This is a genomic window from Acidovorax temperans (assembly GCF_006716905.1).
GTDB classification, from domain to species: Bacteria; Pseudomonadota; Gammaproteobacteria; order Burkholderiales; family Burkholderiaceae_C; genus Acidovorax; species Acidovorax temperans.
The window spans coordinates 1-40,631 of sequence record NZ_VFPV01000006.1 but is presented as its reverse complement, the minus strand read 5'-3'; the positions used below and the strand labels follow the sequence as shown (position 1 = coordinate 40,631).

The following is a 40,631-nucleotide window of genomic DNA, read 5'->3' as shown; positions in this document are numbered from 1 at the left end:
GCGTGCCTGGTGCTCATCAGTGCGGTCCTCTACCTGGCCATCGGCAGCGCTGCGCTGACGGCGACGGTGTTGGCCACCATCCCGATGGCAGTGGCGGGCGGCGTGTTCACGCTGGCTATTCGCGACATTCCGTTCTCGATCTCCGCTGCTGTGGGATTCATCGCCGTGTCAGGTGTGGCGGTGCTCAACGGCCTCGTGATGATTTCGGCAATCCGTAAGCGGCTGGAAGACGGCATGGCGACTAGCGCGGCCGTGATCGAAGGCGCGATGGAGCGCGTGCGACCCGTCCTGATGACCGCTCTGGTCGCGTCCTTGGGCTTCATCCCGATGGCGTTCGGTACCGGCACTGGGGCCGAGGTACAGCGGCCGCTGGCAACGGTCGTGATCGGCGGCCTGATCACCGCGACGGTCCTGACGCTGCTGGTCCTGCCCGCGTTGTGCGGTCTCGTCCTGAAGCGGTCGGATCAGGCCAAGCCTGAGCCGGAACCCGAACCCCTGCCGCAAGCCTGAGCTTGATAGGGGAGGCGCGAGCGCTTCCCCGTCTCCCTGATTTTTCACCAGCAGTAAAGGAAATCATGTTCCAACGTCTTGCCCGGCCGCTGCTCGCGGTGGGCCTGCTCCTCTCCGCCGCGGCCGCCTGGGCGCACGGCATCTCCGAGGCCGACAAGCAGCGCATGCTGGATGGCGGCTACCTGCAGTACATCGGGCTGGGCGCCAGCCACATGCTGACCGGCTACGACCACCTGTTGTTCCTGTTCGGTGTGGTGTTCTTCCTCACGAAGTTCACCGATGTGGCCAAGTTCGTCACGGCGTTCACGCTGGGCCACTGCATCACGCTGATCTTCGCGACGTTCCTGAAGATCACCTGGAACTTCTGGCTCGTGGATGCACTGATCGCGATCAGCGTCATCTACAAGGGGTTCGACAACAACGGCGGCTTCCAGAAGTACTTCAACCGCCCGTCGCCCAACCTACTGCGTGTCGTCTTCGCCTTCGGGCTGCTGCACGGTTTCGGCCTGTCCACCCGCCTGCAGCAACTGCCGCTGGGCGACGACAACTTCAGCATGCTGATGCGGATCCTGAGCTTCAACGTCGGCGTTGAGATCGGGCAGATCGCCGCTCTCGTGGTCATGGTCGCCCTGCTGTCCCTGTGGCGCAAGCGTGAGTCGTTCCAGCGGTTCAGCACGTTCTCGAACAACGCACTGATGACGCTCGGCGCGCTGTTGCTGTTGATGCAACTGCACGGCTACCACCACGACTTCGATGCAGAGAACCTGCGCTTCCCCGAGGAGGAGCACAAGCACCTGCATGAAGACATGGACATCGACAAGAGCACCCGCACGGGACGCGAGAGCCTCTGATGGCCGCGTTCTTTGAGTTTTCCCCCACCCCCCACCAAAGGAGTTTTCCATGAAGAAACTGTTCGTCTCGATGGCCGCCATGGCCGCATTCAGCCTCTCCGCTCCCGCCTTTGCCGGCGGTGACGGCGACTGCCATTTCCACGGCAACACGCCAGCCAAGGCCGAGACCGTGTCGGGCTGCGCCGTGAAGCGCCAGCAGGCGCTCATCGCCGGCGGCAAGCTCGACAAGTCCTGGCAGAGCATCAAGCCCGGCACGCCCGAGCAGGTCGATGGCCAGAAGGGCAAGGAATGGAAGGTCACCTTCAAGGATCCGGCCGCTGCCGACAAGTCCAAGGCGAACCTCTACATGTTCTTCACGCCGCAGGGCAACTTCATCGCTGCCAACTTCACCGGCAACTGATCGGTCTTTGACCGTTGCGGCGCCAGCAGGCATTGCGCCTGCTGGCGTCTGTCCCCCTTTCGCGGAGCACCGCCATGTTGGATGTCCTTGCCAATCGGACGTACCGCCACCTTTTCTTCGCCCAGGTCATTGCGCTGGTCGGAACAGGGCTGGCCACCGTCGCACTGGGCCTGCTGGCCTTCGACTTGGCAGGTGCGGACGCGGGCGCAGTGCTCGGCACCGCGCTGGCCATCAAGATGGTGGCCTACATCGGCGTCGCACCCATCGCCTCGGCGTTTGCCGACAGGGTGCCGCGCCGCACCTTGCTGGTTGCGCTGGACCTCGTGCGCGCCGCCGTCGCGCTGGTGCTGCCCTTCGTCACGGAGATCTGGCAGGTCTACGTGCTGATCTTCGTGTTGCAGTCGGCCTCTGCGGGTTTCACGCCCACATTCCAGGCGACGATCCCTGATGTGCTGCCCAAGGAGGCGGACTACACCAAGGCCTTGTCGCTATCGCGCCTGGCCTATGACCTTGAGAGCCTGGCCAGTCCGGCGCTGGCTGCAGCACTGCTGACCGTGGTCAGCTTCCACAGCCTTTTCCTTGGGACGGTTGTGGGTTTCGTCGCCTCGGCCGTACTGGTTGTCTCTACCGTGCTCCCCAAGGCAAAGCAGCCGCCGCGGCGCAGCATCTACGAGCGCACCACGCGCGGCAGCCGCATCTACCTCTCCACACCGCGGCTGCGCGGCTTGCTAGCGTTGAACCTCGCTGTCGCGTCCGCCAGCGCCATGGTCATCGTCAACACGGTGGTGCTGGTGCAGAGCCAGCTGCAGCTCAACCAGCGTTTCACGGCCGGCGCACTGGCGGCCTTCGGCGGCGGCTCCATGCTGATTGCCCTTGGGCTACCCAAGCTCCTGGAGCGCTTGCCCGACCGGCGCGTCATGGTCTTTGGCGCGTCTGTCCTGACCATCGGCCTGCTGCTTGGACCCTTGGCGACGGGCAACTATGCGGCGCTCGTGGTGCTGTGGCTGCTGTTGGGCATGGGCTACTCCCTCGCTCAAACGCCGTCCGGCAGGCTGCTGCGCCGCTCGGCCAGCGAGCAGGACCGACCAGCGCTTTTCGCCGCGCAGTTCGCGCTTTCGCACGCCTGTTGGCTCATCACCTACCCGGTCGCCGGATGGCTGGGCGCCAAGGCCGGCCTGAACGCCAGCTTCATCGCTCTGGGCATTCTGGCGGGAGTGACCACGTTCGCGAGTCTCTGGCTTTGGCCCAAGGACGATCCGGTGGAGGTTCCTCATACCCACGGTGATCTGAAAGAAGGCGATGAGCACCTGCAGAGCCCGGCCGTGGACGACGCTCGGCAGCACTCACATGCATACGTGATCGACGACCAGCATCAGCGGTGGCCAAGGAGCTGAAGTCATGGACAGGCGCGCAGTACTGGCTTGGATGAGCTGCGTCACCGGGAGCTTGCTACTGCCCGGTTGCGCAAGCTTCCTGCGGGGCAGCTCCGTGGGACCGCAGTGCTACCGCGCGAGGAATGGCCCCGGGATCAAGGCGATATGCACGCCGGAAGCCGTCCCTGACGAAGAAGCCGAATCGCGAGCCAAGCGGTTCGAGCCGGTCGCCGGTCAGCTGACCATCTATCTCGTCCGCCACCGGTGGGGAGATGCCGCCAATAGGGTCAAGGTGGGCATTGCCGGGGAGCGGTTGGTGACGACCATCCCGGCTTCGCTGATTCGGATCGCCGTGCCGCCTGGAAAGCACCTCCTGGTCTTTAACTGGGCCAAAGGGCATGGAGTGCTACAGGTCCAGGGCGACGCCGGACAAGTGCTGTTCGTGGATCTGGTCGGCAGCCTGTGGATCTGGAACGAGTGGTACCGGTTGGAGATGGGCGACCCCTCGTTTCGAGACAGGGCGATGAAGAGTCGGCTCGTGGCTGACGTCAAGCTGGGCGTGCGCGAGTGACGCAAAAACTCCTGCTGGACGTTGGGACGCAAGTGGCGGAATCGGACTTCCCGCCAGAGTCCGCCGCGGCTCACTTTGAGGCGATCGGCAAGGGCATCAACGACGTGGATGTCATCGTGCAGGCCTTGCTGGAGAGGCTCCCTCCGTCCAAGCCTTGGCAGCGCCAGTTGCGCAGCCATCTGCGCGATGCGGACCGGCACGTGGAGATTCTCAGGCTGGAGATTTCACTGGAACACGACAGTTCGGAGATCCACGCGGCTGCGCTCAAGCTCAAACATGTCCTCGAGATCGCGAACTTTCATATCGCGGGTGGTCGCGCGGAAGGCTGGATAAGGAACGCGCTGGCGGTGGCCTACCGCAATGCGTCGCTTGTCAGTAAGTTGCGGGGTCTCCTCGTTTTCAGTGCAATAAGTGACGGTACGAAAAGCTAGCACTGGCGCGGAGGTGGTGTTGGTAGATCGTTGATTTCATTGACTTTCCTGTTCACTTTCAAATCTGCGATTCGTGGCGTCAAACCGTGGTCGGTTTCATCCATTGGTGCCAGTTATCGATGCATTTGGCCGCGAAGGCAGGATTTGGTCAGCATAGCGGTCAACCGGGAAGCGAAACACACCCCGCAAGTTGATGCTCTCCAGCCTGGTGGGCGCAATCTTCCCGATCAGTTCCGGTGGAATGACCTGGCGGCGGTTCGACCAGCGATCCAGGACCGCCTGCATCTGTGAGGTATTCCACGCCATCACGATGTTGGCCATCAGGCTCAACGCATCGGCCACAGCCTGCATTTCATCGACACGTTTGGCCTGCGCCGGGCTGATCCGGCCGGTATAAATGGCGCGCTTGAGGGCGTTAACAGCCTCGCCCCGATTGAGCACCCGGCGCAACTCGTTCCTGAAAGCGTCCTTGACAAAGTAGTCAGCCAAAAACGCCGTACGCAGCAACCGCCCCAATTGCACGCCAGCCTCATAGATTGGATCGCCCTGGGCGGCAGAACCGAACCGCGCAAGAGCTGCCACCGCACTGGCATGTCCGCTCATGACCGAGGCTGCCAGGTGCACCAGACTATCCCAATGCTTTTCGATCAAAGCGACGTCGACATTGGCTTCGCACACCGCAGCGATTTCTGCGGGCACTTTGGTGCCGCGTGGCACAAAGAGGTGGCGCTGTTTGAGTTCCTTCAACCGCGGGCAAAGATCAAAACCAAGCAAACGGGCATGTGACATGGCAAAGTCGGTGTAGCCATGGGTATCCACAGCAAGCTGGCTGGTCTCCAGCTTTTCTTGGCGGATGACACCTTCAATGGCCACGCCCGCCTGGCGCTCATTGAGCACAAAGGGCTGCGCATGGAAGATGCCCCACCGGTCTTTTACATGGGAGTAGATTCCAATGGAAGGTGTGTTGCGCCGAGGATCAAGCCGGGCTTGCCACACCCGTTTGGTGGTCTCCATGCTCATCATGTCAGAAGATGCCAAATCGGACCGCCCCCAGGTGGCGGCAATCGGGTGTCGCTGCATGAATTCCAGCACAGCCTGGCAGGCCTGGCTCAGACGCCGTTCGTCCCGCGCCCAGCGCATGGCCTGGCGAATGCTGGTGGCAGACAATTGCGGAATCATGCGCGCGCATTCGACCGCAGTCAGACTGGTGCCGTGGGCCATGATGCCGGCATAGACCATCAGCAGCTCGTCGGTAGAGCGCGGCTCACGTCCGAGCATGATCCAGCTAAAGCGCACCTGGGCGTCAACGGCCAGAATCACTTCCGGCAATTGAACCTCACCGATGCGGTGATCCAAAGCCGCGCGCAGCTTGGTCACTTCTGGGTCTTCGTCCTCTGCGGGCAATGGCGACAAATGGAGTTCATCATCCACGCGCAGTACGCCACTGCGGGCTGCAGCGGCCACCGCATCGACACCGGCAGTTACTCTGGCCAGCAAAGGCTTCAAGAAAGTGGCAGCCTTGCTGGGTAACGATAGACGGGCATAGTGTTTCTTGGACTCTGCCTGCCAACGCTCGTCCGTGAAGAACAAGCGCGCACGACCCCGAAAGCTCAGGCTGTGCTCAATCCAGACCGAGCCATTGCGCACCGCGCGGCGCAGGGCAAACAGGGTGGCCACCTCCAACGCCTGAAACGCCCGTTCCCGGTCTGGGCTGGAGATCGAAACCTGCCAGATCATTCCCAGACTTGGTGCCACCACTTCAACTGGCAGCTTTCTGGATCCTTTGAGATATAAAGCTTGCAGCTTGGCAGGGTACTCGATGGCAGGATGCTCGCCGGTGGCCTGCCAGGGCAGCTTTGCAATGGCGACGAGCAACGACCGCACGGGGCGAATTCCATCAATCAATCCCTCGCGGACCAGGGAGGCCCTGCTCGGTGGTTTGCGTTTCTGGGTTTCGGTGATCAAGGCTTCAAGACGGGCACGCAACTCAGCATCTGGCACCGCACCTTGCGCGCTCAAGGCAACAAGTTCGCCGAGCAGCGTTTTGTACATTGCGGCCCAATTGACGGTAGCGGGGACATCGGCGGCAGCCTGACGCCACAGATCGGCGATCCGGCGCTGCACCATAAGGATCAACTGGTCTGTGGTGGTGAACAGGCAATACCGAAGAAAGCATGCGACCTCCACGGTGCGCGCTGGCTCTTTGATCTTGGCTCCGGCTGAGGGCGGCCTGGAGACAAGTCGGCGCGCGTAGCGGCGCAAGATGAGATCGGGGATGTCTGCCAGGTGCTTATGAACGTCCAGCGTGTAAAGCAGGTCGATGCGCTCCAGTACCTCGCTGATTTGGCGGGTTGAGTGTTTCGCCGGTGCAGCCCATAGCCAACTCTGCTGGGTTTGTCCATCTGGGCGCAGCTCTGAAACTGAGGCTCGCCAGCGATCAAGTGTTGCTGGATCAACGCTGGCGGCGATGGCGGTGCCTGTTTCAACTTCAAGCTGGGCAAGTGCCGCCGCAATCAGTGTCCGAATTGCCCGCTCGTGCACGATCACCAGCTTGTTCTTGTACAGCCATTGACGCGCCCGCACGAGTAGCTGATCGCGGTCGGCGCAGCGCGCCACTTCGTCGCGCAGTTCACGTACCAGTGAGCGGCGCTGGTGCTCGCTCATCCACTGGAATCCAAGGACCGTGCAGGCTACTTGTTGGTGATCGAATAGCGTGCGCCCGCGTTCATACATGGCTCTCAGCGAGGCGACTTCTGGTGCTGCAATGCCAAGCTCGTTGCCAAGGTGGCGCCACAAGGCTACTGGAATTACCCGAAAGGCACCGAGCAAACGCCCACTCATGCGCAGGAAACCAATATGGAGCGCCAGACCAAGCTTGTGGGAATCACCTCGGCGTGCATTGATTGCGTCGCGCTCGGCACCATCGAAGGTGAAAAATGCCTTCATCTCGAAGTCGCTGATATCGCGGGGGAGCCCACGCATCCCCAAAAACGTTGTGTGCCAACCCTGCATCGTGAACCTCAAAAGTGGGAGGCCACCATACCCGTTTACAAAGCGAACAGGAAAGTCAATGAAATCAACGGTCTACCCAGACCACCCCCGCGCCAGTGCTAGCTTTGCGTACCGTCACTTATTGCACTGAAAACGAGGAGACCCCTGGTAGTCCAAGTTTTTGTCCGCATCCCCGGTGGGTCAGAATTCAGTGGAAATTAACAGCTGTGGCGGTAGAGCCACAGCCCACTCCATCGCCATGCTGCCGGACCGGCTGTCTCAACAGGCACTGCTCAGGCATAACAGGAGTGAAGCCGATGTTCAACGTTCACGCACTGCACAGGCACCGAGACCGACAAGCATTCTGTCCACAACTGGCGAGAAGTGATGGACACAATCAAGTAGGCTAACCCTATGATTTACATGGGTTCGAAAGTGTCCATTTTTTCAAAAGAGCCGGATGGCGCAGTGCGTGCACGGTCTACCGCGCGGCCTTCGATCAATTCAGCAATGGCATAGAGGGCCATCACCATGGCGGCTTCTGGCCATTGGCCAATGAGAAACGCGCCAGTCACGGCCACTGTCATCAGCGCATTGATGTTCAGCCGCCCCTGCAGCAATGCGGAAAACCCCTTGCGGTAGGTAGAAAAGCCCGCCAGCCAGATGGCCGCCGCCGCCAGGGCCGGGGTTGAACCGCCCCGGGTTTCAAGGAGGCTGATTGGTTTAAGTTGACACCTCTGTCGAGGTGTTGCTGACGGCGAGTTGCCGCCAGTAGTTTGCCTCAGCTTCTGCGGGAGGGATGCCCCCAATCGGCGTGAGCAGTCGGACGTGATTGAACCAGTGCACCCATTGCAGGGTGGCCAGTTCCACGGATTCCCTGGTCTTCCAGGGTCCCCGGCGGTGAATCAGCTCGGCCTTGTACAGCCCGTTGATGGTCTCGGCCAGTGCGTTGTCGTAACTGTCGCCCCGGCTGCCCACCGAAGGCCGTATGCCCGCCTGGTCCAGGCGCTCGGTATAGCGGATGGAAACGTACTGACTGCCCCTGTCGGAATGGTGCGTCAAGGCATCAGCCACAGGCTGGCGGTCGTACAAGGCCTGCTCCAGCGCATCCAGCACAAAGTCCGTCTGCATGCTGCTGCTGACCCGCCAGCCCACGATGCGCCGGGCATACACGTCCACCACGAAGGCCACGTACAGCCAACCCTGCCAGGTGGAGACATAGGTGAAGTCCGACACCCATAGCTCGTTGGGACGGCTGGCCTTGAAGTGCCGGTTGACGTGGTCCAGCGGGCACGGGGTCGAGGTATCCGGCGTGGTGGTGCGCACCGCCCTGCCACGGCGTGTCCCTTGCAAGCCCATGGCACGCATCAGACGCTCGACCGTGCAGCGCGCCACCACGATGCCCTCGCGGTTCATCTGCAGCCAGACCTTGTCGGCCCCGTAGACCTGCCAGTTGGTGTGCCACACGCGCTGGATGTCGGCCTTCAAGCCCTCGTCACGCTGGGCGCGTTGACTGCGCAGTTGCGGGTTGCGTTGTCGGGCTGCGTGGCGCCAGTAACACGACGGGGCCATCTGCAGCACCCGGCAGATGGGCTCGACCCCGTAGTCGTCACGGTGGCGGTCGATGTAGGCCTTCACGATTTGAGTCGGCGGTCGAGCTCCGCCTGCGCAAAAAACGCGCTGGCCGTCTTCAGGATGTCATTGGCCCGGCGCAGCTCTTTGACCTCACGTTCCAGTTCCTTGATGCGCTGGGCATCCGAACTGGTGGTGCCGGCACGCTGGCCGCTGTCGACCTCGGCCTTCTTGACCCATTCGTGGAGGGTCTGCGGCACACAGCCAATCTTGGGGGCAATCGATTCAATGGCTGCCCACAGCGATGGGTAGTCGGCTCGATGCTCCTGCACCATGCGCACGGCGCGCTCGCGGACCTCGGGTGAGAACTTGTTTGACTTGGTCATAGCTCCATCTTCTCAAGTGTTGGAGCCTCCTCAAAACCCGGGGCGGTTCAACCTCAACTAGTCTGCCGGGCTTCGTCAATCAGAATTTCGCATTCAGCGCCAATCGAACGCCACGAGGCGCGCCCGGCGTGATGTTTGTGTTGCTGTTGGCGTTGATGTAGTACTTCTTGTTGAGAAGGTTCTCTACGTTGAGCTGTACTTGCATGGACTTGCTGATGGTGTAGAAGACAGCAGCATCGACACGGGTGTAGCCAGGGAGCGAGACATTCGGCGTGGGGTTAGCAGCGGTAGCGATCAGCTCGTTGGCTGCAAACATCTTCGTCCGATGTATTACGCCCAAACCTGCACCCCAGGCAGGAGTGAAGTCATAGCGGTTCCACAGCGTCAGGGTGTGCTTTGGAACTTGGCCCACCGCGCCACCGGCTCGCTGCGTGGCAGAGGTATCGGCCACAAACTTTGCGTCTGCATACGTGTAGCCACCTGCCACACTCCACGCGGCATTTACCCGCCCTGTCAGGCCCAGCTCAAGCCCTTGCGAACGCTGGCCATCGCTCAGCATAGTGCGAGTGCTGGTTGGATCTGTGGGATCCAACACGATCACGTTGGTGCGATCCAATCGATAGAGCGCTGCTGTGGCTGATAGGTTAGAGCGCAGATCCCACTTGGCTCCCAACTCAAAGTTCTTGAACTTCTCTGGCTTGAGCGCTGCATTTGTGAGACTCAGCGAGGACAGTTGATCGCCAGCACGCGGTTGATAGGCGACGCTGTAGTTGGCATACAGCGAGACGGCCTCTACAGGTTTGTAGATGACACCCACACGAGGCGACACAAGGCCATCCGACGTGTCGAACGTTTGACCATTGCGGTTATTCCGGAAATCGACAGTGAACTTGTCGTAGCGCAAGCCGCCTACGATCTGGAACTGAGGAGACAGCTCAATCTGATCCTGGAAGTACAGCGCGGCAACCTTCGCCTTACCACTGTTGTCCGCATCCGTGGCGCTTTGGCGGTACTGAATGGGCAGTGAAGTCGTGGGATTGGACAGCGGCACCGTCACGCTCGTAACGTTGCCCGGAAAGTACCCTGTGTTCCGGAAGTTGTCTGTGTCCTGCTGTCCTAACTCCATACCGAACAACAGCTTGTGCTTCACAGAGCCAGCACTGATGTTGTAGCTGAAGTCGGTTTGATTGAAGATGCTCTTTCTGCTGGTGGCATTGTTGTATGCGCTGATAGCGACTGATGTGCCCGCCGCGTTGACTGCACCCGGAAAGACGTTCTGGTAGAACTTGTCCTGATCTGTGATTCTGGTGCGGTTGCGAAGAGATAGGCCACTGTCGAACTCGTGCTCAACCGACGCACTGAAGGCATTGAGCGTTGTTCCAGTAGGACTGCCAGCCGCATTCCCGAAGAACGTAGAAGGTGCGACCGCTAAAGGTACGCCCTTGAAGGTGCTGATTCCGCGATCGGCAATCCGGTCGTCCTTGAAATGCTCATATCCAAGGGTCACCAGTGTTTTAGAGCCCGCGCGCCAAGACAAGGTGGGGTTGACGCCAGATCGCTTGATCCAGACGCCATCGCGGTAACTGTCAGAGTTTTCGTACAAGGCGTTCACACGGAATGCCAACTGATCACTGATCGGCTGATTGATGTCGGCGGTGAGGCGGCGGTTACTATTCGAGCCCAGCGTCACAGAGCCTCCCAGCGAAGGGGTCCATCGAGCCTGCTTACTCACACGGTTGATGAGACCGCCCGTGGCCCCTCGACCAAAAATCATCGCGTTAGGGCCTTTGAAGACTTCCACGCGCTCAATGTTGTAGAGATCTCGGTAGTACTGGACGTCATCGCGAACCCCATCGATGAAGAAGTCTCCGGTGCTGCTAATGCCGCGAAAAATAGGCGTTTCGCGATTGCCTTCTCCTTGCGCAAAGCCAATGCCAGGCACATAGAGCGTTGCCTCAGCCAGGCTCTGGGCAGCCTGGTCGCGGATCTGATCTTTGGTCACTACGGAAATCGACTGAGGGGTATCCCGCACGGGCGTGTCAGTCTTCGTGGCAGTTGAACTGCGCGGTGCGGCGTAGCCCTCTTCCGTCTCGCTGGTCACCGTCACAGTGGGTAGCGAGGCGGCCTGAGCCAATGCCGAGGCTGCAGGCATGGAGAGGGTTGCGGTAGCCGCAACGATTTCAATGGCGCGGCAGATGGCGTTACGCCGCGGGGATGTGACCACACCAGAGGATTGGGTTCGATTCATTTGAAGCATTGAGAGCCTTGGGAGCGGGAAGAGGAGTCAGGACGCCCCCGAAATCGCGAAGACATGGGGCGTGGATCACGCAATAACAAAATGCGACTTGTTCTCAGTCGCAATCAAATGTATCAATGCAAAAGTAGTTCTGTCAAGTTCTACTATTTGATGAAGCGCAGTACCACTGATGATCTGGGACAAGCTCGCGAGAACCGGCCCTGCGACGTAGCCTCGCCGTGATACGCTTCCGCACCCATGGCACGTAGCGTCCTACTTGTAGCTGCAGACGAAGAGCTCCGCCGGATCACCAAAGACCTTCTCGAACTGGAAGGGTTTGAAGTCCGAACGGCGAGGAGCGGTTCGGACGCGACCATGCTTATGGGGAAACGCATAGCACGGGTCGTGGTGATCGACGATTGACCTTGCCCCTGTTTCGTGTAGTTCTTAACCCACGATTCACGCGGCCTTTTTGCGCTGTGCCTCGTACCAGCGTTGTTCGTACTGCATCGGGCTGAGGTAGCCCAGCGAGGAATGCAGCCTGCGGTGATTGTAGAAGGCCATCCAGTCCATCACCGCCTGCCCGGCCTGCTCACGGGTAGCGAATTTGCACCCATGTACGCTGGCTGTTTTCAGCCGCCCCCAGAAGCTTTCCGTTGGGGCGTTATCCCAGCAGTTGCCCTTCCTGCTCATCGATGAACGCATGCCCCAGTCCTTCAGTGCGCCCTGGACCTCGTGGCTGCAATACTGGCTGCCCCGGTCGCTGTGGAATATCAGACCGGGTGGTGGCCGGCGACGCCACCACGCCATGGTCAGCGCGTCCTTGACCAGGCTTGCCTGCATGTGCGACTGCAGGCTCCAGCCCACCACCTGGCGGCTAAACAGGTCGATGACGGCGGCCAGGTACAGCCAGCCTTCGTCGGTTTGGATGTAGGTGATGTCGCCACTCCATAGCTGGTTGGGAGCTTCAGGGTTGAAGCGCCGCTGCACCAGGTCAGGTGCCACCGGCAGGCTGTGGCGGCTGTCGGTGGTGACCACGAACTTGCGTTTCGTTTTGGCCTTGATGCCGTGCTGCTGCATGAGCTTGCGAACCCGGTCTTTGCCCACCCGGATGCCTCGGGCCACAAGCTCCTTGTGCATGCGTGGCCAGCCGTATTCGCCCTTGACCTCGGCGTGGATGGCACGGATGTGCGCCAGCAGGGCTTCATCGCTGTAGAGTCGGCCAGGGCCGCTGCGGCCATGACCATCCTCTCGCCGGCGCAGCCAGTTGAAGTACCCGCTGGCGCTGACCTCCAGCACCCCGCAGGACACGCTCACCGGGTAACGGTACTTCATTTGGTCAATCCAGGCGTACCTCGCAGCGTGTCCTGCGCGAAGTACGCCGCAGCTTTTTTTGCGATGTCGCGCTCCATGCGAAGGCGAGCATTCTCGGCGCGCAGCCGGGCAATCTCCATCTGCTCGGGCGAGACTTTGGTCGCCTTGTCGGCGCTGCCAACGTCGTTCAGCTCTCCCTTGGATGACAGTCGCACCCAGTTGCCCAGACTGGCCTTGGGAATGCCCAGCACCTTGGCCACCACCGCAATCGCCTGGCCAGCTCGCACCTGCCGAACCGCCTCCAGTTTGAACTCCCGCGTGTACTGCGCACGCACTTGCTTGTCACTCATTGCTCAACTCCTTGTCGGTATTTTCAACAAGGGTTAAGAACTCCACTTTTCAGGGGCAACCTCAAGCCCAGCGACTACACCGCATCGAAGGCAGGCCCGTCGTTCTGCATTGGGCGAGTCTGCGCGAGCAGTTCGGCCAGGAGTACCAAGGGAAAGATCCCGACAAAGACTTCAAGAAGAAGTTTTTGCATGCCTTGCGCGCTGTGCTCGCTGTGTACCCTCAAGCACGAGTCAAGCAGGTGACGGGCGGCGTGATGCTGATGGCCTCGCCGCCGCCGATCCCCTTCAAAGGTTCATAGCCTGATGCCCGGCCCACGCGTCGCCGTGGGCTTCATTGGTGACAAAAACCAACCAGGTGCATGCACTTTGACACCATGCCTAATCAGACCCCCCTCCGCCACAAGGCTACGTCAGCCTTGGGCGGAAGCACCCCCCGTCAGCCTGTTGGCAAGCCTGTTAGTTGGTGAAGTTGTCCACGCCTAATCAGACCCCCCCACCATGCCTAATCAGACCCCCCAAGGGTGCGTTTTCCATGCCTAATCAGACCCCCTGATCGTGCCTAATCAGACCCCCCCTAAACCGATAGGTTATGCCTTTAGTTTTTACCTTTATCTTTAACCGATAGTTGGAGGGCCGCTCGCTGTGGAAAACGCAGCGCCCACCAAAGACCGCTCCGCCTCTTAGGGGGCAAGCCCCCTGCCGGCTCCTGCGGGCCGCAAGCGGCCCTCCGCCCGCGCTTCGCGCTCCCGCCCGGCATCCCCAGGGGCTACGCCCCTCGGCCTTCGGCCTCACCCCATATCGAGGCCCCCAGAGGGGGCCGGATAGTGCCCCCGGTCGCAGCTCCACCGCCCAAGCTAAGAACAGGCCACATCGGTTTGCCACCGCTGCAAGGTTTGGCAAAAAAGGCAGGCCGCCGCCTGCGCGTTGAACAAGCCACCCAGGTAAGCCGACGCTCTCCCATCCCCCCCGCCCCTTCCCGCTGGGAAGGGGAGCGAGTCGCCCTCTGTCGTCAGGGGTGCAGGCTGCGCGGCGCTTCGCTTGCTTCTCCTGCCCCCCCTCCTTGAGGCTTGGGCCGTTCCAAGTGCGTCAAGGGCCGGGCTTCGCCCTCTCCATCCCGGCCCGTGTCCTCGCCTTCGGCTGCGGGCCGCGCCAGCCGGGATTCCGACCCTTGACCCACTTTCCACTTAAGAACCGGGAACCCCGCCGCATCGAGGGCAGGCATACCGGCTGATCCTGCCCGTTGGCCGCGTTTTCCGGGCCGTGGCGGGCCGTTTGTACTGCCGCCGACGGTATCCCCTACCCCAACGGCCAAAATCGCGCTAAATGGCCTGTTTTGCCCCTTGGCCTGGCGTAGGCGATCCCGATGGATGGCAAAAATATCGCTTGCATATCGTATCTGTATTTCGTATCATATCTGTATTGATACGAGTTACACCGATACGGTACGGAAGGAGCAACGATCATGGCACGAGAAGGCATCACGTTTGAGCAGGTCGCCGCCGCCGCTGATGCGCTGGTTGGCGAAGGGCAACAGCCGACTATCCGCGCGATCCGCGAGCGTTTGGGCACCGGCAGTCCGAATACCGTTCACAAACATCTGACTGCCTGGCGCGAGGCTCGCCCGGTGGCGGCTGCCGCTGCGCCGGAACTGCCTCAGGCATTGACGGCTGCTATTGCCGCCGAGATCGAGCGCGCAGCCGCCCAAGCCCGCGCCGAGATCGAGGGCCGCTTGGTGCAGGCCCAGGGCGAGGCCGTCGAGCTGGCTGCCGCTGGTGAGGTGATCGAGGCCGAGCGCGATGCTCTGGCCGAGCAGGTGGCAGAACTCACCCGCGAGCGTGACACTCTGGCGGGCAAGGCCGAGCAGCAAGCCGCCGACTTGGCCGACCAGGCGCAGCGCATCGAGCGCGAGCAACAGGCCGCCGAATCGGCGCGGGTGGAGCTGGCCACGGCCCGCCTCAAGATCGAGGCACAGGCCGAACGGCAGACCGAGCAGGCCGCCGAGATCGAGCGCCTACGCGCCGCGCTGGCCGATGCGCAGCAGGGCCGCACCGCCGCCGAACAGCAGGCCGCCGTGCTGGCCGCCAAACTGGAGGCATGCGCTGAACGGGTGGCCCGTGCAGAGGCCCGCGTCGAGCAGATCGAGCAGCAGGCCGCCAAGGCGGCACAGGCCAACGAAGAAGCCCGAGCCGCTGCCGCGCAGGAAGCCCGGCAGGTGCAAGCAGAACGCGACGAAGCCCGCAAGGTGGCCGCCGAGGCGCGCGAGCAGGCCGCGCGCCTGGCGGGGCAACTCGAAGCCCTCACCACCAAGGAACGAAAAACCGATGAAAGACCGTGACCACAACGAAGCGATGGCCGGCATGTTTCAGGCCGAACCCCGATTTGCCGCCGACTATCTGCGCCAGGTGTTGGCCGATGGCGAACCTGCCGACGTGCGCGCCGGTTTGCGGCAAATGGCGGATGTGCTGCGCGTCAGCCAGGCCGCTGCGCCGACCGATTCCGCGCCTTCGGCGGGCCTCTTTGACCGGGCCGGCGTGCGCTACGAAGTGGCGTGTGATGTGATCGGGGCGTTGATTGCCCACTACGCCGAAATCATGGGACGCGAGCGCGAGCAGGCGCAGCCGAATGAGGCGGTTTTGCGCGTGGCCGGGGCGATGAAGGCGGCGCTGGCCGGGGAGCGGGACGATCTCGACCCGCGCGACAGCGCCGGCATCGAGGCGGCGATTTCGCGCTATGCGCCACTGGCGCGCCGGCTGTATGGCCAAGCTGAAAACGACCACGCCCGCCAGGAGCAGCGCCGCGCCGATTTCGACCAGGTGCATGCCTCGCTGGCCTTGGAGGGACTGGCCATGAGCGCGGACGATTTGGCGGTTCAGGCGCTGCTGATCCGGGGCGACATTACCCACGATGAGGCGGTGCAGTGCTACCGCATCCTGCATCGCCATGCGCGGTAAAACCGACTGGCCGCCCGAGGTGGCCGGTGTGCTGGGTTTGCTCGAATCGCAGCCGCCAGAGGCGGCGATGCTGGTGGGCTGTTTTCTGGCGGCGGTAGCCCATCCCGATCATGCGGCCGAGCTGGCGATGTTCGACAAATTGCTGTCAGCGGCCCGGATGGCTGTCGGGCGGTTTTTCTCGTTTTTCCTGGCGGGCGGCCTGGACGATGCCGGGCGCGAAAAGCTGCATTCGCACATGCAGGCATGGTTTGTCCGTCAGCGCCGATTTCGGTGAATGGCCGGACTCATCCACTAGGGCCGGGCAAGGGATGGACAGAGGGCGATGCTGGCTTGCGGGACGGCCCCGCACCCCCAGAAAACTTGTCACACACCACGCAACTCCCGTTGCTTCGCTAAAAGCCTTGTGCTGCAAGGCTTTTAGCGCGGCGACACCGAAGACACATCGCGGCGACACCGAAAGGGCGGAACCGGCATAAAACCCTTGCTGCGCAAGGAAAACAGCCGCGCTTTCGCGCGCGAAATTGCTTCAAATGCCTGTCGGCATCAGCAAGGCATAGGCCTGCACGCCAAAGGCGTTGGCGATGCGCTCCAGGTTGTCCAGGGAGATGTTTCTGACTTGGCGCTCGCAGTGCGCAACAAAGGTGCGATGTAGGCCGCACTCGAAGGCGAGCGCTTCTTGTGACCAGCCTCTTTCCCGGCGTAATCGGATCATGTTGGCCGCGAGCACGGCCCGCGCGGAATGCGCGGTCTGTGCGGGAGATAGGGCGGCGGGAGACATGCAAACCAGTCTCCCGATGTGCTGCTTTTACGTCAGCCGTGTTTAAGTCACAATATGGCTTTCTCATTGAGAAAGACGGCGTGACGATGGGCAGAAAAACAGCAATCAGGCGAGGGGGGGCCGTGTTGGCCAGCCTGTTGATTGGCGCAATTGAACCGGCCGGCGCGGCCTCCCTGGTCGGCGGTCAAACCGATGATTCCGTGTGCGACCTGGGCAGCGCGTCACAGAACGCCCGCAAGCTGTCGGCAGCGGGCGACTTCATCCGCGCGCAGTGCAAAAACGGTCAAATGTTGGTGGGTTCCGGCATCGTGCCTGCCGGCGGGTTTGACTCGGAAGTGGTGCGCCTGGCGCGCACCTTCTGCCGCATGGCGGACATTCAGACCCGGCGCACGCAGGGCAACATGGCCGGCCTCGTCATGGAGATCGACGAGGTACGGTGCATCATCGGGAAGCTGCCGACATGAGAAAAACGCTGCTGACTGGCCTCTTGGCCGTTGTGGCAGCAAACGTGGTTGCCGCTGATGGCGGAGCTCCTTTGCGCGGCGGTGTTTGCATCGGCCCGTTCCGGGGCGCTGATTCTGTCGTGCACTGCGAGCACATCGGCAAGGTGACGATCCGCCAGATTTACGAAAAGGGCTTTCGGGTCGTTCACATGCAGGACGACAAGAACACAGCCAGCTACGTTGTGCTGGTTATCGAGGAGCAGGCGCGATGAGGGCGAAGGCGTGGCGGATGCTGTTTGCCGGGCGGCGCTGGATGCTCTGGCTTCCCGTGCCGGCGTCGGTATGGCTGGCACTGCCCGAATGGCAGCACATCCCCGCTATGTTGTTCGGCGGCCTGATCGTGTGGATTCCCTTCTGGCTCGCGTGGTGGCTCAGTGATGGCTTCGCGGGCATGTCCAGGTGGCCAGGGACCGGCGCGCCTGCGGTATCGGGCGGGGTGAACCCGCACACCGGCAAGCCGTGCACGGTGTATCACCATCCGTGGGGAACTACTTACGTCGGCGGGGATTGAGCGCCAGCTTGAACACAGACGACAAGGGCCGGCTTTTGCTGGCCCTTGTTGTTCTGCGGCTGTCCAGAAAACGGTCAATTTATTTACATTCCCAGTTGACGCAATGAGTGTCATTTTCAGAAGACGACTGCACCAGTTGATTGGGCGTAATGGCTGTTGTGCAGCCAGCTCCTGACAGTTCAATATCAGAAGTGATCTGCACCAATCTCGACTATGCTCAATACTCGTGTGCACCAAAGCGAGGTGAGCATGGCGACGGACACCCCACGGATTCCAGAACAAGGCGTGGCCACTCTGCCTGATGAGGCTTGGGAGCGTGCGCGCCGTCGTGCGGAGATCATCAGTCCGTTGGCGCAGTCGGAGACGGTCGGGCACGAAGCGGCCGATATGGCGGCTCAGGCGCTGGGCTTGTCTCGGCGCCAGGTATACGTTCTGATCCGGCGTGCCCGGCAAGGCAGCGGCCTCGTGACGGATCTGGTGCCCGGCCAGTCCGGTGGAGGTAAAGGTAAGGGGCGCTTGCCGGAACCGGTCGAGCGCGTCATCCACGAGCTACTGCAAAAGCGGTTCCTGACCAAGCAGAAGCGCAGCCTAGCGGCCTTTCACCGCGAAGTCACTCAGGTGTGCAAGGCTCAAAAACTGCGAGTGCCGGCGCGCAATACCGTGGCCTTACGGATCGCTAGCCTTGACCCGCGCAAGGTCATCCGCCGGCGGGAAGGCCAGGATGCCGCTCGTGACCTACAAGGTGTGGGCGGCGAGCCTCCTGCCGTGACCGCGCCGCTGGAGCAGGTGCAGATAGACCATACGGTCATCGACCTGATCGTGGTCGATGACCGCGACCGGCAACCTATTGGCCGCCCGTACCTGACCCTCGCCATCGACGTGTTCACCCGCTGCGTGCTCGGCATGGTCGTCACGCTGGAAGCGCCGTCTGCCGTTTCGGTTGGCCTGTGCCTCGTGCATGTCGCCTGCGACAAGCGCCCTTGGCTGGAAGGACTGAACGTGGAAATGGATTGGCAGATGAGCGGCAAGCCCTTGCTGCTCTACCTAGACAACGCGGCCGAGTTCAAGAGCGAGGCCCTGCGCCGGGGTTGCGAGCAGCATGGCATCCGGCTGGACTATCGCCCGCTGGGACAGCCGCACTATGGCGGCATCGTGGAACGGATCATCGGCACGGCGATGCAGATGATTCACGACGAACTGCCGGGAACGACCTTCTCCAACCCTGACCAGCGCGGCGACTACGATTCCGAAAACAAGGCCGCCCTGACGCTGCGCGAGCTAGAGCGCTGGCTCACATTGGCGGTCGGCACCTACCACGGTTCGGTGCACAACGGCCTGCTCCAACCGCCGGCCGCGCGCTGGGCCGAGGCCGTGGCGCGTGTCGGCGTACCGGCCGTCGTCACACGCGCTACTTCGTTCCTGGTCGATTTTCTGCCGATCCTCCGGCGCACGCTGACCCGCACCGGCTTTGTCATCGACCACATCCACTACTACGCCGATGCGCTCAAGCCGTGGATTGCGCGGCGTGAACGCTGGCCGTCCTTTCTGATCCGGCGCGATCCGCGCGACATCAGCCGTATCTGGGTCCTGGAACCGGAGGGACAGCATTACCTGGAAATTCCCTACCGTACCTTGTCGCATCCGGCTGTCACCCTCTGGGAACAACGGCAGGCGCTGGCGAAACTGCGGCAGCAAGGGCGCGAACAGGTGGATGAGTCGGCGCTGTTCCGCATGATCGGCCAGATGCGTGAGATTGTGACCAGCGCGCAGAAGGCCACACGCAAGGCGCGGCGTGACGCGGATCGCCGCCAGCACCTCAAGACATCAGCTCGGCCGGACAAGCCCGTTCCGCCGGATACGGATATTGCCGACCCGCAGGCAGACAACTTGCCACCCGCCAAACCGTTCGACCAGATTGAGGAGTGGTAGCCGTGGACGAATATCCCATCATCGACCTGTCCCACCTGCTGCCGGCGGCCCAGGGCTTGGCCCGTCTTCCGGCGGACGAGCGCATCCAGCGCCTTCGCGCCGACCGCTGGATCGGCTATCCGCGCGCAGTCGAGGCGCTGAACCGGCTGGAAGCCCTTTATGCGTGGCCAAACAAGCAACGCATGCCCAACCTGCTGCTGGTTGGCCCGACCAACAATGGCAAGTCGATGATCGTCGAGAAGTTCCGCCGCACCCACCCGGCCAGCTCCGACGCCGACCAGGAGCACATCCCGGTGTTGGTCGTGCAGATGCCGTCCGAGCCGTCCGTGATCCGCTTCTACGTCGCGCTGCTCGCCGCGATGGGCGCGCCGCTGCGCCCACGCCCACGGTTGCCGGAAATGGAGCAACTGGCTCTGGCACTGCTGCGCAAGGTCGGCGTGCGCATGCTGGTGATCGACGAGCTGCACAACGTGCTGGCCGGCAACAGCGTCAACCGCCGGGAATTCCTCAACCTGCTGCGCTTCCTCGGCAACGAACTGCGCATCCCGTTGGACTACAAAGGGACTTCCCCCACCCGCCCGGTGGGGTTGCCACCCGGCATCAAAGTGCCAAGATTGCATTGCTGAAGGTCAATCTGAAACGGCGAGGAGGGAAGTCGAAATGGATGCTACGACGGTTGGAGTGGATCTGGCAAAGAATGTCTTCGTGGCCTGTGTGGCGGATTGCGCCGGGCGGATCGTGGCGCGGCGGGAGTTCAATCGGGCGGGCTTTCTGACCTGGCTCGGTACGCTGCCGGCGGGCACGGTGATCGGCATGGAAGCGTGCGGCAGTGCCCATCATTGGGGCCGTACGGCACAGCGCCTGGGCCTGGCTCCGCGGTTGATGGCGGCCGAGTTCGTGCGTCCGTACCGCAAGCGCCAGTCGGTCAAACACGACCGGGCCGACGCCGAAGCGATCCTGATCGCGCTGCGCTCGCCCGGCATGCGCTTCATCCCGGTCAAGACCGAAGCCCAGCAGCAGCGCCTGGCCTGGCACAGCCTGCGAATCGGCTGGGTAGAAGAGCGCACCGCGCTCCTTAACCGGATTCGCGGGCTGCTCGCTGAATTCGGGCTGATCGTCGATCCCGGCCCCAGGCATCTGCGGGCGCAACTGGCCGAGCGGGAGTTCGACACCGCGTTGTCGCCCGCCCTGCGGGGATTGATCCAGAGCGTGCGCGACCAGCTCGACGCGCTGGATGCGCGCATCGGCGAGTGCGACCGACAGATCACCGCCCAGCAGGCGGACGATCCGCTGGCGAAGCGGGCGCGGGATCTGCCCGGCGTCGGGCTCATCACCGCCGACGCGGTGACCGCCAGCGTGGGCGATGCGTCGATGTTCAAGAACGGGCGACAGTTTGCCGCGTGGCTCGGTCTTACCCCCAGCCAGTCGGGCAGCGGCGGCAAGACGAAGCTCGGACGCATCACCCGGCGCGGCGACGACTACTTGCGAACCCTGCTCGTGCAGGGCGCGCGCAGCGTGCTGGCTGCGACGATGCGAAAACAGCGGCGGGAATCCCCTGAAAAGCTGACGCGTCTGCAACAGTGGATCGTTGCGCTGAGCGGACGGATCGGCTACCACAAGACCTTGATCGCCATCGCCAACAAGCACGCTCGGCAACTGTGGGCGGTGCTGGCGAAGGGCGAGGCTTACAACCCGCAGGCCTGGCAGCGGGCCTGAGCACAACCGAGCAATGGCAACTGCACATCAGCGATAGACGAACAGGTCAGACCGACCCGCAGGGAACCTGGCTAACCCAATGGCGGATCAACAAGACGGGCGGCTGATCCCCGCTCGCCGGACACCGCCGACGTAGGATCAAGGCTTGCGGGTGCGGTTAATCGCATGGCCCCGGGCGAGACCCGATCAAGGCCGATTAGAGAGAGGCAGTCTGTCTGTCCGATCCGTCGCGTGCGTGCAGGAGTCTGGAAGGGAACGCAGGAAAGAAAAACCGGCCTGGCGGCCGGTCATTGGAAAACGGTGCTTGACGGGGAAGTCCTTAGAGTTGGGGTAGGCACGCGCGACGCCTACCTAGCCATCCGCTCCGATGACCAGTTGGAAAATCGCTTCGAGCCGATGATGCTGCCGGTATGGGAGGCCAACGACGATTGCTGCTCACTGCTGGCCAGCTTCGCCGCTTCGCTCCCGCTGCGCCGGCCTTCCCCAATTGCCACGCTGGACATGGCTCGCTACCTGCTCACACGCAGCGAGGGCACCATAGGGGAACTGGCGCACTTGCTGATGGCGGCGGCCATCGCCGCCGTGGAGAGCGGCGAGGAAGCAATCAACCACCGCACGCTCAGCATGGCCGATTACACCGGTCCCAGCGAGCGGCGTCGGCAGTTCGAGCGGGAACTGATGTGAAGCCAGCTCCACGCTGGCCGCTGCATCCGGCTCCCAAGGAAGGCGAAGCCTTGTCCTCGTGGCTCAATCGTGTCGCCGTCTGCTACCAGATGGATATGTTTGACCTGTTGGAACACGACCTTGGGCATGACCAGATCGATGACCTGGACACCGCACCGCCGGTGGCGCTGCTGACGGCACTCTCCCGGCGAAGCGGCATCGAGCTGGACCAACTGCGCTGCATGAGTTTTGCTGGCTGGGTGCCATGGCTGCTGGATAGCCTCGACGACCGGGTTCCGTCCGCCCTGGAAACCTATGCGTTCCAGTTCTCGGTAATGCTGCCAAAACGCAACCGCAAGACGAGATCGGTCACGAGCTGGCGCGCGTGGCTGCCCAGTCAGCCAATCCGTCGGGCCTGCCCACTCTGCCTGAGTGATTCAGCGAACCAGGCGGTACTGCTCGCGTGGAAGCTACCCCTGATGCTGAGCTGTCCGCTGCATGGCTGCTGGCTGGAATCCTATTGGGGCATGCCAGGGCGTGTACTTGGCTGGGAGAAGGCCGACGCTGCCCCGCGCATGGCCAGTGACGCGATTGCGGCGATGGACCGGCGCACATGGCAAGCACTGACAGCAGGATACGTCGAGTTGCCGCGCCGGCCCGTCCATGCCGGTTTGTGGTTCCGGCTGCTGCGTACACTGCTGGATGAGCTGAATACCCCGCTCTCGCATTGCGGGACTTGCGCTGGCAGTATCCGCTATGTCTGGGAGCGCTGCGGCCATCCGCTGCGCGCCGGGCAAAGTCTGTGGCATCCCTACGAGATTCTGGACTCATCGGTGCAGTTGCAGATATTGGAGGCAGCGGCAACCGCCATCGACCTGATCGAATCGAAGGTGTTGAGTCCACGCGGAGAACTGGCAACGCTGTTCCTGTCAGAGCCACAAACTGAGTTCACCAACGGCCTGCGAGCGGTTGAACGGAAGAAGGAACCCGTCAACCATTGGCAACAAGCCGTCAAAGCAATCAACGATGCCATTGTCGAGGCGCGGCACGATTCCGAGATAGCCCGCTCGTTATTCGCGATGGCATCCTTTGGACAGCGTGACCCTGAATCCCTGGAGCGTTTGCGCGTCACCTTTACCAAGGAGGGCATTCCCCCTGAATTTCTGTCACATTATGAGCCAGATGGCCCCTTTACATGCCGTAGACTAAATAACGGGTTAGGTGACAAATTTTGACGGCGAGAGCTTTCCGGTCCACACTGTCACATAATCGAACGTATATGTGACAGGTGCAAGATGCTGATTGGCTACATGCGGGTATCGAAAGCAGACGGCTCACAGGCCACCGACTTGCAGCGTGATGCACTGATCGCTGCCGGCGTCGATCCGGCCCAGCTCTACGAAGACCAGGCTTCCGGCAAGCGCGAAGATCGTCCCGGCTTGGCGAGCTGTTTGAAGGCGTTGCGTTCAGGGGATACCTTGGTCGTATGGAAGCTCGACCGGCTCGGGCGCGACCTGCGCCATCTGATCAATACCGTGCACGATCTGACCGGGCGCGGCGTTGGCCTCAAGGTTCTGACCGGCCACGGAGCCGCCATCGACACGACGACCGCTGCTGGCAAACTGGTTTTCGGCATCTTCGCCGCACTGGCCGAATTCGAGCGCGAGCTGATCGCAGAGCGCACAGTAGCGGGCTTGGCCTCGGCGCGGGCGCGCGGTAGGAAAGGCGGTCGGCCTTTCAAGATGACCGCCGCCAAGCTACGGCTGGCGATGGCGGCAATGGGGCAGACGGAAACCAAGGTCGGCGACCTGTGCCAAGAGTTCGGCATCACGCGACAGACCTTGTACCGGCATATTTCTCCCAAAGGGGAATTGCGCGCGGATGGAATACGACTGCTGTCCAAGGTGTAAAAGAAAAACTGGCCTTTACATGGTCAGCACGGATTCGAGGATGATGGCGCTCGTCGCGGCATCAATTCACGCCGTCAAATCAGCTTTTTTGTACTGCCATTTGACGCGATGACCGCAAATTGATTGTAAAGGCCACCACAACGATGAATAACACAGCGAATTGCGCTGAGAGTGTTTGCCACGACGGATAGATGCCCAGCAGATCAATGCGTGGGATCGATATTGGGCTGGTCTGCAATAACCCTGCTTCTTGCAGACCTGCGATGCCCTTGCCTGCCAAGACCACGGCAAGTATGGCCACCAGCAGTGAGCTGGCAGCGAAGAACTGGCCAATCGGCAGGCGCGCACTGGTGCGCAGCAGTACGACTGCCAGCAGGGCCAGGATTCCCATGCCGGTGCCCAAGCCCGCCAGCAGGGGCCAGCCATTTCCTTCTGTCCAGAGCGCGGCAAAGAACAGCACGGTCTCGAACACCTCGCGGTAGACGGCGACGAAGGCCAGCGAGAACAAGAACCATGCCGTGCGCTTGTTGAGCGCCGAAGACAGCTTTTCCTTGAGGTAGACCTGCCAGCGACCGGCAACGCTCTTCTGGTGCATCCACATGCCCACACCCAGCAAGACCACGGCGGCAAAGAGTGACGAAAAGCCTTCCGTTAGCTCCCGGCTTGCCCCACTGACGCCGACCAAGTAAGTTGCCACTGCCCATGTAATGCCGCCTGCGGCCAGCGCGGATGCCCAGCCTGCATGCACGTAGATCAATACGTCTTTCCGTTCGGCTTTCTTGAGAAACGCAAGCATGGCAACGACTACCAGCAGGGCTTCCAATCCTTCACGGAGCAAGATGGTTAACGCGCCGATGAAGGCCGCCACGGCATCGTCGTCGGAGGGGGCAAGCACCTTGTCCGCTTCATCCAGCAAGCCGCGCAAATGCAGCTCCGCTGTCTGCACATCGGCAGGCGAACCATTGGCTATCAATGCCCGGTAGGACACCATCGCGGCTTCGATCTTCTCGAACAGCGGCCGATTGCGGGTGGCCAGCGCGGGTTCGACTGGCTCGAAGCCATCGAGATAAGCAGACAAGGCCAGCTTGGTCGCGCCTGCGCGGTCGCCAGCCAGCAATGCCGTCACACTCTCGCTGAGTTTGGCCTTGGCAATCGCGGTGCCCTTCGGGCTGTTGACGTTCAGCGCGTTCGGGTTGGTGCGTAAATAGGCGGTCAGGGCTTTGGCGGATGGCACATCCAGCTTGTCCGCCAAGACATGCTCGGAGGTTTGCGTCAGCGCATCCAGACTGGCGACCGTCTGGCGAACCTGCGCATTGGCTTGCCAGAGCTTGGCCCCTTCGTCCTTGTCGCTTTGCGCATAGGGCAGTGTGCCGACAAAGAACGCCAGTGCCCAACGATCTTCATCCGACAACGCGCCAAAGCCCTGCATGGCGGTGCCTTGGACACCGTTGCTGATAATCTGGTGCAGCGCGAACAAGCTGCGCTCACGCGCCCGCGTGTGATCGGCCAGCGCGGTCGGCTTGGGGTTCAGGGATGCCGCCAGAGGGCCGTCACCGCGCCCTTGCTGACCGTGACAGGCCGCACATTGCGCCTGAAACAACTGTCCGCCCTTCGCCAAGACCGGCATGGCAGTCGGCGCGACTGGAAACGGATATGTCTTTTGCACCGCACTGGACAGCGCATGCGCCAGTTTCGCCACGCTGACCGGATCGGCCTTGGCAGCTACCGCAGCACGCAAAGCGGTCGCTTGTTGCAATAAGCTACCCTTGTCGGTCTGGTCAGGCAGTTCTCCCAGTTGACGCTCGGCTGTAGCGGCAAATTCCTGCATTTCAGCGTACTCCGACGCTTTCAGCACGGCACCGTTGGCGACCGCGCCGCCGTAATCGACGGCGACGTAGTCCAGAAGTTGCCAAATCTGTTTGGCTTTGAGTTCGGTGGTTTCGGCTGCGTAGTTTGGCCCGCCAATCAACGCACAAGTCGCCAACAGCAAAGTCATCAGCCAGCGATAGGTTGCTCGGCAAGTCATGGAAACTCTCGGATTATATCATTGTGAATGATTATAATTCTCATTTGCGCCGGTGTCCACCGCCTTGCCTTGGGTCAGCATCTGCATGATGAGCAAAGCAGCACCCGATGTGATCGCCACATCTGCGAGGTTGAAGGCGGGCCAGTGCACAAGCTGCCAATGGAAGTCGAGGAAATCGACAACCGATCCACGCAGCACACGATCCGCGACATTGCCGAGCGCACCACCAAGGATCAGGCTGTAGCCCACCGCTTCGAGGCGTGGCCGCTGCTGGCACAGCATGCGTCCCAGCCAAGCAGAAACGACCAGGCCCAGCGTGATGAAAAAGTAACGTTGCCAGCCGCCAGCGTTCGCCAGAAAGCTGAATGCCGCGCCGGGATTCAGGACATGGACGAAGTTGAAGAAGGGCGTGACTTCGACCTGTTCACCGTAGGCAAACGTGCGGGTGATGGCGAACTTTGCGAGCTGATCGGTCATGACAGCACTGGCGGCCACTGCGAACCAGACCCAAGTCGATGTGCGGCGAGCCGATTGCCACACAGGGACGGCCAGCGGCATCAGCCACCCGGCGAGCGCCGTGCAACTCAATCCAAGTACCCACCCCGCCAGCACATCGGCAGGAAAGTGCATTCCGGCTGCGATGCGTGACCAACCGACCAATGCGGCGTACAACACCAAGCCGATGCGGCCACGACGGCCTATCAAAGGCCAGAGCGCGCCGACCACCAGCGCGGCATAGGTGGCATGCCCGCTGGGCAGGCTGTAGTGAAGCTCGATGTCCCCGATGACGCGCACCATGTCGCCAAGGACGGCAGGCGGGCGTGGAAAGTCGAGCCATAGCTTCAAGATGGTGGCGGCCAGTAACGCCAGCAAGAAGGCCGCGCTAAAACCAATAAGGCGATGCCGAACGGCCCTGCCATGCGTCGGGTTGGTGGCCGACTTCGACCACCACCACAGACCCAGCAGCATCAGCGGCGCTGTCCAGTAACTTCCCACGAGGCTGAAGAACCACGCCAGCGGCCCCAGCGCGGCAGGCGTACCCGTGTTGATGGCTTGAAACATCGCGATGTTCAGACCACCCCAGTCATAGAGAAAGAATTTCCAGCTCATCGGCGCAACAGCCTCAAGCCATTGCCAACGACGAGCAAGCTGGCCCCCATATCAGCAAACACCGCCATCCACATGGTCGCGTGACCCGTGAAGGTGAGCACCAGAAAGACTGCCTTGATGCCAAGGGCCAGCACAATGTTTTGCATCAGCACCTGCGCCGTCGCACGCGACAGGCGCACGAAGGTCGGAATTTTGCGCAGGTCATCGTCCATCAGCGCCACATCAGCCGTTTCGATGGCGGTGTCGGTGCCAGCGGCTCCCATGGCAAAGCCGATATCCGCACGCGCCAAGGCCGGTGCATCGTTGATGCCATCACCGACCATGCCAACCTTGCCGCTTCGGGCCAGTTGCTCCACTTCGCGCAATTTGTCATCTGGGAGTAGGTTGCCTTGCGCACGGTCGATTCCGGCTTGTGCGGCAATGGCCTGTGCCGTATGGGGGTTGTCGCCGGTCAGCATCATGGTGTTGATGCCCAGTGCGTGCAGCTCGGCGATGGCGGTCCTGCTGCTGTCCTTGATGGTGTCCGCTACGGCGAATAAGGCATGTACCCCTTTTGCGCCTACCAACATCACGACGGTCTTGCCAGCGGTTTCCAGCGCAGCGATGCGCTGCTCCAGCTCTGGTGTGCACTGCCCCAGCTCTTCGAGCATCCGGTGGTTGCCCAGATGGTAGGTCTCCCCGTCGATTTGGCCTTGCACACCCCGACCGGGCAGCGCGTTGAATTCGGCCACGTCGAGCAAGGCAACCCCGTCCGTCTGCGCGGCCTGTGCCACCGCCTTGGATACAGGATGGTCCGAGCGGGCCGCCAGACTGGCAGCGATGCTGCGGCTGTCCGAGGCGAGTGCATTGCCCCATGTGACAAAATCGGTCTGTGCGGGCTTGCCGTGCGTGATCGTGCCGGTCTTGTCCAGAGCCAGCCAGCGCAGCTTGCGGCCTTCTTCCAGATAGACGCCGCCCTTGATGAGAATGCCGTGGCGGGCGGCAGCGGCCAGGCCGCTGACGATGCTGACCGGCGTAGAGATCACCAGTGCGCACGGGCAGGCGACCACCAGCAGAACCAATGCACGGTAAATCCAGTCGAGCCATGCCGCACCCATGAACAGCGGTGGCAACAACGCGACGGCGATGGCAACACCGAAAACAATGGGCGTGTACCAACGGGCGAACTGATCGACAAAACGCTGGGTCGGTGCACGGCTACCTTGCGCAGCCTCTACCGCGTGAATGATGCGGGCCAAAGTGGAGTTGTTGGCCAAGGCGGTGACGCGGTACTCGAAGGAACCAGATTCGTTGATCGTGCCCGCAAACACCGGATCGCCGGGGGACTTCTCGACCGGGAGGCTTTCGCCCGTGATCGGGGCTTGGTTGACCGTGGAGCGTCCGTCTAGCACCTCGCCATCGAGCGCGATGCGCTCACCCGGTTTGACCCGGACTCGGCTGCCAATGGCGATTTGCTTGGCACTTACCTCTCGCCAAGTGCCGTCAGGCTGCTGCACCGTGGCCTGCTCCGGGGTCAGGTCGAGCAGCCCACGGATGGCGTTACGGGCGCGATCCAATGACTTGGCCTCGATCACCTCGGCCAGCGCGAAGAGCACCATTACCATCGCAGCTTCGGGCCAGTGGCCGATGAACATAGCACCCGTGACGGCAATCGACATCAGGGCGTTCATGTTGAGGTTACGGTTCTTGAGCGCGATCCAGCCCTTCTTGTAGGTGGACAGCCCCCCCGTCAAGACCGCGACAAGCGCCAGAATGACGACTGACCAATGATTGCCGTCGTGGAACCAGTAGACCGCCTCGGCCGCCGATGCAGTGACCAAGGAGATGCCCAGCGGCCACCAGTTGGTTGGCGCGGTCACAGGGGAAGCGGCTGGCGATACGACCTCTGCGGTGTCCATCACACTGGCCTCGAACCCAAGTTCTTGCAGTGCCACGAGCACGTCTGGCAGAACCCGGTTCGCGTGGCGTACCGACAGCGTGCGCTGCATCAGGTTGAAATCGAGATCGGCAACGCCGGGCATGGTACCCAGCTTGTTGCGGATCAACGCCTCTTCGGTCGGGCAATCCATCTTGGCAATGGACAGCTTGGTCGTCTGCCCGGCCGACGCCTCATCCATGCGCACAGCTTGCATGCCGATGGCCTTCAGTGCCTGCTCAACGGGAGACAGCGAAGGCAATTCGTGCCGCACGGCCAAGGTACGCTGCATCAGGTTGAACTCAAGACCAACCACACCCGCCAGCCCAGCCAGCTTGCCTCGGATCAGCGCCTCTTCCGTGGGGCAATCCATGTTCTCGATGCGGTACACCGCTTGAGCCGATCCGGTTGCCAGCGGGGCTTGTGCCGTGGGTTGGATGATTGGCCCAGTCGAGCAGCCACACCCCTTTGAAGCGCATTCGCTCATGGATAACTCCTTCAAATCGTCTATTCAGCCTCCATTAAAAACTCTATAGTCGCTATAGAGTCAAGTGAAAAATGGAGATTGAGGCATGGAAATCAGAATTGGCGACCTCGCCAAGCGCTCTGGGTGCGAGGTTGTGACCATCCGCTACTACGAGAAGGAAGGGCTACTGCCGAAGCCAGCGCGAAGTGGTGGCAACTTTCGGTTGTACAGCGATGTGCACATCGAGCGTTTGCAGTTCATTCGTCATTGCCGTTCGCTTGACATGACGCTGAGCGAAATCAGGATACTGCTGGGCCTACGAGATAACCCTGCTCAGGACTGCGGCGACGTCAATGCACTACTGGATGCGCATATTCGTCAGACCGAAGAGCGCGTGGAAGCGCTGTTGCAATTGAAGCGGCACTTGCTCTCGCTGCGTGAAAAATGCTCGGGCGCTCGACGAATAGAGGCATGTGGCATCTTGCAAGGTTTATCAGATTGCGATCATCCGGGATGCAACGCATAGCATGAAGTGTCTCGCACGCCGACATTGGCCTGCGATTTTGGGCTCGTGAGCGGCCTGCCTAATTGGCATCGGAGAAGGTCGTGCGGCTGACTTCTGATATTCCGTGCTGTCGTCTTCTGAAAATGACAGCACGCCGGGCCAGCCGCCCAAGTTTGCGCCCTGATAATCCGGGGTGACTGCCTCGTAGCGGCGTTTTCCTCCCTGACAGCCCGCAGTCTTTCACCGCCTCGCCATGCGAGGCGGCTTTCTTTCCGGGCTACGAGAACAGCTCGGAGTGCGTCCCGCTGCGCACGAAAACGACCAAGCCGCTTTTGCCCGAGTCGTCGAGCGTGTAGATCAGCAGGAAGTCGCCGCCGACGTGGCACTCACGATGGCCTGCCCAGTCGCCCGTGAGGGCGTGATCGAGCCATTCAGGCGGCAGCGGCCCGTCGTTGGCGATCAGCAGCGTCATGGCCTCTTTCAGCCGGTTCATGTCGTACCGGCCGGAGTGGGACAGGCGCTGCCAGTCCTTGAGGAAGTCCTTGGTGTAGTCCGACGCTCGGGGCAGGTTTGCCCGCTTACTTGCGGCTGGCTTCTTCGAGGTCATTCAGCAGCGCGTCAGCGGTGGCGAAGCGAGCGCGACGGCTCTTGATGATCTCGTTGGCCTCGGCGATGGCGACACGGCTGGTGGCGTTCGGTGCCTTGAGTGCGAACGGCAGTTCCTTGTCGGCGACGACACGGGTCAGGAACACGCGGATCGCATCGGAGACGGTCAGGCCCATCGAGGCCAGCGTTTCCGCAGCCTGCGCCTTGACGTTCTCGTCCACGCGGACGTGAACCATAGTGGTGGTAGCAGCCATGACGGCCTCCTATTGCGACTGATTGAGATACATTGTATCGCAGGCGGTCAGCTTTCGCAAGGCGGCACCCCCCCCCGGCTTCCTTGTTCGTAGGTATGTATATAGGTAGGTATATACATACCTACCTACAACGACCACGGCAACAGCTTGGCGATGTTGCGCGCGTCGTCGAGGCCTCTATGGTGTGCGCCATCGAGCGACAGGCCCACCATCTGCAACGCGCGGGCCATGCCTACCTCTTTGATCTTCCGGGCCTTGGCAAAGCGGCGCTTGAGGTTCACATGCTCGAAGGCTGCGAGCGGGTTCTGGATGCCGTGCCGCTCGCAATCGCGGGAAAGCTGCTTGGCATCGAATTGGCCCCAGCTCCCCCACGTTGCGCCCGGTGCCTGATGGCGTTGGGCGAAGCTGGCCAGCCGTGCCGCGACCGCTGGGAACAACTCGGCACCGTCCACGTCGGCCTGCTGGATGTTGGTGAGCTGCCGACAAAAGGGAGTGAGCTGAGGGCGTGCCACGGGGCGCACCAGCGCCTGAAACGTGTCGAGCACGCTGCCCTCAACCGTAGCCCACACCGCGCCGATCTCGATGATCTCCATATCGCTCGCCGGGAGGCCATCGCCATCGTCGCAGGTGGCCTCAAGGTCGATGACCAGCACGGGCGAAAACGGCCCCGGCCGTTGGTGCCATGTTCCGGCGACCCATTGCTGCCAGTCGTGCGCCCATGCGCATGGGCCTGCGCCGTCGATCAGCGGCGCAGCACTACCGCGCAGTGCTGCGGCGAACTGGTCGCGCCACGGCTGGGCAATCTCGGCCAGCACAACATAGGCACCACTGCCGGGCCGGTGGATAGGCACGCGGGCCAGCAGCTCAGCGGCCGTCATGTCAGACGAACCCCTTGAGAGCATCGACCAGCGACTGCCCTCCCCTGCGATCCAGCCAGCGCGCCTGCATCCCGAAGGCCTGCGGCCCGTCGAAGTCGCAGCGCTTGCTGTCCCCCACGAAAACCGTCTCAGCCGGTGCGCAGCCCAGCTCGGCGCACGCGAGCCGGTACATCGTCGGGTGTGGCTTGGCCACCCCGACCTCATACGACAGCACGTAGGCGTCCAGCTCGGGCACGAGGCCGCGCACGGCCGGGCCGTACTCATAGGCAAGGTTCGAGCACACCGCCAAGCGCAGCCCTGCTGCCCGCGCCTTGGCGAGCACGTCCGGCACCTCGGGAAACAGACGCAGGCCTGACAGCTCTTCGGCCAAGTCGGGCAGGATCACGTCGAGCTTGTCCCCCACGCCGATCTCGCTGGCGAGGGTCGCCAGTGGCACGTCGCGCGTGAGGCAGGCGATCCGATCCACCGGCCGCCCGGCCGCGTCCACCAGATGCCCGTAGGGTGCAGGGCGCGTGGTGTAGCGGATCAGGGTGCCGAAGGCGTCAAAGACAATGGCTCTCGTGGGCTTCATGTATATATATACCTACCTATATACCTACATACCTACTCGAACAGCTCGCGCTCGAACTCGACGCCAGCCACCACCAGCGGCTCGCCGCTGGGCCAGCGCTTAGGCGGCTGGTGATCGCTGATGACCTGCACGTCGGTGTCGTCGTTGACCACGGCCACGTCGGCGGCGTGCAAAGCGGCTTGCTTGCTCGCGCGCTCGAAGCGGCAGGTGTTGGGGTCGAATGTCCAAAAGCGCATGTCAGCCTCCTTGGTCTTGAGCTTTGCGGCGCTCGTGCTCTTCGAGCAGCCGCTGGTAGGAATCGAATTCCGGCGTGCCGGGCGTGGCGAAGTTGGGCAGCATCAGCGGCTCGTACTCTTCCTCGATGACTGGACGCCCCTTCACCGGCTCGGGCATCAGGTCAGCCAGCAGGCGCAACACGGCTCTAGTCCCGTTGCGGATCGCGACAGCGTTCTTGGTGTCGGTTGCGGCATAGCCCTTTTGGATGCCGGTGCGGATGACGCCCAAGCGTTCGGCGAGCGTGTCGAGTTCGTACTGGGCGACCGACTTCAAGTGCTCTTCGTCCTGCTTGACGCGCCACTCTTTCCATTCGTCCTGTTCGGCCGGAGTGAGGACAGCGGCCACTTCGGCAGGCAGCTCGCGGGCTGCGCGGTCGAACTTGGCCACCACGCGCTGCACGTTCTTGCCCTCCGGGAAATCCGGCGTTACCTCGCGCACGCGGCGCAGGCACTGCACGGTTTTGCCCTCGTGGTAGTTGCCATCTTGGTCACGGTGGCGGACGGTCTTGAACTGCATGGGCTGCGTTCTCTTCTTCTAGTTGGTTGCGTATGTGTAGAACTATACGCAAAAGCGCGAAAGTCTGCTACCATTCGCTTGTGGTCGGTAGGTATATATATACTTACCGAGTCCCAGCGCCGGGGAGGAACCCGGCAGGTCGATGGTCAGCCGCTTTGCTGCTGCGTCGGTATGTATATATATCTATAGGAGCACCCATGATCTTCGCGTGTGTGAACACCAAGGGCGGCGTCGGCAAGACCACGACCGCTGTGCATTTGGCAGTGATGCTGGCCCGGCAGGGCAAGACCCTCCTGATCGACGGCGACCCGCAGGCCTCGGCCGCGAGCTGGGCTGCTTGGCGTCGTGAGACGCAATACGACCCGTCGCCCACCACCACCTGCCTCGCTGGCAAGGCGATCTTGGCCGAAGGCAAGCAGTTGGCCAGCGGCTTCGAGCACGTCGTCGTTGATGCCGGTGGCCGTGATTCGGTTGGTCTGCGCTCAGCGCTGCTGCTGGCCCAGCGTGCCGTGATCCCAATTGGCGCGAGCAATCTGGACGCTGCCGCCATGACCGACTTGCTGGAAGTGGTCGAGCTGGCCCGCGACTACAACCCCGAGCTGGATGTGCGCGTGCTGCTGACCCGTGTCGATCCGCGCACCAAGGATGCGGCCGAGATGCTGGAATTCTTGGCCGAGCAGAAACTGACCGTGCTGCCGACCAAGGTGTGCGAGCGGGTGGCTTTCCGCCGCGCCATCGGCGAAGGCGCGAGCGTTCAGGAGCTGGGCCGCGATCAAGCCGCCATTGCCGAGATGGAAGCCTTCTTCAAGGAGGTGATGGCATGAGCATGAAGGGCAAGCCCAACACGGCGCAGTTCAAGCCGCCCAAAGACCCGACCGCCTTCCTTGAAGGCGGGGAGGCGGACAAGGCCGAAAAGCCGCTGGTGGCACCTGCGGCCGTGACCACGCCACCGGCCGCCACGCCGCCCGCTGCCGAGGAAACGCAGCGCTACGGCCGCGCACGGGTGCAAAAAATCTTCAACTTCCCCGAGGAACTGGCTGATCGCCTGCGCCGCGAAGCGCTCAAGCGCTCGGAAGAGAAGGGCGGCCGGGTCACGGAGAAGGACATCGTGATCGAGGCGCTGGAAGCCTTCCTCAAGGGCTGATAGGTATATATATACCTATCTATGTATATATATAACGATTTCCAGTATGGACTATAGTCCATACAAGTGACGACACCAACACCATGCAGCGACAGGCGCAACGAAACATGATATTGTTGCGATTGGGCGCGGAATAAGGTATAAACGATGCTGACGACAACTGCTAGTGTGGTCGCGCCGAAGGTTTTGAAGGAACTCATCGCCGCTGGGTCGGTTTCCGCCGCCCGAGTGGAACCCGGTGACAAGGGCCTCTTGATCGTGGTGCGGGCCGGAATGAATGAGCGAGTGCTGGGTGCTGCCCGTGGCGGCCTTCGGTACTTCCAGAGTCTCGATGGAGCTGCAAGCGTTTTGCAGTCCTACGGGATCATGAAGTTTGATGTGAACACGGAGCACTGGGTGCCCAAGACGATGGTGCGGGGCTACAAGCAAGCCCCGGCGTCTGTGGATGCTGACGAGTGACCGTCATGGCAAAGGAGAGAGCTGACCAGACAGCACAAAACTGGAGAGTCAGAAACGACAAAGCCCGCTTTGGCGAGCGGGCCTTGACAGAGAAACCGGGCAGGGTGCCCAGACACGTACAGGATTCATCTTGGCGGATGAGTTCTGTACCAGTGCAATTAAGCGACTGACTATGCTTCGATTGTACGTGTCTTAAGCCCTGCGCGCAAGCGTGCGCACGCCCCTATGGGACGTGTGATGAGGGGTTATGGCAGGTACAACGGCACAGAAACTAGACAACCAGACCGCAGATCGCTTTTTCCAGTCGGGCACCGCGCTCAATCGCGTGCTCACGGAAGCGCCCTATCTGCCGCGTTGTTCTGACGACAAGACGGCCACCCGAGTCCGGCCGCGCGAATACGCCATTCGCTACCCCTACATGCAGGTCAATCGGCCCGGCTTCGTGAGCTGGCTGATCTTCGACCTTGACCATGCCAAGGCGATGATCTGGGAGGACGCTGGCCTTCCTGCCCCCAACCTGATCGTCCGCAACCGCCAAAGCGGCCACAGCCACCTCTACTACGCGATTCCCCCGGTCTGTACGACCGAGGCCGCCCGCAGCAAGCCCATCGCCTACATGAAGGCCGTCTATGAGGCCTTCGCTGCCCGGCTCGATGCCGACACCGACTTCCACAGCGGCCCCGTGGCCAAGACGCCCGGTCATCCTTGGTGGCTGACGCACGAGCTGCACGCCCACGTCTACGAGCTGGGGGAGTTGGCCGACTACGTGGACTTGGCTGTGTCCAGCCCGTGGGGCAAGGGGCCTCAGTTCGACGAGGTGAGCCATTCCCGGCACTGCATCCTCTTCGAGCACCTGCGGCACTACGCCTATTCCATCGTGAACCGTGAGCGCGAGCGCGGCTCGTTTGCCACCTTCACGCGGCTGCTCGAAGCCTACGCGCACAACCGCAACAGCTTCCAGAAGCTGGGCTTCATGGACAACCTGGCGCAGTCCTCACTCAAGGCCACGGTGAAGTCCGTCGCCCGCTGGACGTGGGATCGCTACACCGGCTGCGGCCGGTGCCACCGGGGAGTGATGCAGCTCGACAAGGACTTGCCGCTGATCGAGCGGCAGCGCCTCGCCGCCGCCCGCACCCACGACGTGCGCCACAAGACTACCGAGTCCAAGGTGCGCGCCGCGTGCCGCCTGCTGCAACAGAAGGGCGAAGCCCTCACGCAAGCCGCTATCGGCCGCGTAGCGGGCCTCACAAGGCAGACGGTGGCCACCTACAAGCATGTGCTCGAAGAAGTGCTCAAACCCGTCGCCGTGGCGATTTTGGGGGTCACTTCGGGCAAGGCCGAGGATGTTAAGCATGGTGCACATCAGGTAACTGCCGCCCCGCAGGGGGCCGGGGTTCCGGTTTCAGCTTCGGTGTCCCTTGAGCTGTTTCCTGCTGGGCCGGGTGTCGTGCCTGTGCTGGATGGCTGAGATGGAGCCGGTTTTGGTTTTGAGTAGCCCAAGCGTTTATCAAACGCGAGTAGCCGCAAGTGGGTTGTGGGTAAGTCCGCAGGACTTATCCATCATCCCGCGCGCAGGGCGAAGCCCGGAGGGTGTTCCGCCGCGCGCAAGCGCGGCCCCCCCCTCAGTTTTCGGCGTGGCGGCCGTGTCGGTTGAATGGAGTTCGGAGGATGTAGAGGATGGCTCGACGGTCTTTTGACGATGAAACGCTCGCATGGGTGCGGGAGATGCCGCTTTCGCAGGTGCTCGACAAGCTGCGCGACGATGGTCAGTTGTTCTGGCGTCGCGATCTCGACTTCGTGCCGGAGAAGGACAAGCGGACGGTGCGGTTGTTTTTGTCGTCGCCCTCGGGCTTCGCTTGGGAAGTTCTGGTGACGGGCCTCAAGTGGTTTGACGTGCGCGCAGGGAAGGGTGGAGGTGGCGGCATCGACCTCGTGATGCACCTGCTGGGTATCGACTTCGTGAAGGCCGTCAAGCTGCTTTCGTCCGGTGCCGGTGTGGCTGGCCAGCGTCGTCCAGTTCGGCCGCAGTGAAATTCGGGCGGCTCGCTGCTGCGCATCGACCGGGCTCTCGTGCTTCGCATCGAGCCTCGCACGCGAGTCTCGACCACTGCGGGCTTCGATCTTCCCTCCCTGTCGGTCGGCCTGCCGCTTTCGCCGTCCCGGCGACCGAAACCCCTTCGGTTTCGGCATCCCGCGTGGGGTCTTGCCCCACACGTCGCGGGGGAATGTGGGCGGGCTTTGCCCTTGACATCCCCCTCTGACGTGAGGCTCTGGTCGTTCCAGCCGCATCAAGGGGTCTCCTCGTTTTCAGTGCAATAAGTGACGGTACGAAAAGCTAGCACTGGCGCGGAGGTGGTGTTGGTAGATCGTTGATTTCATTGACTTTCCTGTTCACTTTCAAATCTGCGATTCGTGGCGTCAAACCGTGGTCGGTTTCATCCATTGGTGCCAGTTATCGATGCATTTGGCCGCGAAGGCAGGATTTGGTCAGCATAGCGGTCAACCGGGAAGCGAAACACACCCCGCAAGTTGATGCTCTCCAGCCTGGTGGGCGCAATCTTCCCGATCAGTTCCGGTGGAATGACCTGGCGGCGGTTCGACCAGCGATCCAGGACCGCCTGCATCTGTGAGGTATTCCACGCCATCACGATGTTGGCCATCAGGCTCAACGCATCGGCCACAGCCTGCATTTCATCGACACGTTTGGCCTGCGCCGGGCTGATCCGGCCGGTATAAATGGCGCGCTTGAGGGCGTTAACAGCCTCGCCCCGATTGAGCACCCGGCGCAACTCGTTCCTGAAAGCGTCCTTGACAAAGTAGTCAGCCAAAAACGCCGTACGCAGCAACCGCCCCAATTGCACGCCAGCCTCATAGATTGGATCGCCCTGGGCGGCAGAACCGAACCGCGCAAGAGCTGCCACCGCACTGGCATGTCCGCTCATGACCGAGGCTGCCAGGTGCACCAGACTATCCCAATGCTTTTCGATCAAAGCGACGTCGACATTGGCTTCGCACACCGCAGCGATTTCTGCGGGCACTTTGGTGCCGCGTGGCACAAAGAGGTGGCGCTGTTTGAGTTCCTTCAACCGCGGGCAAAGATCAAAACCAAGCAAACGGGCATGTGACATGGCAAAGTCGGTGTAGCCATGGGTATCCACAGCAAGCTGGCTGGTCTCCAGCTTTTCTTGGCGGATGACACCTTCAATGGCCACGCCCGCCTGGCGCTCATTGAGCACAAAGGGCTGCGCATGGAAGATGCCCCACCGGTCTTTTACATGGGAGTAGATTCCAATGGAAGGTGTGTTGCGCCGAGGATCAAGCCGGGCTTGCCACACCCGTTTGGTGGTCTCCATGCTCATCATGTCAGAAGATGCCAAATCGGACCGCCCCCAGGTGGCGGCAATCGGGTGTCGCTGCATGAATTCCAGCACAGCCTGGCAGGCCTGGCTCAGACGCCGTTCGTCCCGCGCCCAGCGCATGGCCTGGCGAATGCTGGTGGCAGACAATTGCGGAATCATGCGCGCGCATTCGACCGCAGTCAGACTGGTGCCGTGGGCCATGATGCCGGCATAGACCATCAGCAGCTCGTCGGTAGAGCGCGGCTCACGTCCGAGCATGATCCAGCTAAAGCGCACCTGGGCGTCAACGGCCAGAATCACTTCCGGCAATTGAACCTCACCGATGCGGTGATCCAAAGCCGCGCGCAGCTTGGTCACTTCTGGGTCTTCGTCCTCTGCGGGCAATGGCGACAAATGGAGTTCATCATCCAGGGGTTGTAAGCCGGAACCGCCGAAATTTCCGTCACCCCAGTTCCAGCCCCGCCACGAGCGCATCGAGGTCGATGACCTTGCCGTCGCTCTGGAAGGTGTAATGCCCGTTCAGCAGGATGTGCCGCCAGGCCGCCGGCGATATCTGGGTGATGAGTTCCAGCGCCCTGGCGTTGCAGGCCGCCTCGTATTTCGTCAGCAGCCGCGACAGGATGGCCGAGTTGTAGTAGATAACCGCGTTGGCGATCAGCCGGGCGCACTGGTTGCTGATCTCGATTTCGATGTCGGTACGGCCGGTCAATTCCTTCTTCCCGCCGACCTGGGCGATGGTCGAGCGTAGCTGGTGATAAGACTCGATGCGGTTTTGCGAGCGGTGTACGTTCCGTTCGAGTTGCGGGTCGCGCAGGTAGCGCAACGTGTAGATGCTGCGCACCAGCTTGTCGAACTCGAAGATCGCGCGCCGCGTCGGATTCGGCGCGGTGTAGGTGCACAGTTTCCGGATCAGCGTGCCCTGCGTCATTTCCTTCAGGCCCAGCGTGGCGACGATCCGGTCGATGTTCGCCTTCTCGCTGACGATGAGTTGCCGGTCGATTTGGCCGACCGGCCGGATCAGGCACTTCTCGTACAGCGCCGGATCGTCGGCGCAACAATACAGCTCCTGCAACTGGTCGTCGAGGTCGGTGAAGCGCGGCTCGAAACGCAGGCCGAACCAGTGCAGGATGGCGAAGTTGGCCTTGTTGATGCTGTGCATGTCGCCGGTGATCGCGGTCGGCACGATGTCGGACGTGTTGCGATACCAGATGTCGAACACGTGGTGAGCCTCGTACTCATGCGCGCCAATCAGATAACCGTTCAGCGGCACGTGGTTGCACAAGAGCGTGTAGGCAACGACGCCCTTGCCGCGCCCGAAATACTTGCGCGAGTAGCGCGCCTTCACGGTCGGCCGTTCGACGCCGAATTTCTGCCCATCGACGGCGCCGTACAGCGCATCGAGGTCGAACGAGTAATGCGGGAAGATCGGCAGCGCGGCAATGGCGTTGCTGATGCGGTCGTTGGCAGCATGCAGCGACGCCTGGCGCAGGTACTGCTGGTAGGTATTTTCCAGCACGTGGTACGGGATGTCGCTGGTGCGCGCCATGACCTGGTTGCCGTGGTTCATCGCCTGCGCGATGATGACCGCCATCAGGCTGTCGGCATCCGCTACCTTCTTCGCGTAACGCGGCTGCAATGGCGTCAACGCCGACAGGAACTGGCACTGGCCGTTGACGAAGCGGAACACATCAGCGACATCGCAGAACGGCAGTTGCTCGTAGAACGCCTGCTCGCGCGCCTTCTGGTTTTCGCCCTTGGGCTTGCGCCAAGTCAGCTTCTGCGAGTCCTTGTCGTATTCCAAGTGCGTCAGCTTGCCCTGTTTCAGCTCGCGGTTGAACGCCAGCCATTGCGCGTGCAGCTGGGCCGCCAGCGCATCGAGTTGGGTATCGACAGGCTGCCGCAAGAACGGGATGTCCATCTGTGCCAGCACGTCGGCCTTCCCGTCCATCGAAACCAACTCGTCGGAGAAATGCCGGTGCTGCAAGCTGTCGTCGAGGTAGAGTTCGCCCGACTGGAAGCGCTTCCTGACCTGGCGGTACAGCCAGAACTCGTAGCGGTCGGCGTGCAGGCCAGTCGGCTTGCCATCGGCGTCGAAGGTCAGCAGGTACGGCCGCAAGCGTTTCGGCAGCGTGGCCGCCGGACATTCGGCGAGCGGCCGTTGCGACAGGCGCTGCTGTTTGGCGAACGCGCCCTTAGCCCAGGCCAGCGCCGCGAGCCACGGGCTGTCCGGATCAGTGCCGGCGAAGTCGAGCGCGACGTACAGCGGCCGCAGATGGCGTCGGATGCGTTCGGCCAGACCGTCCACCGCCTGCCAGTGCAGCGCCAGTTTGTTCAGCGGCTTGACGCTCATGCGCTGCGCGGTGCTTTGCAGCGCGTCCCTGGACATGATCTTGTAGGCGCGCTGGCGCACCTCACCGAACGGCGTCGGATCGGTCACGCTGTCGTCCACGTACAGCGACAGCAGGCGGCCAACCTGCGGCGTTTCCTGATGGCGTCGTACCTGCTCGGCGACGAAGGACTGCTTCGCGCCCGCGCTGCTTTCATCCTCTAGTTGCTTCATGTGGAAGGCCATCGCATCGACCAGGTTGTCGGTGAGTTGC

Annotated in this window: 39 protein-coding genes, 4 pseudogenes and 1 other annotated feature; of the genes and pseudogenes, 26 read left to right on the top strand and 17 right to left on the bottom strand. The window is 62.0% G+C overall.

Going from position 1 to position 40,631, the window contains the following annotated elements:
- The 6 genes from BDD18_RS21990 to BDD18_RS21965 form a co-directional block, all read left to right on the top strand.
- Window positions 1-510, top strand: a 510-nt coding sequence (locus tag BDD18_RS21990) for an efflux RND transporter permease subunit (protein ID WP_211360866.1), incomplete at its 5' end; no start/stop codon positions are given.
- A gap of 65 nt (window positions 511-575) precedes the next feature.
- Window positions 576-1,361: a HupE/UreJ family protein gene (locus BDD18_RS21985; protein WP_009238026.1), complete on the top strand. Its 786-nt coding sequence runs from the start codon at window positions 576-578 to the stop codon at window positions 1,359-1,361.
- Between the two features lie 49 nt (window positions 1,362-1,410).
- The gene (locus BDD18_RS21980) at window positions 1,411-1,761 is read left to right on the top strand and encodes a DUF6488 family protein (RefSeq protein ID WP_009238027.1); all 351 of its coding nucleotides are present in this window, start codon (window positions 1,411-1,413) and stop codon (window positions 1,759-1,761) included.
- A gap of 74 nt (window positions 1,762-1,835) precedes the next feature.
- Window positions 1,836-3,155, top strand: a complete 1,320-nt coding sequence (locus BDD18_RS21975) for an MFS transporter (protein ID WP_009238028.1) — start codon at window positions 1,836-1,838, stop codon at window positions 3,153-3,155.
- A gap of 4 nt (window positions 3,156-3,159) precedes the next feature.
- Entirely contained in the window at window positions 3,160-3,705 is a 546-nt protein-coding gene (locus BDD18_RS21970; RefSeq protein WP_009238029.1) for a hypothetical protein, read from the top strand.
- Window positions 3,702-4,136, top strand: a complete 435-nt coding sequence (locus BDD18_RS21965; RefSeq protein ID WP_142085894.1) for a hypothetical protein — start codon at window positions 3,702-3,704, stop codon at window positions 4,134-4,136. Before BDD18_RS21970 ends, BDD18_RS21965 begins: the two co-directional genes overlap by 4 nt.
- Before the next feature lie 96 nt (window positions 4,137-4,232).
- Here BDD18_RS21965 and BDD18_RS21960 read toward each other — a convergent pair whose 3' ends face one another.
- On the bottom strand, window positions 4,233-7,097 hold the full coding sequence (locus BDD18_RS21960; RefSeq protein ID WP_244939190.1) for a Tn3-like element IS1071 family transposase: 2,865 nt from the start codon (window positions 7,095-7,097) through the stop codon (window positions 4,233-4,235).
- Here BDD18_RS21960 and BDD18_RS22675 point away from each other — a divergent pair.
- On the top strand, window positions 6,993-7,250 hold the full coding sequence (locus BDD18_RS22675; RefSeq protein WP_040214134.1) for a hypothetical protein: 258 nt from the start codon (window positions 6,993-6,995) through the stop codon (window positions 7,248-7,250). The genes BDD18_RS21960 and BDD18_RS22675 overlap by 105 nt on opposite strands.
- Window positions 7,251-7,582: 332 nt before the next feature.
- Here BDD18_RS22675 and BDD18_RS23025 read toward each other — a convergent pair.
- From BDD18_RS23025 to BDD18_RS21940, 4 genes and pseudogenes are all read right to left on the bottom strand, one after another.
- Window positions 7,583-7,960, bottom strand: a pseudogene (locus tag BDD18_RS23025) (hypothetical protein); the annotation flags it as partial.
- Window positions 7,851-9,085 (bottom strand): IS3 family transposase gene (locus tag BDD18_RS21950; RefSeq protein WP_142085890.1). Its coding sequence is split into 2 segments (ribosomal slippage): window positions 7,851-8,803 and window positions 8,803-9,085, totalling 1,236 coding nucleotides; the frame shifts between segments, so codons are not numbered across the junction. The pseudogene BDD18_RS23025 and the gene BDD18_RS21950, both read right to left, overlap by 110 nt.
- Window positions 8,691-8,807, bottom strand: a sequence feature (AL1L pseudoknot). It overlaps the preceding gene by 117 nt.
- Window positions 9,086-9,164: 79 nt before the next feature.
- On the bottom strand, window positions 9,165-11,333 hold the full coding sequence (locus tag BDD18_RS21945) for a TonB-dependent receptor (protein WP_238385505.1): 2,169 nt from the start codon (window positions 11,331-11,333) through the stop codon (window positions 9,165-9,167).
- A 447-nt stretch (window positions 11,334-11,780) separates the two neighbouring features.
- Window positions 11,781-12,985, bottom strand: a protein-coding gene (locus BDD18_RS21940; RefSeq protein ID WP_142085889.1) for an IS3 family transposase whose coding sequence is annotated in 2 segments (ribosomal slippage) — window positions 11,781-12,706 and window positions 12,706-12,985 — 1,206 coding nt in all. Because the reading frame shifts where the segments join, the coding sequence is not laid out codon by codon here.
- An 11-nt stretch (window positions 12,986-12,996) separates the two neighbouring features.
- Here BDD18_RS21940 and BDD18_RS21935 point away from each other — a divergent pair.
- The 4 genes from BDD18_RS21935 to BDD18_RS21920 all read left to right on the top strand — a co-directional run bounded on the left by BDD18_RS21935 (window position 12,997) and on the right by BDD18_RS21920 (window position 16,210).
- Window positions 12,997-13,284: a hypothetical protein gene (locus BDD18_RS21935; RefSeq protein ID WP_242638280.1), complete on the top strand. Its 288-nt coding sequence runs from the start codon at window positions 12,997-12,999 to the stop codon at window positions 13,282-13,284.
- A gap of 1,163 nt (window positions 13,285-14,447) precedes the next feature.
- Window positions 14,448-15,320, top strand: coding sequence for a DNA-binding protein (locus BDD18_RS21930; RefSeq protein WP_034033204.1), 873 nt, complete (start codon window positions 14,448-14,450; stop codon window positions 15,318-15,320).
- Window positions 15,307-15,936: an antitoxin VbhA family protein gene (locus BDD18_RS22670; RefSeq protein ID WP_181153543.1), complete on the top strand. Its 630-nt coding sequence runs from the start codon at window positions 15,307-15,309 to the stop codon at window positions 15,934-15,936. Before BDD18_RS21930 ends, BDD18_RS22670 begins: the two co-directional genes overlap by 14 nt.
- The gene (locus tag BDD18_RS21920; RefSeq protein WP_105772948.1) at window positions 15,926-16,210 is read left to right on the top strand and encodes a hypothetical protein; all 285 of its coding nucleotides are present in this window, start codon (window positions 15,926-15,928) and stop codon (window positions 16,208-16,210) included. Before BDD18_RS22670 ends, BDD18_RS21920 begins: the two co-directional genes overlap by 11 nt.
- 252 nt (window positions 16,211-16,462) lie before the next feature.
- Here BDD18_RS21920 and BDD18_RS21915 read toward each other — a convergent pair whose 3' ends face one another.
- The gene (locus tag BDD18_RS21915) at window positions 16,463-16,714 is read right to left on the bottom strand and encodes a helix-turn-helix domain-containing protein (protein ID WP_026353332.1); all 252 of its coding nucleotides are present in this window, start codon (window positions 16,712-16,714) and stop codon (window positions 16,463-16,465) included.
- A gap of 122 nt (window positions 16,715-16,836) precedes the next feature.
- Here BDD18_RS21915 and BDD18_RS21910 point away from each other — a divergent pair, with 122 nt between their 5' ends.
- From BDD18_RS21910 to BDD18_RS21865, 9 genes and pseudogenes are all read left to right on the top strand, one after another.
- The gene (locus tag BDD18_RS21910; protein ID WP_201357143.1) at window positions 16,837-17,178 is read left to right on the top strand and encodes a hypothetical protein; all 342 of its coding nucleotides are present in this window, start codon (window positions 16,837-16,839) and stop codon (window positions 17,176-17,178) included.
- Complete coding sequence (locus BDD18_RS21905) at window positions 17,175-17,429, top strand: hypothetical protein (protein ID WP_034033207.1); 255 nt, start codon at window positions 17,175-17,177, stop codon at window positions 17,427-17,429. The genes BDD18_RS21910 and BDD18_RS21905 overlap by 4 nt, the downstream gene beginning before the upstream one ends.
- 17 nt (window positions 17,430-17,446) lie before the next feature.
- Window positions 17,447-17,728 carry a hypothetical protein gene (locus BDD18_RS21900; RefSeq protein ID WP_105794836.1) on the top strand — a complete coding sequence of 94 codons (282 nt, stop codon included), beginning with the start codon at window positions 17,447-17,449 and terminating at the stop codon, window positions 17,726-17,728.
- A 213-nt stretch (window positions 17,729-17,941) separates the two neighbouring features.
- A complete protein-coding gene (locus tag BDD18_RS21890) occupies window positions 17,942-19,657 on the top strand; it encodes a Mu transposase C-terminal domain-containing protein (protein ID WP_000935451.1) in 1,716 nt (571 codons plus the stop codon).
- Window positions 19,658-19,659: 2 nt separating this feature from the next.
- A pseudogene (locus BDD18_RS21885) lies at window positions 19,660-20,223 on the top strand (TniB family NTP-binding protein); the annotation flags it as partial.
- Window positions 20,224-20,317: 94 nt separating this feature from the next.
- Window positions 20,318-21,373, top strand: coding sequence for an IS110 family RNA-guided transposase (locus tag BDD18_RS21880; RefSeq protein ID WP_142085887.1), 1,056 nt, complete (start codon window positions 20,318-20,320; stop codon window positions 21,371-21,373).
- 324 nt (window positions 21,374-21,697) lie between these two features.
- Window positions 21,698-22,057, top strand: a pseudogene (locus tag BDD18_RS21875) (TniB family NTP-binding protein); the annotation flags it as partial.
- Window positions 22,054-23,271, top strand: a complete 1,218-nt coding sequence (locus tag BDD18_RS21870; RefSeq protein WP_142085885.1) for a TniQ family protein — start codon at window positions 22,054-22,056, stop codon at window positions 23,269-23,271. The pseudogene BDD18_RS21875 and the gene BDD18_RS21870, both read left to right, overlap by 4 nt.
- A gap of 60 nt (window positions 23,272-23,331) precedes the next feature.
- Window positions 23,332-23,946, top strand: coding sequence for a recombinase family protein (locus tag BDD18_RS21865; RefSeq protein ID WP_142085883.1), 615 nt, complete (start codon window positions 23,332-23,334; stop codon window positions 23,944-23,946).
- Window positions 23,947-24,025: 79 nt separating this feature from the next.
- On the opposite strand, the gene BDD18_RS21860 is transcribed toward BDD18_RS21865, so the two are convergent.
- From BDD18_RS21860 to BDD18_RS21850, 3 genes are read right to left on the bottom strand one after another with little or no spacing between them, the layout of a single operon-like run.
- Complete coding sequence (locus tag BDD18_RS21860) at window positions 24,026-25,942, bottom strand: cytochrome c/FTR1 family iron permease (protein ID WP_207374958.1); 1,917 nt, start codon at window positions 25,940-25,942, stop codon at window positions 24,026-24,028.
- 48 nt (window positions 25,943-25,990) lie between these two features.
- Window positions 25,991-27,082 (bottom strand): signal peptidase II, encoded by a 1,092-nt coding sequence (lspA, locus tag BDD18_RS21855; RefSeq protein ID WP_142085880.1) that lies wholly within the window; start codon window positions 27,080-27,082, stop codon window positions 25,991-25,993.
- Complete coding sequence (locus BDD18_RS21850) at window positions 27,079-29,484, bottom strand: heavy metal translocating P-type ATPase (protein WP_142085878.1); 2,406 nt, start codon at window positions 29,482-29,484, stop codon at window positions 27,079-27,081. The genes lspA and BDD18_RS21850 overlap by 4 nt, the downstream gene beginning before the upstream one ends.
- A gap of 85 nt (window positions 29,485-29,569) precedes the next feature.
- Here BDD18_RS21850 and cadR point away from each other — a divergent pair, with 85 nt between their 5' ends.
- Window positions 29,570-29,989: a Cd(II)/Pb(II)-responsive transcriptional regulator gene (gene cadR, locus BDD18_RS21845; RefSeq protein ID WP_115465919.1), complete on the top strand. Its 420-nt coding sequence runs from the start codon at window positions 29,570-29,572 to the stop codon at window positions 29,987-29,989.
- 256 nt (window positions 29,990-30,245) lie between these two features.
- On the opposite strand, the gene BDD18_RS21840 is transcribed toward cadR, so the two are convergent.
- The 6 genes from BDD18_RS21840 to BDD18_RS21815 form a co-directional block, all read right to left on the bottom strand.
- A complete protein-coding gene (locus tag BDD18_RS21840) occupies window positions 30,246-30,575 on the bottom strand; it encodes a type II toxin-antitoxin system YafQ family toxin (RefSeq protein WP_013124610.1) in 330 nt (109 codons plus the stop codon).
- Complete coding sequence (locus tag BDD18_RS21835; RefSeq protein WP_013124611.1) at window positions 30,547-30,828, bottom strand: type II toxin-antitoxin system RelB/DinJ family antitoxin; 282 nt, start codon at window positions 30,826-30,828, stop codon at window positions 30,547-30,549. Before BDD18_RS21835 ends, BDD18_RS21840 begins: the two co-directional genes overlap by 29 nt.
- 125 nt (window positions 30,829-30,953) lie before the next feature.
- Window positions 30,954-31,706 carry a 3'-5' exonuclease gene (locus tag BDD18_RS21830; RefSeq protein WP_338071839.1) on the bottom strand — a complete coding sequence of 251 codons (753 nt, stop codon included), beginning with the start codon at window positions 31,704-31,706 and terminating at the stop codon, window positions 30,954-30,956.
- Between the two features lies 1 nt (window position 31,707).
- On the bottom strand, window positions 31,708-32,277 hold the full coding sequence (locus BDD18_RS21825; protein WP_142085876.1) for an HAD family hydrolase: 570 nt from the start codon (window positions 32,275-32,277) through the stop codon (window positions 31,708-31,710).
- Window positions 32,278-32,309: 32 nt separating this feature from the next.
- Window positions 32,310-32,513: a hypothetical protein gene (locus BDD18_RS21820; protein WP_013124614.1), complete on the bottom strand. Its 204-nt coding sequence runs from the start codon at window positions 32,511-32,513 to the stop codon at window positions 32,310-32,312.
- A 1-nt stretch (window position 32,514) separates the two neighbouring features.
- Window positions 32,515-33,069 carry a hypothetical protein gene (locus BDD18_RS21815; protein ID WP_018413496.1) on the bottom strand — a complete coding sequence of 185 codons (555 nt, stop codon included), beginning with the start codon at window positions 33,067-33,069 and terminating at the stop codon, window positions 32,515-32,517.
- 197 nt (window positions 33,070-33,266) lie between these two features.
- On the opposite strand from BDD18_RS21815, the gene BDD18_RS21810 reads away from it, so the two are divergent.
- The 5 genes from BDD18_RS21810 (at window position 33,267) to BDD18_RS21790 (ending at window position 36,703) form a co-directional block, all read left to right on the top strand.
- The gene (locus tag BDD18_RS21810; protein ID WP_013124616.1) at window positions 33,267-33,893 is read left to right on the top strand and encodes a ParA family protein; all 627 of its coding nucleotides are present in this window, start codon (window positions 33,267-33,269) and stop codon (window positions 33,891-33,893) included.
- A complete protein-coding gene (locus tag BDD18_RS21805; RefSeq protein ID WP_105224163.1) occupies window positions 33,890-34,213 on the top strand; it encodes a hypothetical protein in 324 nt (107 codons plus the stop codon). Before BDD18_RS21810 ends, BDD18_RS21805 begins: the two co-directional genes overlap by 4 nt.
- A gap of 147 nt (window positions 34,214-34,360) precedes the next feature.
- Window positions 34,361-34,672 carry a ParC family partition-associated protein gene (gene parC, locus BDD18_RS21800; protein ID WP_013124618.1) on the top strand — a complete coding sequence of 104 codons (312 nt, stop codon included), beginning with the start codon at window positions 34,361-34,363 and terminating at the stop codon, window positions 34,670-34,672.
- Between the two features lie 247 nt (window positions 34,673-34,919).
- Complete coding sequence (locus BDD18_RS21795) at window positions 34,920-36,140, top strand: replication initiation protein (protein ID WP_142085874.1); 1,221 nt, start codon at window positions 34,920-34,922, stop codon at window positions 36,138-36,140.
- 209 nt (window positions 36,141-36,349) lie between these two features.
- Entirely contained in the window at window positions 36,350-36,703 is a 354-nt protein-coding gene (locus BDD18_RS21790) for a hypothetical protein (protein WP_125958918.1), read from the top strand.
- A 404-nt stretch (window positions 36,704-37,107) separates the two neighbouring features.
- Here the strand turns inward: BDD18_RS21790 and BDD18_RS21785 are convergent.
- Window positions 37,108-38,457: pseudogene (locus BDD18_RS21785) on the bottom strand (Tn3-like element IS1071 family transposase); the annotation flags it as partial.
- Window positions 38,458-38,473: 16 nt separating this feature from the next.
- The coding region (locus tag BDD18_RS21780) for a Tn3 family transposase (RefSeq protein WP_142085872.1) at window positions 38,474-40,631 on the bottom strand (2,158 nt) is incomplete at its 5' end.

Bases quoted from the DNA above. Each gene is read 5' to 3' on its own strand.
- BDD18_RS21985 (WP_009238026.1), top strand. From the start codon at position 576: ATGTTCCAACGTCTTGCCCGGCCGCTGCTCGCGGTGGGCCTGCTCCTC.
- BDD18_RS21980 (WP_009238027.1), top strand. From the start codon at position 1,411: ATGAAGAAACTGTTCGTCTCGATGGCCGCCATGGCCGCATTCAGCCTC.
- BDD18_RS21975 (WP_009238028.1), top strand. From the start codon at position 1,836: ATGTTGGATGTCCTTGCCAATCGGACGTACCGCCACCTTTTCTTCGCC.
- BDD18_RS21970 (WP_009238029.1), top strand. From the start codon at position 3,160: ATGGACAGGCGCGCAGTACTGGCTTGGATGAGCTGCGTCACCGGGAGC.
- BDD18_RS22675 (WP_040214134.1), top strand. From the start codon at position 6,993: ATGGAGCGCCAGACCAAGCTTGTGGGAATCACCTCGGCGTGCATTGAT.
- BDD18_RS21945 (WP_238385505.1), bottom strand. From the start codon at position 11,333: ATGAATCGAACCCAATCCTCTGGTGTGGTCACATCCCCGCGGCGTAAC.
- BDD18_RS21930 (WP_034033204.1), top strand. From the start codon at position 14,448: ATGGCACGAGAAGGCATCACGTTTGAGCAGGTCGCCGCCGCCGCTGAT.
- BDD18_RS22670 (WP_181153543.1), top strand. From the start codon at position 15,307: ATGAAAGACCGTGACCACAACGAAGCGATGGCCGGCATGTTTCAGGCC.
- BDD18_RS21920 (WP_105772948.1), top strand. From the start codon at position 15,926: ATGCGCGGTAAAACCGACTGGCCGCCCGAGGTGGCCGGTGTGCTGGGT.
- BDD18_RS21915 (WP_026353332.1), bottom strand. From the start codon at position 16,714: ATGTCTCCCGCCGCCCTATCTCCCGCACAGACCGCGCATTCCGCGCGG.
- BDD18_RS21905 (WP_034033207.1), top strand. From the start codon at position 17,175: ATGAGAAAAACGCTGCTGACTGGCCTCTTGGCCGTTGTGGCAGCAAAC.
- BDD18_RS21900 (WP_105794836.1), top strand. From the start codon at position 17,447: ATGCTGTTTGCCGGGCGGCGCTGGATGCTCTGGCTTCCCGTGCCGGCG.
- BDD18_RS21890 (WP_000935451.1), top strand. From the start codon at position 17,942: ATGCTCAATACTCGTGTGCACCAAAGCGAGGTGAGCATGGCGACGGAC.
- BDD18_RS21880 (WP_142085887.1), top strand. From the start codon at position 20,318: ATGGATGCTACGACGGTTGGAGTGGATCTGGCAAAGAATGTCTTCGTG.
- BDD18_RS21865 (WP_142085883.1), top strand. From the start codon at position 23,332: ATGCTGATTGGCTACATGCGGGTATCGAAAGCAGACGGCTCACAGGCC.
- BDD18_RS21860 (WP_207374958.1), bottom strand. From the start codon at position 25,942: ATGACTTTGCTGTTGGCGACTTGTGCGTTGATTGGCGGGCCAAACTAC.
- lspA (WP_142085880.1), bottom strand. From the start codon at position 27,082: ATGAGCTGGAAATTCTTTCTCTATGACTGGGGTGGTCTGAACATCGCG.
- BDD18_RS21850 (WP_142085878.1), bottom strand. From the start codon at position 29,484: ATGAGCGAATGCGCTTCAAAGGGGTGTGGCTGCTCGACTGGGCCAATC.
- cadR (WP_115465919.1), top strand. From the start codon at position 29,570: ATGGAAATCAGAATTGGCGACCTCGCCAAGCGCTCTGGGTGCGAGGTT.
- BDD18_RS21840 (WP_013124610.1), bottom strand. From the start codon at position 30,575: ATGACCTCGAAGAAGCCAGCCGCAAGTAAGCGGGCAAACCTGCCCCGA.
- BDD18_RS21835 (WP_013124611.1), bottom strand. From the start codon at position 30,828: ATGGCTGCTACCACCACTATGGTTCACGTCCGCGTGGACGAGAACGTC.
- BDD18_RS21830 (WP_338071839.1), bottom strand. From the start codon at position 31,706: ATGACGGCCGCTGAGCTGCTGGCCCGCGTGCCTATCCACCGGCCCGGC.
- BDD18_RS21825 (WP_142085876.1), bottom strand. From the start codon at position 32,277: ATGAAGCCCACGAGAGCCATTGTCTTTGACGCCTTCGGCACCCTGATC.
- BDD18_RS21820 (WP_013124614.1), bottom strand. From the start codon at position 32,513: ATGCGCTTTTGGACATTCGACCCCAACACCTGCCGCTTCGAGCGCGCG.
- BDD18_RS21815 (WP_018413496.1), bottom strand. From the start codon at position 33,069: ATGCAGTTCAAGACCGTCCGCCACCGTGACCAAGATGGCAACTACCAC.
- BDD18_RS21810 (WP_013124616.1), top strand. From the start codon at position 33,267: ATGATCTTCGCGTGTGTGAACACCAAGGGCGGCGTCGGCAAGACCACG.
- BDD18_RS21805 (WP_105224163.1), top strand. From the start codon at position 33,890: ATGAGCATGAAGGGCAAGCCCAACACGGCGCAGTTCAAGCCGCCCAAA.
- parC (WP_013124618.1), top strand. From the start codon at position 34,361: ATGCTGACGACAACTGCTAGTGTGGTCGCGCCGAAGGTTTTGAAGGAA.
- BDD18_RS21795 (WP_142085874.1), top strand. From the start codon at position 34,920: ATGGCAGGTACAACGGCACAGAAACTAGACAACCAGACCGCAGATCGC.
- BDD18_RS21790 (WP_125958918.1), top strand. From the start codon at position 36,350: ATGGCTCGACGGTCTTTTGACGATGAAACGCTCGCATGGGTGCGGGAG.